The organism is Stutzerimonas marianensis (genome assembly GCF_022810315.1).
Lineage (GTDB): Bacteria > Pseudomonadota > Gammaproteobacteria > Pseudomonadales > Pseudomonadaceae > Stutzerimonas > Stutzerimonas marianensis.
This window is the reverse complement of sequence record NZ_JALGRD010000001.1, coordinates 456,919-514,589: the sequence shown is the minus strand read 5'-3', so window position 1 is coordinate 514,589 and position 57,671 is coordinate 456,919. Positions and strand designations below refer to the sequence as shown.

At 61.8% G+C, this 57,671-nt stretch carries 46 protein-coding genes and 1 tRNA gene (2 of these 47 only partly in view); 22 read left to right on the top strand and 25 right to left on the bottom strand.

The genetic code is table 11. The annotated features are described in order from the left end of the window. Positions 1-342: the 3' portion of an HPF/RaiA family ribosome-associated protein gene (locus MST27_RS02235; RefSeq protein ID WP_243604374.1), read on the top strand. It extends 81 nt beyond the left edge of the window; the window shows 342 of its 423 coding nt (coding positions 82-423); its start codon lies beyond the left edge, outside the window; its stop codon occupies positions 340-342. 98 nt (positions 343-440) lie between these two features. After that, positions 441-1,004: a histidine phosphatase family protein gene (locus MST27_RS02230; RefSeq protein WP_243604373.1), complete on the top strand. Its 564-nt coding sequence runs from the start codon at positions 441-443 to the stop codon at positions 1,002-1,004. 470 nt (positions 1,005-1,474) lie between these two features. Here MST27_RS02230 and MST27_RS02225 read toward each other — a convergent pair whose 3' ends face one another. Then, on the bottom strand, positions 1,475-2,401 hold the full coding sequence (locus MST27_RS02225) for a LysR family transcriptional regulator (protein WP_243604372.1): 927 nt from the start codon (positions 2,399-2,401) through the stop codon (positions 1,475-1,477). Positions 2,402-2,502: 101 nt separating this feature from the next. Between MST27_RS02225 and MST27_RS02220 the strand changes: the two genes are divergently transcribed. Genes MST27_RS02220 through MST27_RS02205 form a run of 4 tightly spaced genes read left to right on the top strand, consistent with a single transcriptional unit; the run spans position 2,503 to position 7,180 of the window. Beyond that, positions 2,503-3,741 (top strand): 3-hydroxyacyl-CoA dehydrogenase, encoded by a 1,239-nt coding sequence (locus tag MST27_RS02220; protein ID WP_084902753.1) that lies wholly within the window; start codon positions 2,503-2,505, stop codon positions 3,739-3,741. Between the two features lie 2 nt (positions 3,742-3,743). Then, positions 3,744-5,534 carry an acyl-CoA dehydrogenase C-terminal domain-containing protein gene (locus MST27_RS02215; protein WP_243604371.1) on the top strand — a complete coding sequence of 597 codons (1,791 nt, stop codon included), beginning with the start codon at positions 3,744-3,746 and terminating at the stop codon, positions 5,532-5,534. 24 nt (positions 5,535-5,558) lie between these two features. Further along, positions 5,559-6,722, top strand: coding sequence for an iron-containing alcohol dehydrogenase (locus MST27_RS02210; protein ID WP_243604370.1), 1,164 nt, complete (start codon positions 5,559-5,561; stop codon positions 6,720-6,722). A gap of 23 nt (positions 6,723-6,745) precedes the next feature. Then, complete coding sequence (locus MST27_RS02205; protein WP_243604369.1) at positions 6,746-7,180, top strand: acyl-CoA thioesterase; 435 nt, start codon at positions 6,746-6,748, stop codon at positions 7,178-7,180. 61 nt (positions 7,181-7,241) lie between these two features. Here MST27_RS02205 and MST27_RS02200 read toward each other — a convergent pair whose 3' ends face one another. The 5 genes from MST27_RS02200 to yrfG form a co-directional block, all read right to left on the bottom strand. Beyond that, positions 7,242-7,706, bottom strand: a complete 465-nt coding sequence (locus MST27_RS02200; RefSeq protein WP_243604368.1) for a YMGG-like glycine zipper-containing protein — start codon at positions 7,704-7,706, stop codon at positions 7,242-7,244. 166 nt (positions 7,707-7,872) lie between these two features. After that, positions 7,873-10,212: an FdhF/YdeP family oxidoreductase gene (locus MST27_RS02195; protein ID WP_243604367.1), complete on the bottom strand. Its 2,340-nt coding sequence runs from the start codon at positions 10,210-10,212 to the stop codon at positions 7,873-7,875. Next, a complete protein-coding gene (fdhD, locus tag MST27_RS02190; RefSeq protein ID WP_243604366.1) occupies positions 10,209-11,054 on the bottom strand; it encodes a formate dehydrogenase accessory sulfurtransferase FdhD in 846 nt (281 codons plus the stop codon). Before fdhD ends, MST27_RS02195 begins: the two co-directional genes overlap by 4 nt. 74 nt (positions 11,055-11,128) lie before the next feature. Then, positions 11,129-13,219 (bottom strand): PAS domain-containing protein, encoded by a 2,091-nt coding sequence (locus MST27_RS02185; protein WP_243604365.1) that lies wholly within the window; start codon positions 13,217-13,219, stop codon positions 11,129-11,131. Positions 13,220-13,308: 89 nt separating this feature from the next. Then, on the bottom strand, positions 13,309-13,989 hold the full coding sequence (gene yrfG, locus MST27_RS02180) for a GMP/IMP nucleotidase (protein ID WP_243604364.1): 681 nt from the start codon (positions 13,987-13,989) through the stop codon (positions 13,309-13,311). A 165-nt stretch (positions 13,990-14,154) separates the two neighbouring features. On the opposite strand from yrfG, the gene nudE reads away from it, so the two are divergent. The 3 genes from nudE to MST27_RS02165 all read left to right on the top strand — a co-directional run bounded on the left by nudE (position 14,155) and on the right by MST27_RS02165 (position 18,512). Further along, positions 14,155-14,721 (top strand): ADP compounds hydrolase NudE, encoded by a 567-nt coding sequence (nudE, locus tag MST27_RS02175; protein WP_243604363.1) that lies wholly within the window; start codon positions 14,155-14,157, stop codon positions 14,719-14,721. Continuing rightward, positions 14,718-15,533 (top strand): 3'(2'),5'-bisphosphate nucleotidase CysQ, encoded by an 816-nt coding sequence (cysQ, locus tag MST27_RS02170; protein ID WP_243604362.1) that lies wholly within the window; start codon positions 14,718-14,720, stop codon positions 15,531-15,533. The genes nudE and cysQ overlap by 4 nt, the downstream gene beginning before the upstream one ends. Positions 15,534-15,647: 114 nt before the next feature. Next, on the top strand, positions 15,648-18,512 hold the full coding sequence (locus tag MST27_RS02165) for an ATP-binding protein (protein ID WP_243604361.1): 2,865 nt from the start codon (positions 15,648-15,650) through the stop codon (positions 18,510-18,512). Here the strand turns inward: MST27_RS02165 and MST27_RS02160 are convergent, their stop codons facing one another. Further along, complete coding sequence (locus tag MST27_RS02160) at positions 18,513-19,505, bottom strand: asparaginase (RefSeq protein WP_243604360.1); 993 nt, start codon at positions 19,503-19,505, stop codon at positions 18,513-18,515. Between the two features lie 74 nt (positions 19,506-19,579). After that, on the bottom strand, positions 19,580-21,025 hold the full coding sequence (locus MST27_RS02155) for an alanine/glycine:cation symporter family protein (RefSeq protein WP_243604359.1): 1,446 nt from the start codon (positions 21,023-21,025) through the stop codon (positions 19,580-19,582). A gap of 152 nt (positions 21,026-21,177) precedes the next feature. On the opposite strand from MST27_RS02155, the gene MST27_RS02150 reads away from it, so the two are divergent. Further along, complete coding sequence (locus tag MST27_RS02150) at positions 21,178-21,999, top strand: helix-turn-helix domain-containing protein (protein ID WP_243604358.1); 822 nt, start codon at positions 21,178-21,180, stop codon at positions 21,997-21,999. A 63-nt stretch (positions 22,000-22,062) separates the two neighbouring features. On the opposite strand, the gene MST27_RS02145 is transcribed toward MST27_RS02150, so the two are convergent. The 3 genes from MST27_RS02145 to MST27_RS02135 all read right to left on the bottom strand — a co-directional run bounded on the left by MST27_RS02145 (position 22,063) and on the right by MST27_RS02135 (position 25,855). Then, positions 22,063-22,821 carry a substrate-binding periplasmic protein gene (locus MST27_RS02145; protein ID WP_243604357.1) on the bottom strand — a complete coding sequence of 253 codons (759 nt, stop codon included), beginning with the start codon at positions 22,819-22,821 and terminating at the stop codon, positions 22,063-22,065. 258 nt (positions 22,822-23,079) lie between these two features. Next, the gene (locus tag MST27_RS02140; protein WP_243604356.1) at positions 23,080-24,339 is read right to left on the bottom strand and encodes a dicarboxylate/amino acid:cation symporter; all 1,260 of its coding nucleotides are present in this window, start codon (positions 24,337-24,339) and stop codon (positions 23,080-23,082) included. Between the two features lie 91 nt (positions 24,340-24,430). After that, entirely contained in the window at positions 24,431-25,855 is a 1,425-nt protein-coding gene (locus MST27_RS02135; protein WP_243604355.1) for an aspartate ammonia-lyase, read from the bottom strand. A 186-nt stretch (positions 25,856-26,041) separates the two neighbouring features. Here MST27_RS02135 and MST27_RS02130 point away from each other — a divergent pair, with 186 nt between their 5' ends. The 6 genes from MST27_RS02130 (at position 26,042) to MST27_RS02105 (ending at position 30,363) form a co-directional block, all read left to right on the top strand. Beyond that, a complete protein-coding gene (locus tag MST27_RS02130; RefSeq protein ID WP_243604354.1) occupies positions 26,042-26,968 on the top strand; it encodes a LysR substrate-binding domain-containing protein in 927 nt (308 codons plus the stop codon). Positions 26,969-27,163: 195 nt separating this feature from the next. Next, positions 27,164-27,655, top strand: a complete 492-nt coding sequence (gene purE, locus MST27_RS02125) for a 5-(carboxyamino)imidazole ribonucleotide mutase (RefSeq protein ID WP_243604353.1) — start codon at positions 27,164-27,166, stop codon at positions 27,653-27,655. After that, positions 27,656-28,741, top strand: a complete 1,086-nt coding sequence (locus MST27_RS02120) for a 5-(carboxyamino)imidazole ribonucleotide synthase (RefSeq protein WP_243604352.1) — start codon at positions 27,656-27,658, stop codon at positions 28,739-28,741. Between the two features lie 100 nt (positions 28,742-28,841). Beyond that, positions 28,842-29,093, top strand: coding sequence for a GlsB/YeaQ/YmgE family stress response membrane protein (locus MST27_RS02115; protein WP_243604351.1), 252 nt, complete (start codon positions 28,842-28,844; stop codon positions 29,091-29,093). Between the two features lie 52 nt (positions 29,094-29,145). Continuing rightward, the gene (locus tag MST27_RS02110) at positions 29,146-29,673 is read left to right on the top strand and encodes a DUF3299 domain-containing protein (RefSeq protein WP_243604350.1); all 528 of its coding nucleotides are present in this window, start codon (positions 29,146-29,148) and stop codon (positions 29,671-29,673) included. Between the two features lie 15 nt (positions 29,674-29,688). Further along, positions 29,689-30,363: a uracil-DNA glycosylase family protein gene (locus MST27_RS02105; RefSeq protein WP_243604349.1), complete on the top strand. Its 675-nt coding sequence runs from the start codon at positions 29,689-29,691 to the stop codon at positions 30,361-30,363. 5 nt (positions 30,364-30,368) lie between these two features. Here the strand turns inward: MST27_RS02105 and MST27_RS02100 are convergent, their stop codons facing one another. The 8 genes from MST27_RS02100 to MST27_RS02065 all read right to left on the bottom strand — a co-directional run bounded on the left by MST27_RS02100 (position 30,369) and on the right by MST27_RS02065 (position 39,613). After that, a complete protein-coding gene (locus tag MST27_RS02100) occupies positions 30,369-31,259 on the bottom strand; it encodes a D-hexose-6-phosphate mutarotase (protein WP_243604348.1) in 891 nt (296 codons plus the stop codon). A gap of 121 nt (positions 31,260-31,380) precedes the next feature. Further along, positions 31,381-32,070: an ABC transporter permease gene (locus MST27_RS02095; RefSeq protein WP_243604347.1), complete on the bottom strand. Its 690-nt coding sequence runs from the start codon at positions 32,068-32,070 to the stop codon at positions 31,381-31,383. Beyond that, positions 32,067-32,762 (bottom strand): ABC transporter permease, encoded by a 696-nt coding sequence (locus tag MST27_RS02090; protein ID WP_243604346.1) that lies wholly within the window; start codon positions 32,760-32,762, stop codon positions 32,067-32,069. Before MST27_RS02090 ends, MST27_RS02095 begins: the two co-directional genes overlap by 4 nt. A 62-nt stretch (positions 32,763-32,824) precedes the next feature. Further along, positions 32,825-33,580: an ABC transporter substrate-binding protein gene (locus MST27_RS02085; RefSeq protein WP_243604345.1), complete on the bottom strand. Its 756-nt coding sequence runs from the start codon at positions 33,578-33,580 to the stop codon at positions 32,825-32,827. A 14-nt stretch (positions 33,581-33,594) separates the two neighbouring features. Then, positions 33,595-34,368: an ABC transporter ATP-binding protein gene (locus MST27_RS02080; protein WP_243604344.1), complete on the bottom strand. Its 774-nt coding sequence runs from the start codon at positions 34,366-34,368 to the stop codon at positions 33,595-33,597. A gap of 241 nt (positions 34,369-34,609) precedes the next feature. After that, on the bottom strand, positions 34,610-36,658 hold the full coding sequence (locus tag MST27_RS02075) for a BCCT family transporter (RefSeq protein ID WP_243604343.1): 2,049 nt from the start codon (positions 36,656-36,658) through the stop codon (positions 34,610-34,612). Between the two features lie 227 nt (positions 36,659-36,885). Further along, positions 36,886-39,018 carry a TonB-dependent receptor gene (locus MST27_RS02070; protein ID WP_243604342.1) on the bottom strand — a complete coding sequence of 711 codons (2,133 nt, stop codon included), beginning with the start codon at positions 39,016-39,018 and terminating at the stop codon, positions 36,886-36,888. A 124-nt stretch (positions 39,019-39,142) separates the two neighbouring features. Beyond that, entirely contained in the window at positions 39,143-39,613 is a 471-nt protein-coding gene (locus MST27_RS02065; RefSeq protein ID WP_243604341.1) for a thermonuclease family protein, read from the bottom strand. Between the two features lie 724 nt (positions 39,614-40,337). Here MST27_RS02065 and MST27_RS02060 point away from each other — a divergent pair. The 3 genes from MST27_RS02060 to MST27_RS02050 all read left to right on the top strand — a co-directional run bounded on the left by MST27_RS02060 (position 40,338) and on the right by MST27_RS02050 (position 46,799). Continuing rightward, entirely contained in the window at positions 40,338-40,772 is a 435-nt protein-coding gene (locus MST27_RS02060; protein ID WP_243604340.1) for a hypothetical protein, read from the top strand. A 73-nt stretch (positions 40,773-40,845) separates the two neighbouring features. Further along, positions 40,846-42,384, top strand: coding sequence for a hypothetical protein (locus tag MST27_RS02055; RefSeq protein WP_243604339.1), 1,539 nt, complete (start codon positions 40,846-40,848; stop codon positions 42,382-42,384). A gap of 1,763 nt (positions 42,385-44,147) precedes the next feature. After that, positions 44,148-46,799 (top strand): hypothetical protein, encoded by a 2,652-nt coding sequence (locus tag MST27_RS02050; protein ID WP_243604338.1) that lies wholly within the window; start codon positions 44,148-44,150, stop codon positions 46,797-46,799. Positions 46,800-47,328: 529 nt separating this feature from the next. Here the strand turns inward: MST27_RS02050 and MST27_RS02045 are convergent. Beyond that, a complete protein-coding gene (locus tag MST27_RS02045) occupies positions 47,329-47,826 on the bottom strand; it encodes a Panacea domain-containing protein (protein ID WP_243604337.1) in 498 nt (165 codons plus the stop codon). 988 nt (positions 47,827-48,814) lie between these two features. On the opposite strand from MST27_RS02045, the gene MST27_RS02040 reads away from it, so the two are divergent. Beyond that, positions 48,815-49,423: a hypothetical protein gene (locus MST27_RS02040; protein ID WP_243604336.1), complete on the top strand. Its 609-nt coding sequence runs from the start codon at positions 48,815-48,817 to the stop codon at positions 49,421-49,423. 799 nt (positions 49,424-50,222) lie between these two features. Beyond that, positions 50,223-51,413 carry a tyrosine-type recombinase/integrase gene (locus MST27_RS02035; protein ID WP_243604335.1) on the top strand — a complete coding sequence of 397 codons (1,191 nt, stop codon included), beginning with the start codon at positions 50,223-50,225 and terminating at the stop codon, positions 51,411-51,413. A gap of 904 nt (positions 51,414-52,317) precedes the next feature. Here MST27_RS02035 and MST27_RS02030 read toward each other — a convergent pair. Continuing rightward, positions 52,318-53,121, bottom strand: coding sequence for a helix-turn-helix domain-containing protein (locus MST27_RS02030; RefSeq protein WP_243604334.1), 804 nt, complete (start codon positions 53,119-53,121; stop codon positions 52,318-52,320). Positions 53,122-53,279: 158 nt separating this feature from the next. Between MST27_RS02030 and MST27_RS02025 the strand changes: the two genes are divergently transcribed. Continuing rightward, complete coding sequence (locus MST27_RS02025; RefSeq protein WP_243604333.1) at positions 53,280-55,028, top strand: DNA methyltransferase; 1,749 nt, start codon at positions 53,280-53,282, stop codon at positions 55,026-55,028. A 351-nt stretch (positions 55,029-55,379) separates the two neighbouring features. Here MST27_RS02025 and MST27_RS02020 read toward each other — a convergent pair whose 3' ends face one another. The 4 genes from MST27_RS02020 to mutY all read right to left on the bottom strand — a co-directional run. Beyond that, entirely contained in the window at positions 55,380-56,381 is a 1,002-nt protein-coding gene (locus MST27_RS02020) for a DNA-methyltransferase (protein ID WP_243604332.1), read from the bottom strand. 127 nt (positions 56,382-56,508) lie between these two features. Next, a tRNA-Phe gene (locus tag MST27_RS02015) sits at positions 56,509-56,584 on the bottom strand. 115 nt (positions 56,585-56,699) lie between these two features. After that, positions 56,700-56,972, bottom strand: coding sequence for an oxidative damage protection protein (locus MST27_RS02010; RefSeq protein WP_243604331.1), 273 nt, complete (start codon positions 56,970-56,972; stop codon positions 56,700-56,702). Continuing rightward, on the bottom strand, positions 56,969-57,671 hold the 3' portion of the coding sequence (gene mutY / locus MST27_RS02005) for an A/G-specific adenine glycosylase (RefSeq protein WP_243604528.1). 365 nt of this gene lie beyond the right edge of the window; only the last 703 of its 1,068 coding nucleotides appear in the window; its start codon lies beyond the right edge, outside the window; it ends in the stop codon at positions 56,969-56,971. The genes MST27_RS02010 and mutY overlap by 4 nt, the downstream gene beginning before the upstream one ends.

The window sequence follows — 57,671 nt, the reverse complement described above, 5'->3', positions numbered from 1 at the left end:
CTGGAACGCTTCGATGATTTCCTCACACGCCTCGAAGTCCATATCAGTGACGAGAACGCTCAGAAGGCCGGCGCCGATGACAAGCGCTGTCAGATCGAAGCGCGGCCAAAGGGGCATCAGTCCGTCTCCGTGACGCACAAGGCCGAGTCTCTGCAGCTGGCGGTCGAGGGGGCCGCCGAAAAAATGCAGCACGCCCTCGATCACCTGATGGGCAAGCTCGACAGCAAGGTGCTCTCCAGCGGCGAGCTGAACGATCCCCTGCAGGAAGAGCCGCCGCAAGCGGTGAAAGACGCCATGCTTGAGGAAGAGTTTCTCGACAAACAGCGCGCATTGGACAACTGACCGTCGCCAAGTGCGCGGGTCGGGCCGGGCGCCGCGTCGCACCGGAACCTGTTGGCACCGGCGGTTTCGAAGCTGAGTCACCGCAACGGCAGCAAGCCATGCAGATCATTCTTGTGCGTCACGGCAGGCCCGACCATGGTGCCGCTCGCTGGTCGACGCCGGCCGGCATGAAACACTGGGTCGAACGCTACAACGCGGCGGCCGTCGTCGGCACCGAGCGCCCACAGGCATTGATGCAACTGGCCGATTCGGTTGGCGTGGTGGTTTGCAGCTCGCTGCAACGCTGCGTCGAGTCCAGGTCGCATCTCAAGTGCGATTGTCGCCAGGAGCCGGATCCACTGTTCGCCGAAGCGCACCTGCCCTATCCCGACTGGGGGGCGCCGCTGTTACCGTCCCGCATCTGGCGCGTCACCTTCCGCACGGCCTGGTTCCTTGGTTTTTCAAGCCACACCGAGCACGTCAAGGTGTCGAGCCGTCGTGCCGGTGCCGCAGCCGATCGGCTCATCGAACTGGCCGAGTTGCACGGCAGCGTCTTGTTGATGGGGCACAAGATCATGAATGTGCTGATCGCCCGGCAGTTGCGCCGGCGCGGCTGGCGAGGGCCTGCGTTTCCGTTGTTGTCAGGCTATTGGCAACCCAGCCGCTATACCCGAACCGGTTGAATGCATGCAGCCGCGGCAATAGTCCCGTTGCGCCCTGCTATAGCAAAAGGCTTACACGATGGGATGGCGATCGCCACTTCTGCCTCCAGCGCGAGGTAATTAATCTATGCCCATCTCTGAAGCGCAGGATGTGCTCAGGATCATGGATGATCGACCATCGCCAGGACGGCAGCCGAAAGGATTCGGATGGTCAGGAAAAACCCGCTCCGGCGGGTTTTTTGCTGTCTGGGGGCAGGCCGGACAGCGAAGCGGCCAGAAAGTTGCCGCTATAGCCAAAGGCTTACAGCAATAGCAGTCATCGGCGCTTTGCCGGGCGCCGTTCGATACTTAATCTATACCCATCTCTGAAGCGCAGGATGCGCTCAGGATCAAGGATGATCGACCATGGCCAGGATGGCACCCGAAAGGATTCGGACGGTCATGAAAAACCCGCTCCGGCGGGTTTTTTTTTGCCTGGAGAAAGCGCTCGCTCAGTCAACCGACCGTGAAGATTGCGCCGCCCCTGCGCCCACCGCGACGATTTGCTCGATCAGCCATTGCAGGCCGGCGTCCCGTTCACGCTGCGCGACGCTGACGACATCCAGCCGGAAGCTGCCCAGATCGAAGGGCAAGTCGAACAACCTCAGCGGCAGCAGGTCGGCGAAGTAACGGGCCAGTTGCGTTGGCAGCACGGCGGCCAGGTCACTTCGTGCCACGATGTGGGCGGCCTGCAGATAGTTGGGCGTGGTGTAGGCGACGTCGCGGCTCAGCCCTTGTTCTTCCAGCCATTGATCGACCATTCCGCGGGTCTGCCCCCCGTGCACCCAGAGATGGCGCAGGCGCAGGAATGCCTCCAGATCGAGTGTCTCGCCAACGTGCGGGTGGCCGGAACGCAGGGCGACCTGCAAGGTTTCGCTGGCCCAGCGACGGGTGTGAAAGCGCGTGGGTACTTCGACGAAGCGACCAACGACGAGGTCCAGCTGGCCATCGTCCAGAGCAGCGGCCGGCAGGCTGGGCGTGAGGTGCTCGATTGCCAGCTGGATGCCTGGCGCGACTTGCGCCAGGTGCGCCATCAGTCTGGGCATGCAGATCAGCTCGACGTAGTCGGTGACGGCGATGACGAAGCGCTGGCGGCTGGTGGCGGGATCGAAGAAGTCGCCGGCGTTGAGCGTGTGCTCGATCTGTTGCAGCGCATCGCGGATCGGCGCCTCCAGGCTCAGTGCCCGCGGCGTTGGCTGCATGGCTCGGCCGGCACGCACCAGCAGCGGGTCGTCGAGCAGCTCGCGCAGGCGACCCAGGGCATTGCTCACCGCCGGCTGGCTGAGGGACAGGCGCTCGGCGGCACGCGAGACGTTGCGCTCACGCAGCAGGGCGTCGAGCACGCGAAGCAGGTTGAGGTCGAAGTTGTAGATATTCACTTGGTGAATCCGAAACATCACAAGACTAAATTTCAAAAATAGTAGCGTCTTCGTCTATGGTTGGTCTCCACTTTTTCCAGCCTGCGACGAGGACCGTTCACATGAGCCAACCCCGCTTCGATATCCAGACCGCCGCCGTGATCGGCGCGGGCACCATGGGCCGCGGCATCGTCATGAGCCTGGCCAATGCCGGTGTGCAGGTGCTGTGGCTGGACAACAATCCCGAGATGCTCGAGCAGGCGCTGGGCGCGGTGGCCGACACCTACGCGCACAACGTGCGTCAGGGTCGGATCGACGAGGCCGAAGCGGCGGCGCGGCGGGCCCGCATCGCCAAGGCGGCGGATTACCCGGCGCTGGCCGACGTGGACCTGGTGATCGAGGCGGTCTACGAAAACCTCGAACTCAAGCAGAAGATCTTCCGCGAGCTGGACGGCATCGTGAAGGCGGCCGGCATTCTGGCCAGCAACACCTCGGCGCTGGATATCGATGCCATCGCCGCTGTCACCAAGCGCCCGGAGCAGGTGGTAGGCCTGCACTTCTTCAGCCCGGCACACATCATGAAGCTGCTGGAAATCGTCCGCGGAGCGAAGACTTCTAAAGCGGTACTTGAGGCCTCCACCGAGCTCGGCAAGCGTATGGGCAAGGTCAGCGTGATCGCCGGCAACTGCCCGGGCTTCATCGGCAACCGCATGCTCGCCACCTATGTGCGCGAGGCGCGGATGATGCTGCTCGAAGGTGCCTACCCCCATCAGGTGGACGCCGCGCTGCAAGGCTTCGGCTTCGCCATGGGCCCGTTCCGCATGTATGACGTGGTGGGTATCGACCTGGAATGGCGCGCCCGCGAGCTGGCCGGCAAGGGCCAGGACGAGGCCGAGGTGCAGGTGGATAACCGTCTCTGCGAACTGGGCCGCTTCGGCCAGAAGTCGCGCATGGGCTACTACCGCTACGCCGAAGGCAGCCGCCAGGCCGAGCACGATCCGGAAGTGGACGCCCTGGTGCAGCGCGAGTCCGAGCGCCTCGGCTATGAGCGCCGCGAGATCGGTCCGGAAGAGATTCTCGAGCGCTGCCTGCTGGCGCTGGTCAATGAGGGCGCCAAGATCCTCGAGGAAGGGATGGCCGAGTCCAGCGCCGATATCGACACCGTCTACCTCTACGGCTACGGCTTCCCGGCCGAAGTCGGTGGCCCGATGACCTGGGCCGACCGTCAGGGTCTGCCGGCCATTCGTGAGCGCCTCAACACATTGGCCGAGCGCCACGGCGAGCACTGGCAGCCGGCCGGACTGATCGACAGCCTGGCCACGCTCGGCGGCCGCTTCGCCGACTACAAGAAGGAGGCATGAGCATGGAATACAAGGCTCCCCTGCGTGACATGCGCTTCGTGCTGCACGAGCTGTTCGACGCTACCGGCCATTGCGAATTGCTCGGCAACGGCCTGGACCGCGAGCTGATCGACGGTGTGCTGGAAGAAGCTGCGCGCTACACCGGCGGCGAGATCGCGCCGCTCAATCGCAACAGCGACGAAGAAGGCGTGACCCTGGAAAACGGCGAAGTGCGCACGCCGCAGGGCTTCGTCGAGGCCTACAAGCAGTACGTCGACAACGGCTGGGCGAGCATGACCGGGCCGACCGAATACGGCGGCCAGGGCTTCCCGCAGCTGGTGGCCTGCAACTTCCACGAGATGCTGATGGGCGCGTCGCTGTCCTTTCGCATCTATTCCGGCCTGACCGAGGGCGCGGTGCTGGCGCTGTACAAGCACGGCAGCGATGGACTGAAGAATGCCTATCTGGAGAAGCTGGTCAGCGGCCGCTGGAGCGGCACCATGTGCCTGACCGAGCCGCAGGCGGGCACCGACCTCGCCCTGCTGCGCACCCGCGCCGAGCCGCAGGCGGACGGTAGCTACAAGGTCAGCGGCAGCAAGATCTTCATCTCCGGCGGCGAGCACGACATGAGCGAGAACATCGTGCACCTGGTGCTGGCGCGCCTGCCGGATGCGCCGGCTGGGGTGAAAGGCATCAGCCTGCTCTTGGTGCCCAAGTTCATCGCCAATGCCGACGGCACGCCGGGCGCGCGCAACGCGCTGAGCTGCGGCGCCATCGAGCACAAGATGGGCATCAAGGGCGCGGCGACCTGCGTGATGAACTTCGACGGCGCCACCGGCTGGATCGTCGGCGAGCCCAATCAGGGCCTGGCGTGCATGTTCACCATGATGAACGACGCGCGCTTCCAGGTCGGCTTGCAGGGACTTGGCATTGCCGAACAGGCCTATCAGGGCTCGCTGGCCTATGCCCGCGAGCGCCTGCAGTCTCGTGGGCTGGCAGGCGCGCAGCATCCGGACAAGCCAGCCGACCCGATCATCGTGCACCCCGACGTGCGCCGCATGCTGCTGACGCAAAAGACGCTGGTCGAAGGCAGCCGCATGCTGGCGGCCTACTGCGCCCGGCAGCTGGACCTCGAGCATGGCCATCCCGAGCCGAGCTACCGCAAGGCGGCGAGCAAGCGCGCTGCGCTGCTGATCCCCATCGTCAAGGCGTTCTTCACCGACATGGGCCAGGAGGTGGCGAGCCTCGGCGTGCAGGTCTACGGCGGCCACGGCTATATCCGCGAATGGGGCATGGAGCAGCTGATGCGCGACAGCCGCATCACCCAGCTCTACGAGGGCACCAACGGCATCCAGGCGCTGGATTACATCCGCCGCAAGCTGCTCGGTGACGGCGGCACGGAACTGTCGGCGCTGCAGGCGGAATTCAGCGAGATTTGCGACCGGCAGACCGATCGCCCGGCGCTGCACGCTCTGGCCAGCAAGGTGCAGATGCGTCTCGGCGAATGGCGCGAGCTGACGGCCGAGATCATCGCTGCCACCGGTCGCGATCCCCAGGAGATCGGCGCGGTGTCGGTGGATTTCCTGCAGTACTCGGCCTATGTCTTGTTGGCCGGCCTCTGGCTGCAGGCCGCGGCGCGCGCACAGGATGCGCTGGAGCAGGGCGCCGGCGAGGAGGCTTTCTATCAGGCCAAGCTGGCCAGTGCGGATTTCTATCTGCGCCGTGTGTTACCGCGGGCGAGTGCGCATCGGGAAGCCATTCAGGGTGGCGCGGATTGTTTGATGGCGCTGCCGGAAAGCGACTTCGCGTTTTGAGCTAATCGATCACAGGAGGCACCGATGCATCCGTTCAGCTTTGCCACAACCGCTCAATTGATCTGCGAGCCTGGCTCGTCGCGCCGGCTGGCCAGCCTCTGCAAGGAGCGTGGGGCGCGCTCGGTGCTGGTGGTGACCGACCCGGGCATCACCCGTTTCGGCCTGCTCGACGAAGTCCTGCCGGGCTTCGAGACGGAAGGGCTGCAGGTCGCGGTTTACGATCAGGTCGTTGCCGACCCGCCCGAGCACATCGTCCTGGCGGCGGTGGCGCAGGCCAGGGCGTCCCGGGTCGATCTGATCATCGGCTTCGGCGGCGGCAGCTCCATGGACGTGGCCAAGCTGGTTGCGCTGTTGGCCCATCCTGATTGCGCGCAATCGCTGCAGGACATCTATGGTGTCGGCAACGCCAAGGGCCAGCGCCTGCCGCTGATTCAGGTACCGACAACGGCGGGCACCGGCTCCGAAGTCACGCAGATCGCCATCATCACCACCGGTGAGACGACCAAAATGGGTGTGGTCTCGCCCCTGCTGCTGCCGGACCTGGCGCTGCTCGACGCCGATCTCACCCTCGGCCTGCCGCCGGCGGTGACCGCGGCTACCGGCATCGACGCCATGGTGCATGCCATCGAGGCCTACACCAGCGCGCTGAAGAAGAACCCCATGTCCGACCTGTTGGCCCGCGAGGCGCTGCGCCTCTTGGCGGCCAATCTGGACGAGGCGGTGCACAACGGCAGCAACCGCGAGGCACGCCAGGCCATGCTGCTGGGCGCCTGCCTGGCCGGCCAGGCGTTCGCCAACGCACCGGTCGCCGCCGTGCACGCGCTGGCCTATCCGCTGGGGGGCAATTTCCACATTCCCCACGGCCTGTCCAACGCCTTGGTGTTGCCGCAGGTATTGCGCTTCAACGTCAGCGCGGCGGCCACACACTACGGCGAACTGGCACCGATCATCCTCGGCGAGCGCCTGCGCACGGATGATCCGTCCACCTACGCCGAGCAGCTGATCGAGGAGTTCGAGCAGATGAGCGCGCGCGTCGGCCTGCCGACCCGCCTGCGTGACGCCGGCGTGCCGGAAGAGATGCTGCCGCAGCTGGCCAAGGAGGCGATGCTGCAGCAGCGGCTGCTGGTCAACAATCCGCGCGAGGTCAGCGAGGCCGATGCGCTGGCCATCTACCGCGCCGCCTACTGATCCGTATCGACAAGGAACTTCGCATGGCAGACCAACCCGAACACCGGCGCGCCGACTACCGCCACTTCCAGCCGATCACCACGCGCTGGCACGACAACGACCTCTACGGTCACGTCAACAACGTCGTCTACTACAGCTATTTCGATAGTGCGGTGAATGCCTACCTGATCGAACGCGGCGGGCTGGACATCCACAACGGCGAGGTGGTCGGTTTCGTGGTCAGCTCCAGCTGCGACTACTTCGCCTCGATCGCCTTTCCCGATCAGATCGAGGTCGGCCTGCGGGTCGGTCGGCTGGGTAACAGTTCGGTGCAGTACGAGCTGGCGATCTTCAAACGCGGCGATGACGAGGCCAGCGCCGCCGGCCGTATCGTGCACGTGTTCGTCGAGCGGGCGACCAATCGGCCGACACCGATTCCGGGCCGGTTGCGCGCGGCCCTGGAAGGGTTGGCGAGCTAAGCAGAAGAGCGTGGGCGGGAGGCGATGCGGGCCACAGGACATGGCCCGCGGTAGCGAGACGTCAGTCGTGATGCTTGTGCTTGTGCTTGTGTTTCCAGTGCCCCTTGGCTTTGCCGGGGTGGCCGTAGTAGCGGCGATCATCACGGTAGCGACGCTCGCTCCGGTCGTCATCGTCGCCGTAGGCATTGCCGATCGCGCCTCCGGCGCCACCGCCCACCGCTGCGCCAATCAGGCCGCCCGTGCTGCCGCCGACGCGCTGGCCAATCACGTTGCCGCCGGCTGCGCCAAGGCCGCCGCCGATGGCCGCTTCGGTACGGCTACGCTTGTCCGCACCCACCATGCCGCCCGCCGCACCACCGACGCCCGCGCCGATGGTGGCGCCGGTCGAACCACCCAGGTGTTCGCCGACCACCGACCCGAGCGCACCGCCCAGGGCGCCGCCAACAGCGGCTTCGGTGTTGCTTCCGGCAAAGGCGGCACCGCTGAGCAGGCCCGCGGACAACAGCAGAATCGAGGAATACTTCATGGTGGAACCTCTCCAGTGGATGGCGCCGCGATCCTCACGTCCCCGGGGCGCGGTCCGCAAGCGTCAACCGATGAAAGGTGTGATGCGCTTCGCTTTTCATAAGTCTTTGAATTAACGCAGGAACTTGATTCAAGCGAAACGGTCGTACGTTCCTTGTGCGGGGCCGTCACTGGCCTGCCGAGGCAAGTGACGGCGCGCTTTCTTCTTGGGCCGCGTGCAGCCGTATCGCAACCGACTTCGACGTCGGCGTGTGGCTGCCGATGCCCACACTGCCCAGCGGCACCAGCGGATTGGTTTCCGGGTAGTAGGCGGCGGCCTGTCCGCGCGGGATGTCGAAGTCGAGCAGGGTGAACGCCGTGACGCGACGCTCGATGCCGTCATGCCAGAGCGACTGGATATCGACCTTCTGCCCCGGCTCGAAGCCCAGCCGGCGGATGTCGTCGATATGGACGAAGATCACCCGGCGGTCGCCCTTCACGCCCCGGTAGCGGTCGTCGAGGCCATAGACCGTGGTGTTGTACTGATCATGCGAGCGCAGGGTTTGCAGGATCAGGTCCGGCTGCGCGTCGTGGCCCTCCAGCGCACCGCCGAACGGATCGTCTGGCAGCGCGTTGGCGATGAAATTGGCGCGGCCGCTGGCGGTGCTCCAACGCCGCTCCGCTGCCGGATTGTCCAGGTGGAAGCCGCCGGGGCGATGCACGCGCTGCTCGAAATCGGCAAAACCGGGAATCGTCTCGCCGATCAACTCGCGAATCCGGCTGTAATCGGCAATCAGTGCCGGCCAATCCACCGGGCGATTGCCGAGCGTGGCCTGGGCGATGCCGGCCACGATGGCGGGTTCGGAGCGCATCAGCGGCGAAAGCGGCTCCAGCTGACCGTACGAGGCGTGGATCATGCTGAACGAATCTTCGACTGTCACCGCCTGAGGTCCGGCGGCCTGACGGTCGATGTCGGTGCGCCCGAGGCACGGCAGGATCAACGCATCCTGCCCAACGGTGAGGTGGCTGCGGTTGAGCTTGGTGCTGATCTGCACCGTCAATGCACAGCGCTGCAGCGCCTGTTGGGTGCGCCGGCTGTCGGGCGTGGCCTGGGCGAAGTTGCCGCCAAGGCCGATGAACACCCTGGCGCGGCCGGCGAGCATCGCCTCGATCGCCTCGACCACGTTATGCCCCGGCTGGCGGGGCACTGCGAAGCCAAAACGCCGCTCCAGCGAATCGAGCAGCCGTGCCGGCGGCCGTTCGTTGATGCCCATGGTCCGGTCGCCCTGCACATTGCTGTGCCCGCGCACCGGACACAGTCCGGCGCCCGGCTTGCCGAGGTTGCCGCGCAACAGCTGGAGGTTGGTGATTTCCTGAATGGTCGCGACCGAGTGCCGGTGCTGGGTGATCCCCATCGCCCAGCAGATGATCACCCGCTCGGCCGCGCGATAGAGCCGCGCCGCGGCCTCCAGCTCCGTCAGGCTGAGCCCCGATTGGGCTTCCAGGGTTGGCCAGTCGGTCGCATCCAGCACTGCCAGATAGGCTTCCACGCCAGCGGTGTGCTCGGCGATGAAGGCGTGGTCGAACACGGCGGGTGCGCCCGTGGCCTGCGCCTCGCGCTCCCATAGCAGGAGAAACTTGGCGACGCCACGCAGCGCCGCCATGTCGCCGCCCAGCCTTGGGCGGAAGAAGGCGGTGTTCAGCGGGGCGGATCCGTTGGCGAGCATCTCGATCGCGTGCTGTGGGTGCTGAAAGCGTTCCAGGCCGCGTTCTTTCAGCGGGTTGAAGCAGACCACCTGTGCGCCGCGCGCCACGGCTTCGCGCAAGGGCTCGAGCATGCGCGGATGGTTGGTACCGGGGTTCTGGCCAAGCACGAAGATGGCGTCGGCCTTGGCGAAGTCCTCGAACCTGACGCTGCCCTTGCCGACGCCGATGCTTTCGCCCAGCGCAACCCCGCTCGCCTCGTGGCACATGTTCGAGCAGTCGGGAAAGTTGTTGCTGCCGTAGGCGCGCACGAACAGCTGGTAGAGAAAGGCCGCCTCGTTGCTGGTGCGGCCGGAGGTGTAGAACTCCGCCTGGTCGGGCGTTTCGAGGGCGTTCAAGTGATGGCCGATCAGGGCAAAGGCGTCATCCCAGTCGATGGGCCGATAGCGGTCGCTGGCCTTGTCGTAGCGCAGGGGCTCGGTCAGGCGACCCTGGTACTCGAGCCAGTAGTCGCTCTGCTCGCGCAGCTGGCTGAGGCTATAGCGCGCGAAAAAGGTGGCATCGACACGCCGCCGCGTGGCTTCCCAGTTGACCGCCTTGGCGCCGTTCTCGCAGAACTTCACCATGCCAGCTTCGGGTGAGTCGCCCCAGGCGCAACCGGGGCAGTCGAAGCCGCCGTTCTGATTGGTCTTGAGCAGCGCGCGCAGGTTCTTCAGGGGTTGCTTGCTATCCAGCCAGTGGCTGGCCACGCTGCGCAGGGCACCCCAGCCCGCCGCCGGTCCGGCGTAGGGGCGATAGCGCAGGTGTTCGGCTTGCAGGCTCATCGGTTTGCCTCGGCGGAGCGTGCGGCCGGGCTGAACACGCGCGGCGGGCTGCGATGGGGGATGTGGATCAGATTGAGGTTGTGCCGCTGCGCCCATTGCGTGGCCAGGCCGGTCGGCGAGGAAAAGCTCACCAGCGTGGGAATGCCGGCGCGCTGCACCTTGTGGATCAACTCCAGGCTGCAGCGGCTGGTGACCACGGCGACGCCGCCCGTGACGTCCTCCCCAGAGCGGCTCAGCGCGCCGATCAGCTTGTCCAGCGCGTTGTGTCGGCCGATGTCTTCACGGCCCATCCGAATCCGCCCCCCGGCATCGATGAACAGCGCGGCGTGCACGGCGCCGCAGCGCTGCGCGAGCGGCTGGAAGTCGGCGATACGCTGGCGCAGATCGTCCAGCCAGTGCGCCGGCGGTAGCGGGGCGACCGGCATCACGGGCAATTGTGGCAGCGCCTGTTCCAGCGCCTCGACCCCGCAGAGCCCGCAGCTGGCGTTGCCAGGCAACTGGCGGCGTTGCGCCTTCAGCGTCCAGAACGCACGGCTGGCTATCTCGACCTCGGCATGCCGCCCGTTGCCCGTGCCGCTGATGCGAATGTCATAGATGTCCGCCGCACGTTCGACGATGCCGGCACCCAGGCTGAAGCCGACGACGAAGTCTTCGAGGTCCGCGGGCGTCACCATCATCACCGCCTGGTTGAGGCCGTTGTAGGCGATCGCCAGCGCGCATTCCTCGGCCAGCTCGACCGGCTCCAGACGGGCATCGTCCAGCGTTTGGAACCGATAACCGGCGCTGGCGCCGCCCGGCGCATCGGAGACGGGTTGGTCAGGGCGGGAGCAGGGTTCCTTCATGGGCGGCTCGACAGGTGTGCGGTTGGCGGAGGGCACATCGTGACATGCGTGATCGATGTCGTTGCGACAGCCGGTCAGCCCGATGGTTTGGTCAGCATGTCGCGGATCCGGGATATCAGGTCGTCGATGGCGAAGGGCTTGCTGATCATGTCCATGCCGGTGTCGAGGAAACCGCTGCTGGCGGCCTGTTCGGCATAGCCGGTCATGAAGAGTACGGGCAGGGAGGGGCGATGCTGCCGCGCGATGTCGGCCAGCTGTCGGCCGTTCATGCCGGGCAGGCCGACATCCGAGACCAGCAGGTCGATGTGGGCATGGCTTTCGAGGATTTTCACCGCCGCGTTGCCCTCCGCCGCCTCCAGTGCGGCGTAGCCGAGCATGCCGAGCACGTCGACGACCAGCATGCGCACCGCCGGATCGTCCTCGACCACCAGGACAGTTTCGCCCTGCGCGGCGCGCGGTGCGTCTGCTACCGGGCTGGCGCCGGCCGGGCTGTCGGAGAGTCGGTGGTGCGCCGGCAGGTAGAGCGTCACCTCGGTGCCCTTGCCCGGCTCGCTGCGAATCTGCACATGCCCGCCGGCCTGCCGTACGAAGCCGTAGATCATCGACAATCCCAGCCCGGTGCCCTGGCCGATGGGCTTGGTGGTGAAGAAGGGCTCGAAGGCCGAGGCCAGCACCTTGGCTGTCATGCCGCAGCCACTGTCAAGCACGCTGAGGGTGACGTAGCGCCCGGCCGGCAGATCACCGATTTCCGCTTGGCGGCTGAGCACGACGTTGGCGGTGGCGATATAGAGGCTGCCGCCGTTGGGCATCGCGTCGCGGGCGTTGATGACCAGGTTGAGCAGGGCGCTTTCCAGCTGGTTTTCGTCGCTGCTGGCCGGCCACAGGTCCGGCTGCAACTGGGCGTCGACGAGGATGTGGCTGCCGAGCGTGCGCACCAGCAGGTCGCGCATCGAGTCGACCAGGGCATTGAGGTCGACGCGCTTGAGGTTCAGCGGCTGCCGGCGGGCGAAGGCCAGCAGCCGGTGGGTCAACGCGGCGGCGCGGTTGGCGGAGGTCACCGCGGCGTCGATGAAGCGCCCGGTTTCGGCATGCCGGCCGGTCTGGTTGTAACGCTGGATCAGGTCCAGCCCGCCGATGATGCCGGTGAGCATGTTGTTGAAATCATGCGCGATACCGCCGGTCAGCTGGCCGACCGCTTCCATCTTCTGCGCCTGGCGCAGCGCTTCCTGCGCCTGCTCGCGGCTGGCCATTTCCTTGAGCAGCCGTTCGTAAACCTCGGCCAGGGCGTTGGTACGTTCCTGGACCCGGCTCTCGAGTGTCTCGTTGAGTTCGCGTAGTGCCTGTTCGGCCTGCCAGCGCTCGGTGACGTCCTGCGCCAGCACGAAGAAGCCCTGGACCCGCCCATCGCCATCGCGCCGCGGCAGATAGTGCATCAAGGATTGCCGTCGTGTGCCGTCCTGATGCGGCATGTACGCCTCGAAGACGACCGACTGGCCAGCCAGCGCGGCCTTGATCTGCTCGCTGCGGGCGTTGTAGGCGTGTTCACCGACCACGTCCACCAGATGCTTGCCATACAGCCACTCGGGCGAATGGCCGAACCAGCTCTCGTAGTGACGGTTGTTGAAGCGGTAACGCTCGTCTTGGTCGACGTAGCCGATCAGCACCGGCAGGGCGTCGGTGATCATCTTCAGTTCGGCCTCGCGCCGGCGCAGCGCGTGTTCGGCCGTGGGGCGCAGGCAGAGCAGGCGGCCCACCACGGCGCCACCGTCGCGGATCGGGCTCAGGGCAAGGTCGAAACGGATATCGCCGGAGCCGTCGGGCAGATGCTTGGGCGGCGGCTGGTTGTGCAGCAGGCAGGCCTGCTCGAGGTCCGCCTGTGCGCACGCCTGCACCAGTGCCGGCCAGGCTTCGGTCCAGCTCTGCCCGAGCGGCTTGCCCAGTGCGTCCGTGCGGGCGATCACGTCGGCATGGGCGTCGTTATAGAGCTGCAGCTCGGCGTCGCCCCAGAGGATGCACATGGGCAACGGTGACTCGAGAATGGTCTCCAGTACCCCCCGCAACCTGTCCGGCCAGCCCAACAACGGGCCCAGTGTTGACTCGCTCCAGTCGTGGCGCTCGATACGTCGGCCCATTTCGCTGCGCAAGCGCCCTGAATCTACCGCCATAAATCATCCATTCGAGTGCCGGCGTGGCTGATGCCGGCGCGTATCGCCGGGTGTTCGGATTGCAGTTAAGCACGTCAGGCCGGCGGCGTTCAGCCCTCCAGGCCCTGCAGGCTGCGAATCAGGTCAAGGTAATCGTCGACGGCGAAAAATTCCTCGGTATCTTTCGGCCCGCGGCGGCTGTCCGGCTCGCGGATGGCGAGCAGATGGGCTACGCCGAATGTGCGGGCGCTGCGCAGGACCGGCAAGCTGTCGTCGATGAACAGGGCGCTGGCCGGGTCGAAGGTGAGGTCGGACTGGAGCGCGAACCAGAATTGCTCGTGCTCCTTGGGGTAACCGTAATCGTGTGAGCTGATCAGTCGGTCGAACCAGGGCGCGAGCTCGACTCGCTCGAGCTTGAGCGACAAGGAGTCGCGATGGGCATTGGTAATCAGCACGACCCGCTTGCCGGCCTGGCGCAAGGCGGCGAGAAAATCCTCCGCCGCCGGGCGCAGGGCGATCAGGTCGGCGATCTCGCGCTTCATCTCGCGGATCGGCAGGTTGAGTTCCCGCGTCCAGAAGTCCAGGCAGTACCAGTTCAGCTGCCCCTGGTGCGCGTTGAAGAGCGGCGCGAGCTCCAGCTCGGCCATGGCCGGGCTGATGCCGTGCAGTTCGGCGTAGCGGCGGGGCAGCAGGTCGAGCCAGAAATGGTTATCGAAATGCAGGTCGAGCAGGGTGCCGTCCATGTCCAGCAGCACGGTATCGATCTCGGACCAGGGCAAGGTGGCGATCATGCTCTTCTCTTCGCAACGGGCGGTCGGCGCATGGTGCGGCAGCGCCCAGGTCAATGCAAAGCGTTCGTCGGCGGACGGTCGTCGCGTGTGCCGCGCGGTCGGGGCGGGCGCCGTAGTCTTCACTTGGGCTGTTATAGTGGCGCCTCGTGCTTCAAGGACCCTCCCATGCGCCAGAAACCCACCGTACTCGCCCGTGAAATCGTCGCCAGCAGCCGGCTGTTCCGTGTCGAGGAGCTGCAACTGCGCTTCTCCAACGGCGTGGAACGCACCTACGAGCGGCTCGTTGGCAAGGGCAGCGGCTACGGCGCGGTGATGATCGTCGCCCTGGAAGCTGACGGGCGGGCGCTGCTGGTCGAGGAATACTGCGGCGGCACCGACAGCTACGAATTGTCACTCCCCAAGGGGCTGATCGAGCCGGGCGAGGACGTGCTCGAGGCAGCCGACCGCGAACTCAAGGAAGAAGCCGGCTTCGGCGCGCGCCGTCTGGAGCTGCTCACCGAGTTGTCGCTGTCGCCCGGCTACATGAGCCAGAAGATTCAGGTGGTGCTGGCACGCGACCTCTATCCCGAACATCTGCCCGGTGACGAACCCGAGCCGATGCGTGTCGACCGGATCGATCTGCGCGAGCTGTCGAGCCTGGTCCAGAACCCGCAGTTCAGCGAAGGGCGCGCCCTGGCGGCGTTGTACCTGGCGCGCGACCTGCTGACCCAACGAGGGGAATTCAATCCGTGAGTCATCCCTACCTGGCGCCGGTCATCGACCTGGTTCGCCGCGCCGGCGAGGCGATCCTGCCGCACTGGCGCAACGAGATAAAAGTGCACGAAAAGGCCGACGCATCGCCGGTCACCGCCGCGGACATGGCCGCCCATCACCTGCTGGCCGACGGCTTGTGCGCGCTCGATGCCGCCATTCCGGTGCTGTCCGAGGAGGATTGCGAGCTGGGCCTGGCCGAGCGGGCGGGCTGGACCCGCTGGTGGCTGGTCGATCCGTTGGACGGGACCAAGGAATTCATCAACGGCAGCGAGGAATTCACCGTCAACGTTGCCCTCATCGAGCGCGGCCAGGTGTTGTTCGGTGTGGTTGGCATCCCCGCCAATGGCCGCTGCTACTACGGCGGTGCCGATTTCGGCTCCTGGCGGGCCGAAGCCGATGGCGCCACACAACCGCTACGCGTGCGGCACACCCCGCCCGAGCGTTTCACCGTGGTGGCCAGCCGGCGACATTCCAGCCCGGCGCAGGAGCGCTTGCTCGCCGGGCTGGGCCAGCGTTTCGGTGAGCTGGAGCTGGCCAGCGTCGGCAGCTCGCTGAAACTGTGCCTGGTCGCCGAAGGCAGCGCCGATTGCTACCCGCGCCTGGCGCCGACCTCGCAGTGGGACACCGCCGCCGCCCAGGGCGTGCTCGAGGGCGCCGGTGGCGAGGTGCTCGATGTCGACGGATGGCCGCTGAGCTACGAAGCGCGGGAGCATTACCTCAACCCGTCCTTCCTGGCCCTGCCGCGTGACGTTGGCTGGCGCGCCGAGCTGATCGAACTGGCGCGTGGTTGAGTGATCCGGCCGCCCCAGGCCCGACGCCTGGGGGCAGGCTTTCTTGTGCCAGGACGATGCTAATCTTTCGAGCCCTGACCCAGCAGGGTTCGAGTCGGTTGCCGGAGCTGCGTCGTGTCGAAAACTCCAATCGGGATACGCCAATGGATCTGGCGCGCCTTCGTTCAGACAGCCCTGATTCCGCTGGTACTGGTCGAAGTGGTGCTGATCGCCGTCTACCTCATCACCAACAGCACCGTGCGGGACGCGCAAATCGAGCATCTGCGCGAGACGGCGCTGGCCGAACTGCAGGCAGCGGTGGGCCTGGAGACGCGCATCATCGACCAGCAGCTGCAGCAGGTGGCGAGCGCTACCGAGCTGTTTCGCCAGTTCACCGCGCGGGCGCTGACCGAAGACGAGCCGTTGCTCGAACCCGAGTTGAGCATGACCGCCGAGGGCGTTCGCTACAGCCCGCGGGATGACGGCGGTGCGGCGAGTTTCTATTCAGCGGCGACCCCACCCGAGCAGCAGGACCTGAACAAGGTCGCCCGGCTGCATCGCCTCGACCCGCTGATGAAGGCGCTGCATGCCGGCAACTCGCTCATTGCCAGCCTCTACTTCAACAGCTGGGACAGCTACAACCACATCTATCCCTGGTTCGCGACGCAGGAGCAGTACCCGCCGGACATGGATATCCCCAGCTACAACTTCTATTACCTGGCCAACGCCTGGCAGAACCCTTCGCGGCGCGTGGTCTGGACAGACGTCTACCTCGACCCGGCCGGGCACGGCTGGATGATGTCCGCCATCGCGCCGGTTTACCGTGGCGATTTTCTCGAGGGTGTCAGCGGTATCGACGTCACCGTCGGCGGCATGCTCGGGCGGATCGGCGATCTGCATGTCCCCTGGAATGGCTACGCGGTACTGGTCAGCCGCGACCTGAACATCATGGCGCTACCCGAGGCCGGCGAGCAGGAGTTCGGCCTCGACGAGCTCACCGAACACTCCTACGACGAAGCGATCCGCCAGGAGCAGTTCAAACCCGACGAATTCAGGCTCGACCGGCATGAAGACACCCAGGCCCTGGCGCGCGCGGTCGTCACCCAGCCCAGCGGCGTGCTGCGCCTGGAACTGGGCGGGAAGCAGCGGCTGGTCGCCTGGTCGACCGTGCAGCAGACGGGCTGGCACCTGTTGGCGGTGGTGGACGAAGCCGAGGTGTTCAGCAAGACCAATGCCTTGGCGAGCCGGTTCCAGCAGATCGGTTTCCTGCTGATCGCCGGGCTGGTGCTGTTCTACCTCCTGTTCTTCGGTTTCATGTGGATGCGTGCCCGCCAGCTCAGCCTGGCGCTGCTCAAGCCGATCGCCGGCATCTCGGCGATGATGGGACAGATCGGGCAGGGCATATGGCGACCGGCCGCAGTGCCTTCCGAGATCGCCGAGCTGGACGCCCTGGCCCAGCACACCCGTGCCATCGGCGGTCAGCTCGAGCTTAGCGAGGCCCAGCGCTCGCAGGCTCAGGAACGCCTTGAGCTGGTGCTGGAAAGTGCGACCGAGAGCCTCTGGGAAATCGACACCCGGCGCGGCACGTTGCAGCTGCGGGGCCGCTTGCCGGCGCGGTTCGGCCTGCCATCGGCGACGCTCAGCGAAACGCAGTTTCTGCAGCGCATCCATCCCCAGGACGTGCACCAGGTGCGCGCCGAGCTCGAGCGCATGCACCGTGGCCATACCTTTCGCTACGAAAGCGAATACCGCTTCGCCGACGCCCTGGGCGAATACCACTGGCTGCTCAGCCGCGGCCGGGTGCTCGAGCGTGATCCACTGACCGGTCAGGCGACGCTCGTGGCTGGTACGCATGTCGACATCGATGCGATCAAGCGGGGCGAGGACGACCTGCGACGGGCGATCCAGCAGGCGCAGGCGGCCAACGAAGCCAAGACCCACCTGATTTCCAGCATCAGCCACGAACTGCGCACCCCGCTCAACGCCATCCTCGGCTTCGCTCAGCTGATGCGCATGGACTGCCCACCCTCGGCTGACCCCGAAGCGGCGAACTACCTGGACGAAATCCTGCTGGCCAGTCGGCACCTGAACCAATTGCTCGGCGACATCCTCGACTGGTCCAGTCTGCAGGCCGAGCGGCCGCGTCTGGAACTGCAGCGGGTCGAGGCGACCACCCTGATGCGTGAATGCGCGGAGCTGGTCAGGCTGGAGGTGCAGCGACTCGGCTTGCGCCTGGATGTCGAGCTGCCCGACGCGCCGGTTGAGGTGCTCGCTGAACCGCGACGCCTGCGTCAGGTGTTGCTCAATCTCTTGTCCAACGCCATCAAATACAACAACCCGCACGGGATGGTGCGACTCTCGGTCGAGCACGTCGCCGATCAGGTCCGGCTGGTCGTCGAGGACACCGGCCCCGGCATCGACGAGGCCCTGCAGGCGCAGATGTTCGAGCCCTTCCGGCGGCTAGGCCGGGAAAGCTCCAATATCCAAGGCGCCGGCATTGGCCTGTCGCTGTGCCTGGAGTACGCCAAGCTGATGGGGGGCAGCATTGGGGTGAAGAGCGCGCCGGGTGCCGGCAGCCGTTTCTGGATCGCCTTGCCGCTCGCCGAGACGGTGGCGCAGCTGGCCGCACACGAGCGGCCCCGGGTCGTCTATGTCGAGGACGACCCGCTCAGTCAGGTGCTGGTGCGTCGGGCCCTTGCCGACCTCGCGGATGTCCGCGTGTTCGACGATGGCCGCACGGCACTGGCGCACGTCCTGGCTGATCCGCCCGCCCTGCTGCTGCTTGACCTGAACCTGCCGGAACTGGATGGCGAACACCTGCTGCAGCTGCTGCGTCAGGCCCCGGCCACGCAGCAGCTACCGGTGCTGGTGCTCAGCGCGGCGGTCGAAGGGCGCGAGCACCTGGATTGTCAGGGCTGGCTGGCCAAGCCGATCGACCTCGACGCGCTGCGCCGCCAGGTCCGTGCCCTGTTGACGGCGCCGGGTTCGAGCCAGGGCTGATCAGTCGGCGCGCTCGCCGCACAGGTCCAGAGCGAGCCAGCGTTCGACCTCCTGCTGCGACAGTCCGGCTCCCAGCAGCGAGAACAGCTTGCCCAGTGCGGCCTCGCGTGTCATGCCGCCTCCGGAAACCAGGCCACAGGCCGCCAGCCGGCCGCCGGCGGCGTAGATGCCGAAATCCACGTGCCCCTGCGGGCATTGGCTGATCGCAACCAGCACCACGCCGAGATCATGCGCCTGTTGAAGCGCGGCGACCAGTTCGGCATCGTCCGCCGGGCCCGTACCGCTGCCATAACACTCCAGGACCAGGCCACGAATGCCGCTGTCGAGTACCGCACGCAGTTGCGCCGCGCGAATACCCGGGTACAGCGGTTGCACGGCCAGGGCCACCTGTTGCCGCGACTGGCGATAATCGAGATGGGGCGGCAGGTCCGTCGCGCGCTGCCCTTCACGTCGTCGCGGCAGTTCGGCGAATGCATCGAGGCTGGCAGTGCCCAGCTTGCCGGCACGGGCGCCGTGCATCAGCTTGCCGGCGAAGAACAGGTGAACCCCCGGCGCCACGCCGTGATGCAGGGTCCGTAGGGCGCCGAACAGGTTATCCCAGGCGTCGCTGCCGGGCGCGCCGGCGGGCAGCATCGAGCCGGTCATGAGCACCGGTGTCGGCAGCCCCAGCAGGAGAAAGCTCAGGGCCGCGGCGCTGTAGGCGAGTGTGTCGGTACCGTGCAACACCAGCACGCCAGCGCACCCTTGTCGTGCACTGGCGCTGCGAATGGCGTCGGCCATGGCCAGCCAGTTGGCCTGGTTCATGTTGGCGCTGTCGATGGGTGGGAGCAGTTCCTGGAACTGCCAGTCGGGCAAGTCTTGCCCGGGGTGTTCGGCCTGGCGTGCGCGCAGCCGATCAGCGAAGCCGGAGGCGGGCATCAGGCCCTCGGCGCTCTGCTGCATGCCGATGGTGCCGCCGGTGTACAACACCAGGATGTGTCTGGAAGCCGGCATTGTGGGGATCCTTATATGAAAACAGGGGGCTCGCGGCCCCCTGTCAGTCGTTCATGCGAAGACGGGAAGACCGATCAGTGCTGCTGCGCCTGGACGCCGCTCAACGTCGGGTTCGCCGCTGACTGTGCGGATGCCTGGCTCGTCCAGACGCGTGGGTCCAGATCCAGGTCGGCGAACTTCTTCGGATCGAACACCGGCGACTCGATGCCGGCTTCACGCTGTCCGTCGTAGTCGCGCATCAGGCGCAGGCCAACCTTGAACAGCAGCGCGAGCGCGATCAGGTTGCAGATGGCGAGCAGGCCCATGGTCACGTCGGCGAAAGCGAAAACCGTGCCCAGGTCCTGGACCGAGCCCCACATCACCAGGGCGATGACCATGACGCGATAGATCAGAACCGGCCCGCGCTTGCTGCTGAAGAAACCCAGTGCGTTCTCGCCCAGATAGTAGTTGTAGATCAGCGTGGTGAACACGAACAGCAGCAGCGCGACGCTGATGAACACTCGACCCCACTCGCCGACCACGGCGGCGACGGCCGTCTGGGTCAGGACCACGCCGGCCATGTCGCTGCCCGGCTCGAACACGCCGGAGAGGATGATGATCAGCGCCGTGCAGCTGCACAGGATGATGGTGTCGATGAACACGCTCAACGACTGCACGATGCCCTGTGCCACCGGATGCTGCACTTCGGCGACTGCGGCGACATTGGGCGCGCTGCCCAGGCCGGCTTCGTTGGAGAACAGGCCACGCTTGACGCCCATGATGATGGCCGCGCCGAGGCCGCCCGCGAAGGCCGGCTCGAGGCCGAAGGCGCTGCGGAAGATGGTGGCGAAGGCGTCCGGAATGTCACCGGCGTTGCTGCCGATGACGAACAGTGCCATCGCGATGTAGGAGAACGCCATGATTGGCACCAGCACGTCGGCGAACTTGGCGATGCGCTTGATCCCACCGAAGATGATCAGGCCGATCACCACCATCAGTGCGATGCCGCTGACATAGGTCGGGACGCCGAAGGTGTCGTTCAGCGAGCTGGCCACGGTGTAGGACTGCACCGCGTTGAAGCCGAAGCCGAAGGTAACCAGCAGCAACAGCGAGACGAGGATGCCCAGCCAGCGCTGGCCCAGACCGTGCTGGATGTAGAACGCCGGGCCGCCGCGATAGCCGCCATCCGCTTCGCGGCGCTTGTAAAGCTGGGCCAGGGAGCATTCGAAATAGCTGGTGGCCATGCCGACCAGGGCGACGACCCACATCCAGAACACCGCACCCGGGCCGCCGAGCATGATGGCCACCGAGACACCGGCGATGTTGCCGGCGCCGACACGGCCGGCGACGCTGAGCATCAGCGCCTGGAAGGAGCTCAGTTGGCCCGGCTGGCGCTTGAAGGCCTCGCCGAAGATGCGAAACATGCTGCCGAAATAGCGGAACTGGACGAAGCGGGACGCGATGGTGAAGAACAGGCCCAGGCCTATCAGCATCACGATGAGCAGCTTGCTCCAGATGAGATCGTTGAGTAGATCGAGCATGGCGGAAATGTCTCTCTTGTTGTTTTTGAAGAATGTGGAAACGCAACCGGGAAATGGTTGGCGAGACGCCGCGGTCATTCAATAGCGCAGGTCGCGGCGACCTGGCGCGAGTTGATGCTAGAATCGCGCCGCTCGCGCCACTGGAACCTGTCATGCCTGCTCATCTCGGCACCAACCTGAAGCTGCTGTGCAGCCACTACCGATCGATTGCCGAGGTCTGCCGCAAGCTGGCGATCAACCGCGCGCAATTCAATAAATACCTCAGCGGAACGAGCCGGCCGACGCCCCACAACCTCAAGCGCATCTGCGATTTCTTCGGTGTCGAGGCATACGAGCTGGAACTGCCGAGTGACCAGTTCGTCCAGCTGATCGGGCTGCGGCGTCACGACCAGGAGCGGATTGCCGCCAGCGATCCGCTGCTCGAACTCTTCCAGCCGATGCGGGACAACGCCAGCAGCCTCTCGCGCTATTGCGGCTATTACTTCGAATACGCCAACTGTCTGTCCGTGCCGGGGCAGATCCTGCTTTCGCTGGTGCACCTGCGTGAGGATCGGGGCAGCTTCGTCTTCGAACGCCAGGAGCGTCAGGAACAGTCGCGAGCGGATAATCCCAAGGCCGAGGACGGCGTGGTGCGCTGCCGCTACCTCGGTGCGGCCTTCTATCTGCAGGACCGCCTGTTTCTCATCGACTACGAGTCGCTGACCGGCAACGAGATGAGCCAGACGATCCTCATCCCCAGCTTCAAGAGCCGGATCAGCCGCCTGAACGGCCTGAAGACGGGCGTATCCAGCGGCGATCGCCGTACCCCGGCCTGCACGCGGGTGGTCTGGGAATACCTCGGCAGCGAGATCAATCGGGTCAACGCGTACCGGCAGGTCATGCTTTACGGACTGGACGATCCGAGGATCGACCCGGAAATCCGCGAGCGGTTGGCCTCGGCCTCCATGCGCGACGGGTTGTTCGAGATCGAGTAGGAACGGCCGCTCTGGCCGGGGGAGGAGGAGGGCCGGCGTCTATGGCAACGCCGGCCCGGCGGGTCAGCAGAGTTCGGGGTGCTTGACGCAGGTGCCGTAGCCTTCGGTCTTCATGTCATCCAGCGCCTTCTGCAGGCGGGTGACCACTTCGTCAGGGGTGTCCTTGTTCAGGGCCAGGTACAGCGGTGCGGAGTTGAACACCAGCACCGTATTCAGACCGCCCACGCCTTCCTGCTTGGCGTAGTAGCGCCAGACCGGGTCAGAGGTGGCCCACAGATCGATCTTGCCACTGAGCAGCTTTTGCAGGTTCTCCTGGTCACGCAGCGAGTTGACGGGCTCCAGCCCCTGCGCTTCGATGCGCTGGCTGACGGCGCTGCTCTTGTAGGCACCGATGGTGTAACCCTTGGCCTGTTCCAGGCTGGTCAGCTTGAGGTTACTGCCGGGTGCCGAGAGCAGCACGCTCTCGTACTGCGCGATCGGCCCGACCCATTTGAACAGCGGGCGGCGCGCATCGGTCATGGACGTGGAGAACAGCCCGTGGTTGGGCAGGTCCAGCGTCGCCTGGTAGATGCGGTCCCAGGGGAAGCGCAAGGTCATCGAGTAGTCGATGCCGGCGCGTTTGAACATCTCCCGGACGGTGTCGGCACTGATGCCGCTGATTTGGGCTTCCTTCGCGAAGTTCTTGCCGCCCGCGGCCATGTTGAAAGGCGGGAAGTTTTCGGTCTGCAGGACCACCTCATAACCTTGGGGAAGCTCCGCCTGCGCGAGGGGGGCGCTGAGAATCGAACTGAACAACAGGGTGACGGCAAGTAGTGTGCGCATGGGGGGCCTCCAAAGAATCGGCGGATTCTACGCATGCCCCTAGGTGCTGGCCTTGTGCCGCATCACGGTTTTGAATGTGGATTTGCGCACGTTTTCATGCCGCATCGCAGGGGCAGCGGGGAATGACCGGGGGCGTTTCGGAGGCAATGGCGGAGCTTCACGCACCTGGCTCATTCCGGGTCTGGCCTGTCATGCCGCGAGCCTGTGTTCCTTCCTGGCAGGCATGCAGGGCGCCCGCTTGGGGCGCCCCGGGTGGCGTCATTGAGCGCCAGCGCTGTCATACACCTCACGGTCGAGCTCGTTTTCGCTGCGGCCGATCAGGGTTGTGGTCATCAGGTCGCCAGCGACATTCACCGTGGTGCGGGCCATGTCGAGGATGCGGTCGATGCCGGCAATCAGCGCCACGCCTTCGAGCGGCAGGCCGGCCGAGGTCAGGACCAGGCCGAGCATGATCAGGCCGGCGCCCGGGATACCGGCGGTGCCGATGGAGGCCAGCGTTGCGGTGAGGATGATCATCAGGTACTGGCCGGCGCTGAGGTCGATGCCGAAGGCCTGGGCGATGAACAGGGCCAGCACGCCCTGATAGATGGCGGTGCCATCCATGTTGATGGTCGCGCCGACCGGCAGCACGAAGCCCGCAACGCCTTCCGAGACACCCAGGTTCTTGCGGGCGCACTCGATGGAGACGGGCAGGGTGCCGGCACTGCTCGAGGTGCTGAACGCCACCGCCAGCGCCGGCGCGATGCCTTGCAGAAAGCGCAGCGGGCTGAGCCGGCCGACCAGACCCAGCAGGCCGCCGTAGACCAGCAGGACGTGAGCGATGCTGGCCAGGTAGATCACGCCGATCACCCCCGCCAGCGGCAGCAACACCTCCGCACCATGACTACCGACCACACCGGCCGTCAGGGCGAAGACGCCGAACGGCGCGACGCGCATCACCAGGTCGGTGAGCTTGTAGAAGGTCTCGGCCAGCCCATCGAACAGGCGCACCGCCGGGGCCGCGCGCTCGCCGACCAGGTTCATGCTGATGCCCATCGCGATGGCAAACACGATGATCTGCAGGATATTGCCCTCGGCGAAGGCCGTGACCGGGTTACTCGGCACCAGCCCGACCAGGATGCTCACCAGCGACGGGGCTTCCTTGGTTTCCGCCGTACCGCTGGCGACCATGTTCATCCCGTCGCCTGGGCTGAACAGGGCGCCGAACAGCAGGCCGATGCTGACCGCGAACGCGGTGGTCACCAGGTAGACGACGATGGTCTTGATGCTGATCCGGCCAAGCTTGGCGCTGTCCTTCATGGAGGTGATGCCGGCAACCAGCGAGACGAACACCAGGGGAACGATGAGCATCTTGATCGCGTTGAGGAACAGCCTGCCGATCGGCGCCAGGACGAGGGCGTCCTGCTTGAATGCCAGGCCGACGGCGATGCCAAGGGCCAGGCCAATGAGGATCTGCTGCCAGAGGGCCAGGCGGCCGAGCAGGCGGAAGGGTGTACGCAGGGTGGTGCTCTGGTTCATGCGGGTACCTTGTTGTTCTTATTGAAAGAAGGGCCGCCGATCGCGGCCCGGATGCAAGCGCGCCCGACGAGTCGGGCGCGTGAAACGGGGGTCAGGCCTTCAGCGGGACAAGCCGCGGGGCGATCATGTTTTCCGGTCGCAGGATGTCGTCGAGCGTGGCGTCGTCGAGCAACTGCTCCTCACGCACCAGTTCCAGCACGCCGCGGCCGCTGAGCAGCGCCTGTCCGGCGATGCGGGTGGCGTTTTCGTAGCCGATGTAGGGGTTGAGCGCGGTGATCAGGCCGATGGAGTTTTCCATCAGGCGTCGGCAATGGTCCTCGTTGGCCGTGATGCCGACGATGCAATGCTCGCGCAGCATGTCCATGGCGCGCTGCAGCAGGCGGATCGAGTCGAACAGCTTGTAGGCGATCAGTGGCTCCATGACGTTGAGCTGCAGCTGGCCGGCTTCGGCGGCCATGGTCAGCGCCAGGTCGTTGCCGATCACTTCGAAGGCGACCTGGTTGACCGCTTCGGGAATCACCGGGTTGACCTTGCCCGGCATGATCGAGCTACCCGGTTGGCGCGGCGGCAGGTTGATCTCGTTGATGCCGGTGCGCGGGCCGCTGGAGAGCAGGCGCAGGTCGTTGCAGATCTTCGACAGCTTCACCGCCAGGCGCTTGAGCATGCTGGAGAAGGTGACGAAGGCACCCATGTCGGAGGTGGCTTCGATCAGGTCGGCCGCGGGCTTGAGCGGGTGGCCGCTGATGGTCGCCAGGCGCTGTACGGCCAGGGCCTGGTAGTTGGGATCGGCATTGATGCCGGTGCCGATGGCGGTGCCACCCAGGTTGACCTCGACCAGGAGCTGCGGCGCGATCAGGCGCAGGTGCTCGAGGTCCTCGCCGAGGGTCGTGGCGAAGGCGCGAAACTCCTGGCCCAGGGTCATGGGCACCGCGTCCTGCAGCTGGGTGCGACCCATTTTCAGAATGTGGGCGAACTCGACGGATTTGGCGGCAAAGGCCTGCACCAGGCTGTCGAGGCTGGCCAGCAGGGTGTCGTGACCGAGCAGCAGGCCGAGGCGGATGGCGGTGGGGTAGGCGTCGTTGGTCGACTGCGCCATGTTCACGTCGTTGTTCGGGTGCAGGTGGCGATATTCACCCTTGGCGTGGCCCATGTATTCGAGCGCGAGGTTGGCGATCACCTCGTTGGCGTTCATGTTGGTCGAGGTGCCGGCGCCGCCCTGGATCATGTCGACGACGAACTGCTCGTGGTGCTCGCCGCGAATCAGGTGCGCACAGGCCTGGCTGATCGCCACATGTTTGGCATCGCTGAGGTGACCGAGCTCGCGGTTGGCGTCTGCGGCGGCCTGCTTGACCATCGCCAACGCCACGACCAGCTTGGGAAAGTGCGAAAGCGGCACGCCGGAGAGGTGAAAGTTGCGCACGGCGCGCAGGGTCTGGATGCCGTAGTAGGCGTCGGCGGGGACTTCAAGGGAGCCAAGCAGGTCTTTTTCAAGCCGGAAGGATGCAGCGGAGGACATGAGGTTCTCATCCGAGAGAAAAACGGCATTTGCCGCGAAGGCCGCTACCATAGGGGTTCAAGGTGATGCTCGGCCAATGCCGTTGGGTGTTGGGTCATGCAGGATCGGCATAACGATGCTGTGACGCCGTTTCGCTGGCGAGCGTTATCGAGTTGTGCGTCGCTTGTCCCACCGCCCGGAGCTGGCATGAACATCGAAACGAAATGGCTGGAAGACTTCGTCGCCCTGGCCGCCACCCGCAGCTTTTCCCAGGCCGCCGAGCGGCGCTTCGTCACCCAGCCGGCATTCAGTCGGCGTATTCGCAGCCTGGAGAATTGCCTCGGCCTGACCTTGGTCAACCGTGCGCGCACGCCGGTCGAGTTGACCGAGGCGGGGCAGCTGTTTCTGGTGACCGCGCGCAACATGATCGACCAGCTCGGCGAAGCGGTGCATTACCTGCACAACCTCGAAGGTCAGCGCGGCGAAGTGCTGCAGATCGCCGCCGCTCACTCGCTGGCGCTCGGCTTCTTTCCCGAGTGGCTGGCCCGCCTGCGCCAGGATGGTGTGCCGGTGAACAGCCGACTGGTGGCGACCAACGTCGGTGAGGCCGTGCATTCGCTGCGCGAGGGCACGTGCGACCTGATCCTCGCCTACTACGATCCGGAAGCTGCGCTGCAGATGGACCCGGAGCTGTTTCCCTCGTTGTCGCTCGGGCGCACCGAGATCGTCCCGGTCTGCGCGGTGGATGCCGGCGGCGAGCCGCTGTTCGATCCGGACAGCGGGCAGACGGTCCCTTTGCTGGCCTACACCGCGGGTGCCTCGCTCGGCCGCTCGGTCAACCTCTTGCTGCGCCAGCGTGGGCTGCGCGCGACGACGCTCTACGAAACCGCCATGGCTGACAGCCTCAAGAGCATGGCCATGCAGCGCCTCGGTCTGGCCTGGGTGCCGCGCCTGAGCGTGACCGCCGAACTCGAGCGTGGCGAGCTGGTGGTCTGCGGTGGCGAGCAGTGGCGCGTGCCTCTGGAAATCCGCCTGTATCGCTGTGCGCTGGTGCGCAAGGCGCCGGTCCGCCTGCTCTGGCGCAAGCTCGAAGCCGGGGCGGGGCAGGGTGTCGAGGATTCGCCCGGCGTCTGACCTGTCGGCGGCGTGCGCCGGTCGGCAAGCCGCGCCGGTCGCCGGCGCAGGGTACTGGCCGGACGGGGGTTGCGCTATACTGCGCGGCCCTCGCGGCGGCCAGCAAAGCGCCGGATCGCGAGGCACACCAGGCCACGCTCATTGCGTGGTTTGTCGTTATTGATGCGCCTGCGGGCGCCGATGAGAGGCACGATGATGAGCGCACTGGTAGGCGTGATCATGGGCTCCAAGTCCGACTGGTCCACCCTGAGCCACACCGCCGATATGCTGGAAAAGCTCGGCATTCCGCACGAAGTCACCGTGGTGTCCGCGCACCGCACCCCGGACCTGCTCTTCCAATACGCCGAACAGGCCGAACAGCGTGGCCTGCGCGTGATCATTGCCGGCGCCGGCGGTGCCGCCCACCTGCCGGGCATGTGCGCGGCCAAGACCCATCTGCCGGTGCTTGGCGTACCAGTCCAGTCCTCGATGCTTTCGGGCGTGGATTCGCTGCTCTCGATCGTGCAGATGCCAGCCGGCGTGCCAGTCGCGACCCTGGCCATCGGCAAGGCGGGCGCCATCAACGCCGCGCTGCTCTCGGCCAGCATCCTGGGCCACGAATTCCCCGAGTATCACGTGGCGCTGAAGAAATTCCGCGACGAACAGACCCAGACCGTGCTCGATAACCCGGACCCGAGGGACGCGTAAATGAAAATCGGCGTGATCGGTGGCGGCCAGCTCGGCCGCATGCTGGCCCTGGCGGGCACCCCTCTGGGGATGAACTTCGCGTTTCTCGACCCGGCGCCGGATGCGTGCGCCGCGGCGCTTGGCGAGCACCTGCGTGCCGATTACGGCGATCAGGATCACCTGCGCCAGTTGGCCGATGAAGTCGACCTGGTGACCTTCGAGTTCGAGAGCGTACCGGCCGAGACGGTCGCCTTTCTCTCGCAGTTCGTGCCGGTCTACCCCAGCGCCGAGGCGCTGCGCATCGCTCGCGATCGCTGGTTCGAGAAGTCGATGTTCAAGGACCTCGGCATTCCCACCCCGGCATTCGCTGACATCCAGTCGCAGCAAGACCTCGACGCGGCGGCGGCCAGCATCGGCCTGCCGGCCGTGCTCAAGACCCGCACCCTGGGCTACGACGGCAAGGGTCAGAAGGTGCTGCGCAAGCCGGCCGATGTCGCCGGCGCCTTCGCCGAACTGGGCAGCGTGCCCTGCATCCTCGAAGGCTTCGTGCCGTTCAGCGGCGAAGTCTCGCTGATCGCCGTACGCGGCCGTGACGGCGAAACCTGTTTCTACCCGCTGGTGCACAACACCCACGAGGACGGCATCCTCAGGCTCTCGGTTGCCAGTAGCAACCATCCGTTGCAGGCGCTGGCCGAAGACTATGTCGGTCGCGTGCTGACCCGGCTGGATTATGTCGGGGTGCTGGCCTTCGAGTTCTTCGAGGTTGACGGTGGGCTCAAGGCCAACGAGATCGCGCCGCGCGTGCACAACTCCGGTCACTGGACCATCGAAGGCGCCGAGTGCAGCCAGTTCGAGAACCACCTGCGTGCCGTGACCGGCCTGCCGCTGGGCTCGACGGCGAAGCGGGGCGAGAGCGCCATGCTCAACTTCATCGGCGAAGTGCCGCCGGTGGAAAAGGTGATCGCCATCGAGGATTGCCACTTGCATCACTACGGCAAGGCCTTCAAGGCCGGGCGCAAGGTCGGCCACGCCACGCTGCGCTGCCCGGACCGCGCCACCCTGGATCGGCAGATCACCGCGGTCGAGTCGCTGATCGAGCGCCGCTGAGACCCGGCCGTCTGTCACGCCGCATCGGTGTCCGAACTGGCCGATGCGGCGTAGGTCCGAGAATAGGCAACGCCTAAATTCGGACCACAGGAGACTGCCAATGGGCATCATCGGAACAATCATCATCGGCCTGATCGTGGGCCTGATCGCGCGCTTCCTGAAACCGGGCAACGACAGCATGGGCTGGATCATGACCATCCTGCTGGGTATCGGCGGTTCGTTGCTGGCGACCTACGGTGGCCAGGCGCTCGGCCTCTACGAGGCAGGCGAGGGTGCAGGGTTTATCGGTGCCGTGATCGGTGCAATCATCCTCCTGGTGATCTACGGCATGGTGACCGGCCGTAAACACTGATCCGCACGGGGCCGTCTCCGGCGGCCCGTTTCCCATCGACCAGTCGACCTCCATGCGCCTCACCGCCCTCTTTCTGCTGCTCTGCACCACCTTCACCCATGCCGCCCCGGCCGAACTCGACTGGCTCGAACTGATGCCGGCCGAAGATCGCCAGGCACTGGAAGACATGCCCGAGATCGCGCACGACACACCCGAGGCGGACGGCTTCAGCGACGAGGGTGGACTCAAGCAAGGCGCCGGCCTGCCGGAGGTGATGTATTCGGCCAAAACCGTACCGGCACTGGCGGGCCGGGAGGTTCGCCTTGGCGGCTATCCGGTCCCGCTGGAGACCGACGCCAAGGGGCGCGCCACCGAATTCTTCCTCGTGCCCTACCCGGGCGCCTGCATCCATGTGCCGCCGCCGCCACCGAACCAGATCGTGATGGTGCGTTACCCGGCCGGCATCCAATTGGACGACATCTACGCACCGCTCTGGGTCGACGGCACGCTGGCGATCGAGCCGGTCAGCAACGACCTGGCGGACGCCGCCTACGCCATCGCCGCAAGCCACGTCGCGCTTGTGGACGAGGACGATCTGTAGTCGATGCCGCCACCCATGCCCCTAGATCCTCGACAGCGCCAGGCCTTCCGGGACCTAGCCGCTCAGACCGAGGGGATCGACACGGCGGTTTACCAGGCATTCGACAAGGACCCGCTGGAGCCGATCATCGGTCTTGGCCCGACCGACGCACCGATCGCCTTTCTCGGTCGCGACCCGGGCCGTGAAGAAGTGCGCCACGGTGAGCCCTTCGTCGGCAGCGGCGGGCAGCTGGTGCGGCGTGCACTGCATCGGCACCTGTACGGAACCGAGTCGGCCAGCTTCGAGGTGAGCCTGGCGGCGGGCGCCGGGTTCTTCTGGCTCAACACCGTGCCCTACAAACCGCTGGGCAATCGCGCCTGGTCGATGGCGGTCAAACGCCGGTTCGAGCCGCTGATGCGGCATCTGTTACTGGATCATTGGCAGGGCCGGGACGTTGTCACCCTGGGACGCGAGGCCTTCTTCTGGTTCGGCCTCGATGCGACGTCGGCGGATCGCCAACGGCTGGAGGCCTACTGGCAGCGAGAGGACCGTTTCACGGCCAGTTGCGAGGTCGAGCTGAGCACCGCGCAGGGCGAAAGGCGCCGCTTGCGCCTGCATCCCTTGCCGCACCCTTCCCCGCGTAACCTCACTTGGTATGCGCGCTTTGCGGGCTTGCTCGATGCACGCCTGGCCCAGTTGCTGCCCAGATAAGGCGGTCAGCCGGCGTTGGGCTCGATGCCGATCGCGACGCTCAGGGTATGGCTGGCACCGGGCGCCAGCCGAATCACATCATCCATCACATTCGCCGTTTCGATGCAGAGCATGCGCTGCCAGGCATCATCGGCGAACTGCGAAAGTCGACGAGACTTGTCGATCCAGGGATTCCACAGCACGGCCGAGCGCGACCCCTCCACCTGCAAGGTGATGCGCCGGTTCGCTGCGGGGTCGCGCAAGGCCAGCCTGGACGGTACGTCGAGGTAGATGCGATCGGTTTCGCCGACGAAACGCAGGTCACCCTGCTGTTCGCGGCGTTGCCAGCCGTCGAGCGTCTCGATGTAGGGCAGACCGTCGAGTCCCTCGACGGTGACCTGATGGATGTCGCTGATGGCGAAGTAGCTGTGCAGCGCCTGGGAAAGCGTCACGGTTTCCTGACCCTGGTTGCGGCTGGTCAGCGACAGCTGCAGGGTCTGGTCGAGGCGGATCGTCAGTTCGGCCTGGACCTCGTGGGGCCAGCCGGGCAGGTTGCCGGGGCTGGTGAAGGTGAGGGTGGCGCCCTCGGCATCGCTGCGCGAATCCAGCAGGGTCCAGTCGACGCTACGGACGAGCCCATGTGCAGGCGGCTCGCTGCCTTGATAGCCCGCCTGGACGGCTTGCGGATTGCGTGTCAGGTCGCCGAACCAGGGCCAGCAGACCGGCACGCCGCCGCGCACCGGCTGGCCGCTAACGAACGCCGCTTGCTCGCTCAGCCAGATCACCGGTTGGCCGTCGGCGCCCCGATAGCTGAGAACCTGGGCGCCCTGCTCGGCAACGACCAGTTCGGCATCGCCCCGGCGGATGCGCCAGCAGGCGAGTGTGTCCATTTCGATGCGCTGGATATCGACGGGCATTGGCGGCCTCGCGGGTGGATGAATGAGTAGCCTATGACTGCGCCGGTGCGGCATGATTCCGGCGCATGCAATGCTGGAGGCGGCGGGGCGCCGCGAGGGCGGGCCCCGATCGATGGGTGGATCAGCGGCCTTGGCAGGCGTCCACGCGCAGCCAGCGCTCGAGCAGCTTGAAGCCCTGCATCAGCACGAAGGCGATGACCAGGTAGATCAGGCCGGCAGTGAGGAACATTTCTTCGTGCATGTAGGTGCGCGCCGCGATCTTGCGAGCCATGCCGGTCAATTCCAGCAGGGTGATGGTGCTCGCCAGCGCACTGGCCTTGAGCATCAGGATCACCTCGTTGCTGTAGGCCGGCAGGCCGATGCGCGCAGCACGCGGCAGGATGATGTGCCACAGCGCCTGGCGGCGTGACATGCCGAGTGCGCGGGCGGCCTCGATCTCGCCCGGCGGGACGTTCTGGATAGCGCCCCGGAGGATTTCGGCGATGTAGGCGGCGGTGTGCAGCGTCATGGTGATGATGGCGCACCAATATGGGTCACGCAGGTAGGGCCAGAGCACGCTAGTGCGCACGACCTCGAACTGCGCCATGCCGTAGTAGACGAGGAACAGCTGGACCAGTAGCGGCGTGCCGCGGAAGAAGAAGATGTAGCCATAGGGGAGGGCGCGGACGGCCAGGACCCTTGAGGAGCGGGCGATGCCCAGCGGCAGGGCCAGAATCAGGCCGGCAATGACCGATACGCCCACCAGCTGCAAGGTGAGCCAGGCGCCATCGAGAAAGCTCGGCAGCCACTTGATGAAGAGTTCCCAGCTCATGCGGCGCTCCTGACGAAACCGCGACCGGCGCGTTTTTCAAGGAAATGCATGCCGGTCATGGCGATGATCGTCAGGCCCAGATAGATGAGCGCGGCGACGACGAAGAAGGTAAAGGGCTCCTTGCTCGCGGTCACGGCGATCTGCGAGCTGCGCATGATTTCTTCGAGGCCGATCACCGATACCAGCGCGGTGTCCTTCATCAGGATCATGAACAGGTTGCCCAGGCCGGGCAGGGCCAGGCGCCACATCTGCGGCAGGATCAGGCGCAGGAAGATCCGCCGCTTGGCCAGTCCCAGCGCAAGGCCGGCCTCACGATGGCCCTTGGGGATGGCCAATAGCGCGCCGCGGAAAACTTCGGTGGCGTAGGCGCCAAAGCACAGGCCCAGGGCGATGGTGCCCGCCGCGAAGGGGCTGAGTGCCAGGTTGTCGATTCCGAAGAGTTCGCCGATACCGCGGACCAGGTTGATGGTGCCGAAATAGATCAGCAGGACCCAGAGCAGCTCGGGAACGCCACGAACGATAGTCGAATAGGTGCCGCCGACCCAGCGCATGGCGGCGAACGGGGATGTCTTGGCGAGGGCGCCGAGCAGGCCCAGCACCAGGCCAAGGGCCAGGGCGGACAGCGCCAGCTGGATGGTCATCCAGGTGCCGGCGATCAGCGCCGGACCGAATCCATGAAGATCGGGAATCATATGGGCTCAAACATCAAAGCCCGACCTACCTTTGATGGTGGCCGGGCTTCGATTCAGACGGATCAGTAGATATCGAACGGGAAGTACTTGGCGTTGAGCTTCTCGTAGGTGCCGTCGGCGCGAATTTCCGCCAGCGCCTTGTTCAGCTTTTCACGCAGCTCGTCGTTGCCCTTGCGTACCGCGATGGCGATCTTGTCGTTGTCGAACACCGGCTCACCCTTGAACTCGAAGTTCTTGCCAGCGTCGCTCTTGAGCCATTCCCACTGCACGAAGGAATCGGCCAGGATGCCATCGACGCGGCCCGAGGCCAGGTCCAGATACGCGTTTTCCTGGGTGTCGTAGAGCTTGATGTCGACGACGTCGTCCATGTTGTCTTCCAACCAGGTCCCGGCGATGGTCGCACGCTGCGCGCCGATCACCTTGCCGTCGAGGTAATCCTTGTTGGTCTTGAAGTCGACGGACTTGGGCGCGACGAACTGCAGCTTGTTGGTGTAGTAGTGGTCGGTGAAGTCGACGGCCTGCTTGCGCTCCTCGGTGACCGACATGGACGCAGCGAGGAAGTCGAACTTGCCAGCGTTCAGCGCGGGGATGATGCCGTCCCAATCGGAGGTCACCACTTCACACTCCACTTCCATCTTGGCGCAGAGCGCGTGGGCGATATCGAGATCGAAACCGACGACCTGGCCGCTGGCATCGATCAGGTTGAAGGGTGGGTAGGCGCCCTCGGTACCGATACGCAGCTTTTCGGCGGCAAAGGCATTGGCGCCGAGCATCAGGGTGGCGGCGGCGGTCAGCAGAATCTTCTTATAGCTTTTCATGCGGTGTTGCTCCATTAGCGATGGCTGGACATGAACTGTTTACAGCGTGCCGATTGGGGATTTTCGAACACCTGCTCCGGCGTTCCCTGCTCTTCGACCAGGCCCTGGTGGAGAAAGACCACCTCACTGGAAACCTGCTTGGCGAAGTTCATTTCATGGGTGACCAGCAGCATGGTGCGACCTTCATCGGCCAGCGACCGGATCACTGCTAGCACTTCTTGTACCATTTCCGGGTCGAGGGCCGAGGTCGGCTCGTCGAACAGGATCACCTTGGGCTGCATGGCCAGCGTTCGGGCGATGGCCGCGCGCTGCTGTTGGCCGCCGGACAGCTGGTTGGGGTAGACGTGCCGCTTGTCGGCGATGCCAACCTTGGCCAACAGCGCTTCGGCCGTCTCGATAGCCTCGGCCTTGCTCAGGCCGAGCACCCGGCGAGGTGCCTCGATAATGTTGTCCAGCACAGTCATGTGCGGCCACAGGTTGAAGTTCTGGAACACGAAGCCCAGTTTGCTGCGCATCAGGTTGATTTGCTTGGCGTCGGCGGCCACCAGGTCGCCGTCCTTCGCCCGCTTGAGACGCAGCTGTTCACCGGCAACGAGAATTTCCCCCTCGTTGGGGTTTTCCAGCAGGTTGATGCAACGCAGAAACGTGGATTTTCCTGAACCGGAAGAGCCGAGGATGGAAATCACATCGCCATCGCGAGCGGTCAGCGAGATGCCTTTGAGAACTTCCAGATCGCCGTAGCGCTTGTGCAGGTTGCGGATTTCCAGTGCGGGTATGGCCTCGGCCATTGAGCTTCCTCTTCTCGAAACAGGGCGTCGCCTGCTCCGTGTCTATGTAAATTGCGCTCCGGCTGACAGCTCGCCGTCCTGGCGAGGCGCAAACCTAGCATGGGCGGGGGCATGCGCCAAGCGCGACGCCGCCTTGTGCCGCGTGACTGGCCGGTCACGTCGCTGGCTTGGTCGCAGTGCCCCTATCTATATAGATGAAAATGCCGAAGGCAGCCCGATCGGGTAACCCCCGGTGACCGGATCAGGCCGAACCCGGTCTGGGCTCGGTCTCACCGGTCAGCATCTCGTCGTGCTCGTCCATTTTCCACGGCAGGCTGCCGGGCGAGATATGAAGGAAGTGCAGGTATTTTTCGAACTGGTCGAGGATGTCGCTGATGATGTCCGCCTGGTCGTAGCCATAGACGTCGTAGTGCTGGCCGCCGCGACGCAGGAAGACTTCGGCCCGGTAGTACTGCTCCTCGGCTTCCGGGGCATCGGCGAAGGCGAACGCCGGCATGGCGTAGCCGACCGCCCTGATCTCATAGACGAAGTCGAGCTGGTCGTCCTTGATCACCTCCAGATACAGGCGCGAATTCGCCTCGTCGACGTGCACCTCGGCTGGCCAGCCCTGCTCGACCAGCCCGCGCTGGACCCGGCGCATACCCTTGAGCACGGTCGTCTCCATGAAGGTCTGCACCTGCTCGCGGTTGGGGAAGTTGACCAGTCCCGCCAGGCGCTTCTTCCACATTCCGGGCGCGGCGGTATTGGCCCGGTTCCCCTGGGTGAGGTTCTGCAGGCTCAGCTGATGCCCCTCGATGACCAGGGCACGCCACATGCCCAGCCCGGCCAGCATCATCAGGATGCAGAACGGCAGGCCACTGGCGATGGCCATGGTTTGCAGGGCGCTCAAGCCGCCGGCGATCAGCAGGGTGGCAGCGACCACCCCTTCGATGGTTGCCCAGAACACCCGTTGCCAGACGGGCGTCTGGATGGCGCCGCCGGCGGCGATGGAGTCGATCACCAGCGAGCCGGAGTCCGACGAGGTGACAAAGAAGGTGACGATCAGCAGTACCGCCAGAAACGAGGCGACCGACGACCACGGCAGGAGCTCGAACAGCTTGAACAGCGCAATGGCATTGTCCGCTTGCACGTCGGCGATAAGCGTCGTGTAGCCCTCGACCATGATCAGGTGCAGTGCGGTGTCGCCGAATACCGAGAACCAGAGGAAGGTGAACATGGTCGGCACGATCATCACGCCAAAGACGAACTGGCGGATCGTCCGGCCGCGGCTGATCTTCGCGATGAACAGGCCGACGAAGGGTGACCAGGAGATGGTCCAGCCGAAGATGAACAGCGTCCAGTTGCCGATCCAGTCGCTGCGGCTGTACGCCTGCAGGTTGAAGGTGCGTTCGACGATGTTGTTCAGGTAGCTGCCGGTGTTCTGCAGGAAGGTCTCGAGAATGAAGATGGTCGGGCCGACCGCCAGCACGAACAGCATCAGCACCGTGGCCAGCAGGATGTTGAGCAGCGACAGGTTCTTCACGCCCTTGTCCAGCCCGGCGACCACCGAGGCGATCGCCATTGCCGTGATGATGGCGATGGCCGTGACCTGCACGCCGATGCTGACCGGAATGTCCGGCCACAGGTAGTTCAGGCCCGCGTTGATCTGGGTGACCGACAGGCCCAGTGTGGTGGCGATGCCGAACAGCGTTCCGAGGATGACCAGCACGTCGACGAAGTGGCCGATCGGACCGTAGATGCGTTCGCCGATCAGCGGGTAGAGCGCCGAGCGCAGCGACAGCGGCAGACCATGACGGAACGAGAAATATGCCAGCGCCAACCCGACGATGCCGAAGATGCCCCAGATGTGGAAACCCCAATGGAAGAAGGCGATCTGCATCGCCTGTTTCGCCGAATCGACCGTCTCGGCCGCTCCGGCCGGGGGAGAGGCGTAGTGCAGAACGGGCTCGGCGACCCCGAAGAACAGCAGCGCAATGCCGTAACCGGCCGAAAACAGCATGGCGAACCAGGCCGGAAAACTGTATTGCGGCTCGGCGTGATCGGGGCCGAGCTTGATGTTGCCCCATTTGGTCAGGGCGATGCCGACGATGAAGACCAGGAAGAACGCCACCGACAGCATGTAGAACCAGCCGAAGTTGGTGGTGATGAACGCCAGGGTCGAGCTGAACAGCTCGCCGGCCAGGTCCGGGTTGCTGATGGTGCCGATGACCAGCAACAGCGTCACGATAACCGCAGGGACGAACACCGGAACGAGGATGATGGCTTTGGGTAGCTTCTTGTCTGCTTCCATATGTCGGTCGGCTCCCTGGTTGGAGAATGGGACGGAATACGGGTCGTGACTGCGCAAACGCCAGGTATCACCAGAAGGGTAGACGGTAGCGAGCGCCCGAATACTCACCAGAAATTCACGCCGCAGGGCTTGCGGGTGGCTGCAGGGCATCCGCTCAAGGGGCAGAAAGGGGCTGTTACGGTGCGCTCGAGAGGCGCCCGCCCCGAATGGGCGAGCGCGCGCGAGGCTTAGAAATTCACCGCATAGGACAGCGTGAGGGTCCGGCCTCGGCCGTTGAACACGCGGCCGTCGCGGGTGATCTTCGAACCCGTGTTGGCGGCCTGCGAGTAATAGGTCAGGTAATCCTCGTTGAACAGGTTCTCGACGCCGAGGCTGGCTTCGCCGACCGGCAGGCGATAGCCGACAAAGGCGTCGACCAGGCTGTAGCCGTCAAACTCGAGGCCGGGCGTATCGAAGTCGCGGCTGGCATAGTGGTTCACCTGTAGCAGGCTGTGCAGCTCGTCTGTCCAGTTGGCCTGCCAGCTCATGCCGTATCGATTCGGCGAGATGTTGGCGCCGTTGAGATCGGTGTCGACCTTGCCGTCGCCGTCGGTGTCCGAGCGGCCGTCGACCTGGGCGTACATCAGCTTCAGGCGATGGGCCTCGGTGACTTGCCAGCCGCCGGTGAACTCGACACCGTCGATTTCCGTACGCTCGCGACGGATCTGATAAACGCCACCCACGCTGTCCAGGCGCGAACCGAGATCGGCGTCGGACTCGTAGTAGCTGATCTCGGCATCGAAGGGCCCCTGCTTCAGACGCAGACCAATCTCGCGGTTCTCGGTGACCACCGGCTGCAGGTCGAGGAAGCTGTCGACGCGGGTGCCCGGCGTGCCGATGCCGCGCAGCACCCGGCCGACGTCGGGCATGCCGAAGCCTTCGGAGTAGTTGCCGAACAGTTGTACCCAATCGGAAACCTGCCATACGAAGCCGGCGTTGTAGAGGGTTTCCTCGAAGTTCGGATTGCCGCCTTCGACGTCCACGCCGCCAATCGCCGGATTGGTCGAGGCGATAGTGCGGAAGCTGTCGATCTCAAGTTCGGCGAACTCATGGCGCACCCCGGCAAAGAGGGTGAGCGATTCCAGTGCACGGATCTCGGCCTGCAGGAAAGGCGCGTAATTGCGGAACACTGTCTCGGGCACCCATTCGCGGTCGGTCAGGATCAGCTGCTGGCGGGTGGTGTCCTGTAACACATCGAGGCCGCCCGTCAGCCGCAGGTGATCGTCGAGCAGGCCGTCGCGACTCAGGGTCAGCTTGCCGCCGATCTTGTCCGACTCGTTTTGCGACTGGTCGAACAGGGTGCCGATTGGCGCGATGCTGGCGTCCTGGAAGGTGCCGTTGGTTCCACCACCGAAACGCGCGCGAAAGCGCTGGGTGTAGAGCTGCAGGCCGAGTTCGTTGCCGTACAGGTCGGCATGCTTGTAGGTGAGGCTGCTTGCCAGCGTCTCGTTCTGCGGTGCCTTGCCCTGCGGGTCGCCCTTACGCGAGGTCGCGGGAACATTGGCGTCGGCGTCGCCCGGTACGTTCACGTACTCGTGCTCGCCTTCGACCTCATAGCGGTTGAGCATGAGGGACAGGTTCTGGTTGTCATCGATCCAGTAGCCAAGCTTGACCATCAGGTCCTGGCTCGTGGAATCCATGACGTCACCTTGGGTGTCGTCGACCCCGATCAGTTCGCCGTTGGCGTCGTAGAACATCCCCTGGGTCTGCCAGCTGGCTGCAGCGAGGTAGTCGAAGTTGCCTTCGGTGCCTTCGACGCGGTAATCCAGCTTGTAGCCCAGGCCTTCGGATTCATAGTCGATGGGGGTGGTCAGACTGGCCCCGGCATGCTGGCGCAGCGTGCCACTTGCGGGGCGCCGCGTGACGTAGTTGATGATCCCGCCGGTCGCGCCCAGGCCGTGTTCGGCACTGGCGCCGTGGATCACCTCGATGCGCTCGACCATCGACAGGTCAATGACATAGCCATCGCGCTGGCTGTCGCGAAGGGGCGTCGACTGCGGCACGCCGTCAATGAGGATCAGCGCTGAACGACCACGGAAGGTTTCACCGGCGCTGCTCATCTTCTGCCGGCTTGGCGAATAGGACGGGATCAGGTTGCTCAGCACCGCGCCATGGTCGGACGTAATCGCCAGCTGTTGCTCGATTTGCTCTCGGTCGATGACGGTGATCTTCTGGGGTGTCTTGCCCGCTTCGCTCTGGGCGCGGGTGGCGCTGATGGTCACCGTCTCGAGTTCGGTCGCCGGTTCGGCCACTGTCGGCGGGGACACAAGGCTCAGGGTGGCCAGGGAAACGGACAGGCACAGACAACTTTTGCGTAACACGTAGGTGCTCCCGGTCTTGGTATTGTTGGGGAGCGTGACGTTAAACTAAATGCAAATTGTTTTCATTAAATTTGCGTGGTGTCGAGGCATCTGCTGGACGTGCAGCCAGCCGATGCGTAAGTGTTCAGCGCCTGGCCTCGCGCCATTGCCAGGGGGGTTGCCTGTCCGGCTTGGGCAGCGCCCAGAGGCCGCGCTTGAATTCGCGGGCTACCGCTTCGAGAGCCCGCAGATTTCGATCGGTCATGTAATCGGGATCGGCCCAAGCGGCCCCGGACCGGACCATTTCGGCGTTTACGTCCGTGTCGCCTGCTCTGACGCGCGCCAGTGTCCGACCGTGGCGATCATGCCCCTGCACCACAAGGGTGACATCCTTGCCGAAGATGTACCCAGACAGGGCGTGCTGCGCCTCCAATCCGTATACCTGGCGAGCCTCCGGTGCGTCGATCTCCGCCATTCGAACCCGCACCCGCTCCTGTTTGGCCGTCAGGCACGCGAAGATGTCACCGCCCGCGATCCCTATGACGCGGCAGTCGATCGACTCCGCCGAAGCGGGCAGAGCCGTGGCAAGCAGGACGGCAAGCAAGTAACGCAGCATGTGAACCTCCGGCGAAGCGAGGCGCGAGGTTAGCAGTCTGGTCGGCGAGGGGCAGGGAGCTGTGTCTCAGATGGGGCTGCGGCTGTGGGCAAAATCGCAGGCAACAAAAAACCGGCTCATGGCCGGTTTCTGGTGTTTCGGAGGATGCACCACTCGAAACGAAATGAGTGGTGCCCAGGGACGGAATCGAACCGCCGACACGGGGATTTTCAAGACGCAGGGCTTGGAAATTGGGCAAGTTTTTACTGAGCTTCGACGGGCAATGCTAGGCAGCTTAGGGCTCGCTCGTCCCGGCCCGATCAAACCCCAATCGACCATGCCTAGCCAAGGCATGGTCGGCCTACGGTAGGTGCGGTAAGCCTCGCCCGACGACCAGTTGGCCGGCGCGGTGAACGCCCTTTGTGTTTCCCTTCCGGAAAAAAACAGCAATAGACCGGCAGGAAAGAGTCTGTATTCAAGCCGCAATCTTAGAGATGGTGCGACCTTCGGTGCCTGCTTCTAGAAGCGCCGAGGGCCGATAGTGAGAGCATAAGATCGGTTTCGGATCGGATGGCCCGCGAGGTAAGCCGCTACACGACGGCTCCAAGTACTGCTTAGCTGTGCTCAACCCGACAGCACTTATCTAGCTGACCCAGATTAGGTTCGTGATTTCATACGATTTGATCTCAAGTAATCAGCGCTGGATCCGATATGAAAAGGATCATCTGGGGTTTGGAAGACGGCAATGTTCGGTTCATTGGTTGGCAAGGCAAAGGCTTTGGGCGGCTCTGTCGCGGACAAGGTTGTCACGTTGAAGGATGGTGTCACCGACAAAGTGGCGAACGCAAAAGATGTCGTGCTGGAATCGGTAGACGCGAGCACGACTCCTGTCATCGGGCGCATCGAAGCCTATTGGCCCACGATTGAAAGAGTGTTGGTCGAAGGCTTGCTCGCAGTAGCACACGACCGCCTGAACGATGACGCAACGTTCGTCTGGGCTGTGGACAAAGCCTTTGAGCTGCTGCCCACACCCGTGCGGCTGGTGGTGCCTAGAACCGCCCTGCATGAGCATTCGCTGCGCCACCGCGAAACCATCATAAAAAAACTTGAGGCCGTTCAGGCGCAGCGCCTTGCGCTGACAGCACCTGAGATCGCGGTCGGCACTGAAACGAACGGTTGACACACTCGCCCGCAAAACGCAACTAATTCCGTGCGCCGAAACCGCGGACGGAGCTCCTTAAGGGACCGAACTCATGGAAAAGCTGTTACTCGACGCATTGCAAGCCTCACCTACGAAGGGGCTATACATTAGTCCCGACATACCTCGCAAGAAATCTGATAACGCTTATGCCTGTTATGGCATACCGCCCTCTGCAAAGGTGTTCGCGATTGTCGATACGACGGTTTTCGGCTCTGCCAAAAATGGACTTGCGTTTACCTCCGAAGGTCTATTCTGGAAGAACGACTGGACCACGACATCCGCTAAAACATGTATGTCTTGGGAAGAGTTTGAATCATCTGCGGATGCCCGGAGTACGAAAGGGTTTGACCTTCTGTTGGGTGGCGGGTGTGCGCTCGGAATGTCCGGGTGTGACATGAAGCCAAAAGAATTGCTGCAGTTAATGACGAATATTGCGGCTCTCATGAAGCCTGCCGCTGATGACGCAGCGCAGCCAATGGCAGCAGTTGCTTCGCAACAGGTGGCCAGCACCGAACTCGCGGATCAGACGGAGCAAATCATCGCTCCGGCGCCCGCAGACGATTCATTAAACGTGCCGCAGGCCCCTGCGCCACGGCCTGCTCCCGCCTTCGAGGGCAGCTATCACCAGCCGCATCTAAAGATTGTCAATGCAGTGGCTAGTAGGCACCGGTTGGCGCAGCAGGTTCAGGTCGCGCCTTCCATCAAAGTTTTTAAGATAAAGAAGGTGCTAGAAATATCCGCCGGACAGATCAAGCCTTACGACGTGTTACTTATCGTTGACAATACTTTTTTGCAGACCGCCAAAGACTTTCTTGTAGTTACACCGCAGTGTTTGTGGGCTAAGGGCACGCTCAGAAAACTCGACAAGTTTCCTTTGTCTGAGATCAGAAGTATTCGCTGTGAGGCTAAAAATCTCTATATCAATGACTATGATTTTCAGTATCTCGATCAATTGACGGAAAACGAAGTGCTTGTGCTGACAAACATGCTCAAGGACCTAGTCGGCGTACTTCGCGGCAATACGGATGAGTCGGAGCCCGGAGGAGAGTGCCTGCCGACCTTTTTAGACGAGCTGCTTTCACGGTCATTTGAAAAGGTGATCGGCAATACCCTTTCTCGATTGGAAGCGACAAGCAATCCGGAAGCTCGCGAAGCTGTGTCACTGCTAACAGGCTGCCTATGCAAAGTTTTCTATGAGGTGAATGTTCAACTTCAGAATTCCAATGCGGATCGAGGCGCTCTGCTGGGGCAGTACTTACTGGCGCAAAACGTCGCTTCCGTTTTAGCGCTCAGAGGGAGCGAGCAACTTTGGCAAAGCGTTGAATTGCAGGCCATGTACGCAATGATCCAGGGCGAGCTGACTTCACAGCTGCTCACCCAAGCGGAGCGGGCAGGAATCGACGTAGTTCATAACAAGATTTGGTATCTACGCATTCTAAGGTGTGTCATGGAGGCCGACACACTAGAGCAAGGCGTTAGCAATTTAGAGCAAGCGTTTGGACGCCTAACGGCCGCGCAAGAGGAGGCCGTAGAATCTGCGCTCAAGCGCATCGAAGCGGTTCAAGATTTGTTTGTCGGTGCGTTGCAATAGACCGAGACTATTGTGAGCCTGTTCGCGTATGAACAACGCCTTGCAGGCTCCGCAACCCGCTGCAGAACCCTAAGCAATCAGGTTGATCGGCGCCGTCTCGGATAGTCGGCAGCGAAGCGCGGCGTGCGGATATGGCTCCTGGCGCCGGCTTAGGCATGTGTTCTTTCGTGCAAACGCAGCTAAACGATACGAGCCGCCGTTAGGATCGGTTTCGTATCGCGAAGCCCTTTGGTTCCCTCTAGCTCTGCTCAACCTCCGAAGTCGCCTCGTGCTGCCGATCTTCGTAGGCGATGATCTGCTGTAGGGTGCTGCGAAGTCCGGATCGGTTCTGTATCGGGCAGCTGTTGGGCTACCCTAATTCTGCTGACTTTCCGGACTCGTATCGCTTTGGCTTAGCATCGTGTCTGGCTCTGACGATAGATCCTTACACCACGAATAAAAACGGACGGCTCCAGCAACAGACCCAGCAACTGCAGCGACTCCGCAAACGACCGGAGCGACGCTCACTATCAACGGTGCGCTGGTTAGGCCGAGAGCAACAGCCGCCGCGGACAAACCGGTTGGTGCGGCGGCTGCCGCCGCGGTGCTTACTGCAACCGATGTAGCGGTGGTAAGGCCCGCTATGGCCGTCGTCGACTTAGCTAGCTCCTCATGCCGCCCAAAGCGCTTCCTCAGCTTCCTTATCATGCTCAACTCCGTGCGTATTCGCTTCTGACTGCCTAACCTAGAAATGTGCGCCGCGGCGGCGGCCCAAGCGCATTAAGCAGAATGATGTCTGTTTGCTATCCCGTTCGCTAGCGATTCCCTTATGTAGCACAGCAGCAACCGCTACCGTTCGTCGGAAATCCAAGGTCTCCAAAGGGGGTGTTTTGTCGACCCGCAACTACCTTTTCATGACGACATTTTTTGTGTCGCTAGCGCTTTTATCCGCGCCCTCCTGGCCTTCCCCGGCTTAGCCCGACCAGCGGTAGGAAATGGTGGCTTCGGAAGCTCCTGGTCAGGCGTGCTATCGCGTACGTAGCGTTAGATGGCGAGCTGTTAGCGGTACGGTCGATTTACAAAGCTTTCTTTAGTTGTCTCTAGTCACAAGCTTCCAGCTTATTAGCTCTCATTTGGCTCTGGCGGACACGATGATTGCTATGTAGGATCCCGCCCCACAGATCGCTTTGACGTTAGGTTAATAGCGAATACCTACCCTGCGGACTAATAGCGTCCCAGCATCCAGAGCTGTGCCCCCTCCAGCCCCTGCACTCAATGCGGGTCTCGCCGAGAAGCCTATCGAGCATTGTTCTTAGGCTAAGCAAACTGGATCCGTCCAGTTTCCCAGTTGCGCTGTTGTCGACTTGACCGAAGCACATCGAATACCGATGACGCTCTGTGCCCTTTTGCCCAGAGATAACGCTGCACTTATGCGGCTGTGTTTCCTCGTCGACTTTCCCCATTAACTGGAGGTTGGTATGGCTACGTATAAAAGACCGATTCGTCTGCCGAATCGCGACGTTTTCCCTTTTTCCTTGAACACGTCAGTTCAATTAGTGCCCGGTCGTGGCGTCATCGTTAAAGATGGTGCGTTGATGGCTTGGCTGCCTGAGCCCGATGACGAGCGGGCTGCCGATATCCGCGACGCCCTAGTCGACGTCGTCTTAAACCTCCGTTCTGCGCCTCAGCCTGACTGGCGAGAACTCGCATAAACAACCATTACATCCTTTATTCGCCGGAACGGCTTCGTTCCGGCAATCGATTCGCTTTGTCAGGTATTAGTTATGAGTCAGGAATGCTCGATTTTGACGACCCAGAACTCCGCGCCGGCCGTGATCGACTGGTGTAACGCTGTTGAGGGGGAATTCAAGCAAGAGAGTTACACCGCTCCGATTGACTTCGACGCTGACTCGTTGCTGAAGCGGTCTGAGCAGACGCTACGACACCAGATCGCTGAAGCGACCCGTGATCCAAGCATTCCGTTTGCCGGTCTTGGGCCCTCGGTAACCGTTGGCATTGATTGCGAGTGGGTACGGGACCCTGCCGGTGACGGGAACATCATTCTGAGCGCTCAGTTTTTCTTGGTCGGTGAAGACGGTGATTTCTCCAAAATCTTTTACACCGCAGGTAAGTCCCGTGAAGGTCGACTTCGTCTAGGTCATCTACTGGCTCAAGTGATAGACGGGGCGATGGATGCTGGGGCAATCCGTGAGTGGCCTCGCCAGGTCGTGGCCTGTGGCTTCTTTTTTCGAGCGGACCTAGCTGCCTTCGCTGACTTACCCGAGTTCAAAAATAAGTTAGATAGCGTTGGCGGCAGTGTGGCTTCAGTACGCTCCGACGTGACTTTTGATGTCCCTGTAAGGACCCAGGAAAGCTTCGTCATGGTCCAAGCCGGTGTGCTGCGTCGTCTCTCCGTTTCTTTTATCGATATGGCTCGGCATGCTCCGGTCGGTACGACGTTGGATATGGTGGGCGAGCAGATTGGTCTTCCTAAGATTGAGCTTCCTCACGGCATGATCGAGCGGATGGATAAATATCTCGCTTTGGACAAAGCTGGCTTTGAGACATATGCAATACGTGATGCTGAGATTGCGGCGAAGTTTTACCTTCGACTCCGAGACGCAGCGAAGCTCTGGACGGGAAGAGATAGCCTGCCTGCTACGAGCAGCGGCCTTGCCGTCAGGTTGTTCCGAAAATGCCTAGACGAGGCTGGATTTGATTTCGACGCGGTATTCGGCAAGCGCGAGCAAACTAGCCAAATCTGGGACAGGGACCGAAATGCGCTTAGGACGATAAAAACATCCGTCCCAAATCAACTAAGGGCTATCCATGCTCCTTTCGTTTCTTCCTGCTATCTAGGCGGCCGAAACGAGTGCTTCTCTTTTGGGCCCAGCGCTGTCGGGCTGTGGAACGACTTCGATCTTAGAGGGGCATATACGACAGGACTCGTCTATCTTAGGCAGATTGATTACGACGGCGCGTTCACCACTTGCGACGTCGAGAACTTCACGGGCCACGTGGCAGGTTTTGCTAAGGTCCGGTTTTCCTATCCCGCCGGTACGCGTTTCCCTGGTCTCCCGGTACAGACTGAGCGGAATGGTTTAATTTTTCCTTTAACTGGAGTGAGCTATTGCACCGCCCCGGAGATCGAAGCGGCACTTGCCGTTGGGTGCGACTTGCACATTCAGCATGGCGTTGTGTTCCCTTGGAAAGAGGGAAGCGATACACGCATCTTTGAAACGTTCACAACCCACATAAGAGATCTCCGAGCGCGATATCCCAAGGGCAGCCTCGATGAGCAGTATGCGAAGCTCATTGGAAACGGGCTATATGGCAAGCTTGCGCAGGGATTACACGCGAAAAACGTTTTCGATACTCGGACGGAGAAAAGTGTTGAGCTGCCTCATTCGGTACTGACAAACGAGGTTATGGCGGCGATGGCTACCGGTTTTATCCGGGCTGTTCTGGCAGAAGTACTTGCCGGCCTCCCCAATCACCGAAACGTACTGAGCGTTACTACTGACGGTTTCCTAACCGACGCGACCTTTGAGGAGCTGGACCTTTCAGGCCCTATGGCGACTCGCTTCCAGACTTTGTGCGAGCGCGTGGCGCCCGGATCTAAAATGATGGAGCTCAAGCATCAAGTCCGGCAGATTGTCGCCATGAAGACTCGCGGGCAACTAACAGGGTTGCCTATGGAGAAGGGCGATACCGCTGTTGTGCTGGCCAAGGCCGGGATATCGCCGCCTGTCCCGAAAGGCGAGCACAACCGCTGGATGCTTGACCTGTTCATGCGACGCACGCCTGAGGATAAGACCCAGATTAGGCCCTTCGTGAGTCTGCGCCAGCAATGGCTGGATGACCTGGATCTGGTTCGCTTCGACCGCCCTGTTCGCCTGAACCTCGAATTCGACTTCAAGCGCTGCCCCGTCTCCCCCGTCATGGCAACGTTGGGCTATGGCGAGCATTTGGCATTCGAAACCGTGCCCTGGACGACCGTTGAGGCGGCGAAGCGCGCTCGGGTTATATTTGACGAATGGAGACGTAAGCGGTGTCTTAAAACGCTTTCCGACTGGGAGAGTTGGAGTGACTTCTACCAATTCACGATTGCTCGCGATCGCCATCGAAGCAGTACCGGAGGCCTGGCGATTCTGTATAGCACTGAGGGCAGCGTCGGGGTAATGCGTCGGATGTTCCTGCGAGCTTATACTCAGGGGGCGTGGGGCATCAAAGCGACGATGAGCTATTCCGAGCTAGCGTCGTGGTTGACTTCCGAGGGGTACCCAACCAGCCCGTCTGAGGTGAAGAACGCGAAGCGGGCGAAGTTAGCTGAGAACCTCGTACCCTCGACGGGAAAGGTGCTAAAGCTTATCTCCTTACTGAAGGAGTCGTTTCCCTCGATGGACGTAGAAAGGTTCTTGATCCAAGCGGAGTAACGAGAGGGTTTGTGAAGGGCATGCCGCTTTTGAGCGGCATGCCCTTTTTATGGCACTGAGATTTTCGGGCTCATGTGGCCGTTTCCGTTGATGTTTTGGCGCGAAAGCTTGGATGAGTAACCATAAGCTACTCCTTTTTTCCATTGGCTGGAAAAAGCCCTCTGATTACACCCAGAAACGCAGCAAACAAGTTCACTGAGGTTGCTGTGGTTATTGCTATCAATAAATTGTCCGAGAAAGGGGGGTTGGTAGTATAGTAGGTAGCGCAGCCCGCCCAGACCAAAAGAAGAGCCCAGAAGAGCACGCCACCGACTGCGAATCGGAAAGCGAGTCCTGCGTATTTTTTTCGTAAGTCTCGCTCGGCTTTCCGATCCTGGACATGCTCGTCAATAATCCTATTTCGATCTTCACGGCCTAGTTCCGACGTAGGCGGTACATCCTCTAATTGAGTCGGAATGCCCGCCTCAGGTGACTTTGGGATCGCACCTTCCGGAACTGTAAAGGAGGGCACTTGAGTTGCTGGCATTGTTCAAGCATTCCCCGGGTGAATATTTTCAGCCATGGTCTGTAGGGAAATCGGCCCTCCATCAGGGGGGCCGCTAATAGCCCAAGCTGTTCCTGGTTGATGGGTCATCTGTGACAACTGCCAGCCTGAAATTGGCCCGTAGACCCTGATCGCTTCATCAATGAAGCTAACCGCCTCTTCGTCATTCCAATTTATTTCTGGCACTACTACTTCGTAGGCAAATGGATTTTCCCTGGTGGGGCGGGGGACTATTGTTGAGCCTGGCGCCTTAATTTCTGAAGCGCCATATCCCTTGAACTCATGGTATATGGAAGGAATTACTGGCCCGTAAGTCCACCTAGTGAATACATCATCGAAAAGTGGCTGGTTACGGTACTTGTAGTACCAAGACTGTACATAAAAAAGTAACTTTTGAAGTTTCATTGGTGTCAGCCCTGGTAACTTATTTTCCTGGGCTCGCCTGATGAAGGCGTTCGCAACCGCGAGTGCTGAATATGCCATACGCCCTCCTTTCGTCTGCTTAGGATAGCTATTGGTAAATGGGCGCGAATCTGACCAAGTCAAGCTAGGCGTCGCGCCAGACTTTTTGATAGGGCACGACACTGTATGTGTAAACAGCACTCTGCCGCAAGCATCGCTTGGCAGTGCTTTTACGACAGGGGAGGCGCGCAGCCTCCCCTGTCCGCAACAGATGATTGTCTCCCACCCACTTCTGGAGCTGGTATGCCCGCCGCGTTTAATGTCGTTTCGCCCCCCCCGCCTCAGGCCGTCCATTTCGATTGGCTGGTTCAGGCTGCTGCGCTCCGAGGTAAAGCCCTTCACCTGGCAGTCGCGCTTGCTTGGTTGGCTGCGACCAGAAACAGCGCGGGGGTTTCCCTAACTCGTCGAACCCTAGCCAAGTGGAGCATCTCCCGTGACGCTTGCTATGCCAATCTCCGTAGCCTCCAGGATGCTCAGCTTGTTCGAGTGTGGCGGCTCCCCGGCCGGGCTGCCCATGTCATCCTGACAGAGCCTGGAACAGACAAACCATTGCTTCCTGTGGTGAGTCAGCTCTGAGTGTCGTTACGTCTCTCTTGCGGTAAGGCGGGTCCATATAAAACCGATCAGTTTGTCACCCTGCCGTCTTTCGCTTCCGTTGCCGTAATAGTTGGTCCCCCTAGTTACATATCCTCCTCTTGGTCTACGACCGCTGCATCGCCGATGGCTGTTGCCTTCGGGTTACTACGTATCTCACCAAGGAGCGTTATGTGCTTACTTCCTTTCTGCCCCAGGCATTGCGTTTTGCTGCCATACCCGCTGTTTCGACCAGCCCGCTTGCGGCTGTCCTCGTTCCCGTGCTGGCTTATGTAGCTACCCAGCGCAGCATCAAGCTTAAGGTGTCGATCGGCTAGCACCGATTGACGAGAGGTTCCGTTGTTAATAATTAGCCCCTAAGGCCATCCGGCCTTAGGGGCTTTTCTTTTCCGACGTCTGTCAGGGAGAGTTATGTATGGATGAAGCAATAGTCCATTTGTCACTGAAGCATGCCGAGGCCACCAAGACTGGCAAATACGCAACAGGCAAAGTTAGTTACCGAATCCTCACTGACGCCAAGCACTGCGATCTGTTCGTCGTGCTTGTCGGCAATCAAGGTGGCGGTTGGTATTCGAAAGAAATTGTCCCCTTTGATCAGGTTGAGGCCGCAGCTAAGCGTTCCGGCGCGTCTGGGTCCGTATCCTCGAAGCAATTTCGGCAATGTTTCGTTAGTCGGTCGGTCAACAATGCGGGCTTCCTCGTAGCTGTGCTTCATGCCGAAGGGCTGCTGGAGCCTGACGCAGAAAATGCTAACCAGCATGTGCTTATTAATGATTGGTCTGGTTGGAAAGAACAGCTACTTGCCTTGGAGGGCGAGCCGTACGCTCCAGCTCTAGGCAAAGTGGTAGGGCCCGCCACCTTACCTGCCGACACTGCCCCCGCGAAGAGCGCCAAGCCTCGCCGAGCAAGCCGTGCTAGTACCGGTGCGGCATCGGGAGCAGATGGACAAAATCCAGTTATAACCAACGCCTTCACGACGGTGACCGGCGGAACGAGCGAGGAAAGCGATGATAGTAATTCGTGACCCCCGCCAGCTCACAGATTTTCCGCCTAGCCTTATCAAACGGCTGCTTCAGCAGCACTTGATCAACCTTTCCGAGGATCAACCCTACGATCCAGACGTGCATGGTTTCTTCGTCATCGCTGAGCGGGGTGACGATATTGACCAAATTGAACGGGTGTCTGGTTGTGCTCTGAGGGAGAGCTGGTTTGAGGATTGTGTATTCGGCGAGGAGGGCTTCATTCCTCGCTGGGAGTGGCTCGAATACCATCCAGGTGGGGCCGGCGGGGGGAGCTGTTACGAGATTGTCTACATTCTCAACGACAGCGGCTTCGGTGCGGTAATCATCGTTCCAGACGAGCCCTATACAGATCCTACTCTCCTAGCGCTATGCCGAGCACACGTTCTCTCTTCCTAGTGGGTTCCTCTCGCTCGTCCCGGTGCGTTCAAAGACCCCTTTAACCGCTGCTTTCGCCCGATTTCGGTCTGGGGGACCGGCAAGGGACCGCTCGCGGTTAGGCCCCGTCCTCCCATTACACGCGGTGCGAACCGTAGCCCCATCTACGTCTAGCTCATAGACGTGGAATGGTTCGCGCTCGGTCTCGCGACACGGGGATTTCGGCGACGTGGAGCGGTAAGAGAGTTTTTGTTCGCTCGCATCGGGTTTCGCCGAGGTGAGTAGCTGATTGTCCCCGGCTCACTTTTCAAAAAAAGTGAGTTTCTGAACAAACCGATAGCGGCTCGGCATATCGCCCCCGCCCTGTTAAGCCGCCCCGGTCCGAAGCCGGTGGCGGCTTTGTTTTTTCAGGCATTCGAGGCCCCTATGACCCTAAAGAAGTTCGTATTCACTGACCGTCTGATCAAGCAACTCCCGTCTCATGACCCCAGCTCCGCCTCAAGATCTGCGGAATATTCGGATGCCACAGTTATCGGCCTCCGCGCAGTCGTTGGTACCAACGGCAACAAGTCCTTCGCCTTCCGCTACCAACTGGTAGGAGGACGGAAGCGCTGCGCTCGCATCGGTACGTTCCCGGCCATTTTGGTCAGCGAGGCCCGGAAGATTGCGCTTGAGATGCGTGCTGTCGTCGACCGAGGCGGCGATCCGCAAGACCGCGTTGATCGTATGAAGGCCATGCCGACATTTGCTGAATTCTGGGATGGCGAATATGCGCCGTACGCCGCCCAGGCCAAGAAATCGTTTCGAAACGATGAATCGAAGGTGCGTATCCATCTGAAGCCTCGCTTCGGCTCACTTCGTCTATGCGATATCGGCGTCAGGGATGTCCAGCTGCATCACGCTTCGATGAAGGCCAGTCACACCGCCGCCACCGCCAATCGGCATCTTGCGCTGTTAAGCGCAATCTTTCGAAAAGCCGTGGAATGGGAGCGTATCGACAAAAACCCAGCCGCCGGCATCAAGCCCTTTCGGGAGCTGAACCAGCATCAGCGATTCCTTACAAGCGACGAGATAGCGCGCATATTTCAGGCGATGGATGGCGAAGCGAATAAGACTGCCGTCGCTGCGCTGAAGCTCTTGCTGCTAACCGGGACGCGCCGTGAGGAGGCACTACAGGCCCGCTGGGAGCATGTAGACCTAGACGCTGGCCAGTGGTGGCTTCCGATAACCAAAGCGGGCCGTGGCCGCTATGTAGCGCTCAGCGAGGTGGTGAAGGACCTCCTTGCTTCGCTTCCGAGCCGGGGCAAGTCGTCGTGGGTCTTTCCTGGCCGGGACGGCGACAAGCCGCTCAATAATCCGAGAAAAGCGTTCGGTCGAATTCTTGATTCGGCAGGCGTGGAGCACCTTCGAATTCACGACCTTAGGCATTCGTTCGCTAGCTTAGCGGTCAACGCAGGTGCCACGTTGTACCAAGTCCAAGGATTGCTAGGCCACAGCTCCGCTCAAATGACTCAGCGATATGCTCACTTGGCTGATAGTGGTCTTCGACGAGCAAGCCAGGCGGTAGCGGATTTCGTTACTGCGGCTGTTAATCAAGCTGCTAGAACGGACGAATGAAGCGGCATCAACGGTCAGTTCATAGGAGCGCCCGAACCGCAAACTGTGCAGGCGCTTCGCTTCAGACCAGAGTGTTCCACGCCCTAATGCGTACATCGCATTTCAGAGCCTATTCAAGGACCCGCGTTGGGCATCGTAGCTCACTTGACCGAAGCGTCCGAGCGATTCCGCATATCAGGGTTTCCTTTGCAGTGACGCGACTCCCAATCCCTATCCCATTGTATAAATATGAGCCTGCAGGTGGTTTCGCTATAACTAGATTGCCCCCGTCGGCTGCTATGTGAACTCGACTTGGTTCGCGGGTCAGCTCCTTGATGTTTCCTGTTACCGGGGACAGTAGAGTAGGCCACACGAGAAACTTCTCCAGTCCCATTTCTTTAGATTTCGGTATGGAGGCCATCGCGACGTCTTTTTTCCCGCTAAGCTCGGCTACGCTAATCACATACATTTCCGTGGGAGGTCGGTAACTTGAGGGGTCAGTTTCGTTCAGATGAGGGCTACGTAATACCACCCGCACAAAACCAACCCAATCTTCTGCACGAAGCTCGCGATCAAAGGGGCGTGCCGATGAATGTGACATCGCAATCTTCAGCCTACTCTTTGCTCTAACTTCTAGCTTCTGTCCGCAGGCGATGCATATCAAGTCAGGTGTTCGTTTTCTCTTATGAAAGACTTCCTTAAATACCTCAGTCGTGCCGGCCCCGTATCCGTCGAATACAAAACTGTGGCCATACGCCTTCATCATTTCTATGGCAGCCACTTCCCCAACCAAAGACATAGTCAGGTACTTTAAGAACGTACTGTCATCCTTGTAGTGAAGTTTGACCACTGCTGCCCCCCCCCCCTAACTTGGCCGTCGTCGCTTGGTCGGGACACTCTCGATAAGTGTCCCGTATAACCAGTCTTAGGCGGGATAAGCTTCTGCAGGGGTAGGGTTTACCTGGCGTGATTTTTCGGCCTGACGGACTACCTCGCAAATATCCACAGCATAGAACTTCCCATTCTCTGGTTCCTGATAAACTAACTTTCCAGCAGCGCGTACGTAAGAGAGAGGGATTTTCGGGTTGTTAATGTCCTTGCCCCCCTTCTCGTGCCATTGCGATTCCCATTTTTTGTAGAAGGGCTCTAGGTGTTCAGGTGTAAGAAGATAGATTTCTCGAAGCTCAATGCCTTCGTATACTGCAAAAACCCAGTCGACATTTCGGTACTTCGCAATGATTGTGGGGTTCATGTGGTGATGGGTTGAAAAGCCGCGAGTCAGGCTTACGTTAATCGATTTCAGTTCATACTCCCGCCCATCTCCGTCTTTAGCGTCATTTCCCTCCCGGCCGGGCATGTTATGAAGGCCCGTGACTGTTAGCACTTGAAGCAATTTACCGCCGTTGTCCTGGAAGACGTCGTTTATGCCGTAAGCTTTGGCGATATTTTGATACTCACGGATGTACTGGAAGATGTGGTTCAGCGTTTCCACCGGGTTTGTCTCAGTGAAATCTTTCTCCATAAGGCTGCCAGGGGTCACGTCAAGGGCGCCGGCTAGCGAGACTAGCGTCTCGATCGTAACGTTGCGCCGCCCTGTCTCGATGTGAGTTACCTCCTTGTCGGAGATCTGGGCTGCCTCAGCGAAGGCCTCTTGGGTCCAGCCCTTGTCGAGACGTAACTTTCGGATGTTGCGACCGATTCTTTCTAGCAATTCTTTCGAGTGGTCCATCTACTCGCTCCTGATGTGATTGGCAGGAGCATTCCATAGCAATTCATAGTGCTTGTGTACTGGTTATATCAAGAACTACTATGGCTATATCAAGAGCTGATTCAGCGTCGCATATCAGTATCAGTACAAAAAAAAGCTTAAAAAACAAGGAGTAACACTTGAATGCAGTCAATGAGTTGCTGATCACGCCACGAACAGATCCTGTCTATAACATGCATGGGTATCTAACGAAGGTCCCTGTTGCCGCGGTCATGCCTTTCATCAAGGCTTACACCCAGCCTGGTGGCTTGGTTGTTGACATGTTCGCTGGCTCTGGCATGACTGCTGTGGCGGCCAAGATGTGTGGCCGTAACGCTGTCGTGAGCGATATATCGAGGCTTGGCCGCCATATTGGCGAAGGGTACTTGCTTGATGTTCCGTCCGATGAGTTAGCTCGCGTGGCTGCTCGAATCGTGGCCGAGTCCCGTGAAGCTGTAGGGCATTTCTACCGCACTATTCGTGCCTCTGATGGCGCTGAGGTAGAGAGTATTCGGACAGTATGGACGTTTTTATACCGCTGCCAAGCGTGTGACGCTGTCGTCAACTACTACGCGCTACTTCGGGCTGCAGGTTGGGATAGTCGCGAGACTCGGTGTGCCTCCTGCGGGCATCAATTTGCGAAGCGAGGTGCTGAGGTTTTGGGAGAGGAGCCCGCCTTAGTAGTCGTATGGGGTGAGCAGGGTAAGCAAACGGAGCAGATGGTGTCGGAGTATGACCTACACCAGCTTATTAATGCCGATAGGGCTGACTTTCGCAGGCTCATCCCGGGCGCGAGAATCTCTCCGGAGCGAGAAATGTACCGGAGATCCGCGCTCGAAAAATGGGGTCTTACTGACACTCGCGCTTTTTTTTCACAGCGAAACTCTGCTGTATTGTACGACTTGTGGACACGAATAAATTCGATAGGCGATGAATCGATTCGTAAGAAACTACTCTTTGTATTTACGGCCATACTTCCGCGTGCTTCAAAGCGTTATCAGTGGAGCCATAAGGCGCCCTTAAATGCCGCTAATCAAACATATTACATTGCACCTATATTTTACGAATGGAATGTATATGATCTCTTCACGCGCAAGGTAGGGGCGGCGATCAAATCAGACAAGTTCATTGCAACAGGCGTGGTTGGAAATGCTAAGCAAAAATACATTACCCAGTCTGCATCCAATTTGGCCCATATCGCGAGTGAGTCGGTAGACTACATATTCACGGATCCGCCATTCGGAAGTAATATTTTCTACGCGGATATGAATCTATTTCAGGAATGTTGGCTAGGTGGTACGTTCACCAATGTTGACTTAGAAGCAGTGGTAAAGACCGGTGGGACTAAAGCAGACAGAGAGGAAGCGAAGCTAGGCTATGAGCGAATGCTAACCGAGGCGTTTCGGGAGGCGCGCAGAATTTTGAAGCCGAACGGAGTGCTTTCTGTCGTTTTCGGTAATAGCAAAGGCGAAATTTGGGCCGTAGCGCAGCGCGCTTTTTGGGAGTCTGGTTTCACCGAGAAACCAGAATCGATATGTGTTCTCGACAAAGGTCAACGAAGCATAAAAGGCCTTGCCTCAGGTCGAGAGAGTGTAGCTACTTTGGATCTTATCGTAACTTTTCGAAAGAAGACGGGGGCGCCTGCGACAGCGCTTGTGGATACCTTTGAGCCGGAGCGCTTAATCCAAAAAGCCGTTGAGGCAATCGATAACCTAGATGGATCTACCACGTCTCACGTGTATCTAGAAGTGCTGCGGGCTGCGATGCATAGCGGCGTGAATCTTGCCAGTATCGACTTAGCTGATGTGCTTGGTCATGTTGCGCGGCGGGGGTATCTCCCAGATCCAAGGTCTGGGCGGCTGGTGCGTCAGCTCGTGCCGAAAGTCTGATTTCTGGAATCCGGTATGGGTTTTGCTCAGGTAGCACTCAGGGGAAAATGCATTACCGCCAATGGTCTGGGATCTCCAGTGCATTCTGCTTCGCTACATACTTCACAGTCTCGAGTATGCTGCTATGCCTTGATGCATCGGTCACGAGCCCTTTTCGTCGAGCTTCTACAATGTCTCTGAGCTCCTGAAGATCGTACAGTCCGAGCTTATAGAAATTAACCCAAGTAGGCTGGCCGAATAAGTTATAGACGGTGTTTGCCCCATCACGTTCGCTGGCTAGTCGTTTGGGTCCGGCTAATATTGCGAGTGCGGCCTCGCCGTCCTCTCGATTGTCATAGGTAAAAAGAAGCTTCATGAAGTTAGCGATAGTTCGGCTTGTGCGCGGTAGTGTTCCAGGTCTACAGATTTTCCGGACACTATCTGGTTGTAAACATCTTTCATGCTTTCGGGCGTAGTGCCTTTTGGTAAAAACCGAAAGGATGAGGCGGCGACGTATTCAGGTAGGGCTTCAAAAGTAAGCCAGCGTCGTCCTTCTGCTTCGGAAACCTGGCCGGTCGTATTGGAGCCGCCAAAGATATCTACAACAAGGTCGCCAGGGTCCGTTAGCATTTTGACAAAAAACTCTGGCAGTTTTGCGGGGAAGCGAGCGGGGTGCCCTTTTATTCCTACCGTTTTACAGCCGGCGAGATATAGGCCATTAGACTCAGTATTGGGGATCTGGATGAGATTCGGAGGAATTGCGCCGCCGTTATCCTTTCCGAAGCTTTTGCCAATATCATGTCCTGAAGGGCGCATCTTCGGTGTGTAGAATTTCTCTGGGTCCTCTATAAGCTTTTTCATTCTTTCACTATACGGCGCTAGTACCTTCGTCACATCTGCTTTCGGCCACTCCGTCTTGCTGAACCACCACACTGTGTTCACAGAATCTTTGACACGAATCTTTCGCTTGTTAACCCACTCGATAGGGCTTGGCAGCTTTGAAGGATTAAACCAGTAAAACTCTTCAGCCAAGTGGAAGCCCAGTTCGTCGATCATTCGGATCAATACGCGAAAGTTGTATAGGCTGCGTGTGGGCGTCCCCTTCATATAGGCACCACCAAAGTCCACAACAAAGCTACCGTCATCGCGTAGCTTTTGATGAACTATCTTGGCAAACCCTAGAAACCAGTCCACATATTCTCTTTCTGCTAGGTTCCCGTACTCCTTCTGCCGCTGTAGTGCGAAAGGCGGGCTGGTCATCACGAGGTTGACGCTACCATCTGGCTGAGCCGCCAATAAATCTCTCGAGTCGCCAATGAAGGTCTCCCCGTGGCGCGTGAAGTAGGCTGGGGGTTGGTTTTTTTTCGGCAGCATCATCTTCTCCAGGCCCGCCAGGGCTACCAGCGTTTGTCTGCCTACCGGCTATATGCCGGCGCGCAGCAATGGATCGCCCCAAAGCAAAAAGGCCCACCCTTCTGGGTGAGCCTTTTTGACGTAATGGTGGTGCCCAGGGACGGAATCGAACCGCCGACACGGGGATTTTCAATCCCCTGCTCTACCGACTGAGCTACCTGGGCAACGGGGCGCTATTAGACGGATTTGGCTTTTGCCTGTCAAGCGCGGCCGGGAAAATATTTAGCCAGAACGGGCGCTTAGCGAATCCGGGCCCGTTCTGGTCATCCGCCGATGCCATCACTCGCTCGGCGGTACGTAGCCTTCGGCCTGGGCGTAGTCCTCGCCGGAGAGGAACTTGTCCATTTCAGCCTGCAGGAACTTGCGGTCCTCGGCGTTCATCATGTTCAAACGCCGCTCGTTGATGAGCATGGTCTGGTGCTTCTGCCAGTCTTCCCAGGCCTGTTTCGAGACGTTGTTGTAAATGTCCTCGCCTTTTGGCCCGGGGTAGGGCGGGCGGTCCAGACCGGGGAGTTCTTCTTTGTACTTGCGGCAGTTCACGGTGCGGGTCATGACATCTCTCCTGCATTCAGTTCGGCGGCGGCGCGCTTGAGCAGCGTCTTTACCGGGGCGGCGAGCCCCAGCCGCGGCGGGGTGGCGAGGTTATACCAGAGCCAGTCGGGCTCGGCCACGGCATCGGCGGCGCTCTCGACACGGACCAGCCAGGGCTCGATAGCGAGCTGGAAATGGCTGAAGGTATGGGTGAGTTCAGGCAATTGCTGAGGTTCCTGCAGGCGCAGGGCGTGGCGCTCGGCGAGCGTGCCGAGGGCGCTCAGCTCGTCGAGCTCGGGCAGGCTCCAGAGACCGCCCCACAGACCGGTGGACGGGCGGCGGTAGAGCAAGATGGCGCCGTCCCGGTTGGCCAGCAGCGGCATCAGCGTGCGCTTCTGTGGCAACGCCTTGCGTGGTTTCGGCACGGGAAAATCCGTCTCGCGGCCCAGCAGATGGGCGCGACAGCCCGAGCGCAGCGGGCAGAGCAGGCAGCTCGGTTTGCTCCGTGTGCAGAGCGTCGCGCCCAGATCCATCATCGCCTGGGTGTAATGATTGACGCGTCGGTGTGGTGTGAAACGCTCGGCCACGTCCCAGAGCTGCCGGGCGACCTTCGGCTCGCCGGGGTAGCCCGGCTGTGCCACGTATCGGGCCAGGACGCGCTTGACGTTGCCATCGAGGATGGGCGCGCGCAGGTCCATGCTGAGGCTGGCGATCGCGCCG

Excerpts from the sequence above, each read along its gene's own strand:
- MST27_RS02230 (WP_243604373.1), top strand. The coding sequence starts at position 441 with ATGCAGATCATTCTTGTGCGTCACGGCAGGCCCGACCATGGTGCCGCT.
- MST27_RS02220 (WP_084902753.1), top strand. The coding sequence starts at position 2,503 with ATGAGCCAACCCCGCTTCGATATCCAGACCGCCGCCGTGATCGGCGCG.
- MST27_RS02215 (WP_243604371.1), top strand. The coding sequence starts at position 3,744 with ATGGAATACAAGGCTCCCCTGCGTGACATGCGCTTCGTGCTGCACGAG.
- MST27_RS02210 (WP_243604370.1), top strand. The coding sequence starts at position 5,559 with ATGCATCCGTTCAGCTTTGCCACAACCGCTCAATTGATCTGCGAGCCT.
- MST27_RS02205 (WP_243604369.1), top strand. The coding sequence starts at position 6,746 with ATGGCAGACCAACCCGAACACCGGCGCGCCGACTACCGCCACTTCCAG.
- MST27_RS02200 (WP_243604368.1), bottom strand. The coding sequence starts at position 7,706 with ATGAAGTATTCCTCGATTCTGCTGTTGTCCGCGGGCCTGCTCAGCGGT.
- MST27_RS02195 (WP_243604367.1), bottom strand. The coding sequence starts at position 10,212 with ATGAGCCTGCAAGCCGAACACCTGCGCTATCGCCCCTACGCCGGACCG.
- fdhD (WP_243604366.1), bottom strand. The coding sequence starts at position 11,054 with ATGAAGGAACCCTGCTCCCGCCCTGACCAACCCGTCTCCGATGCGCCG.
- MST27_RS02185 (WP_243604365.1), bottom strand. The coding sequence starts at position 13,219 with ATGGCGGTAGATTCAGGGCGCTTGCGCAGCGAAATGGGCCGACGTATC.
- yrfG (WP_243604364.1), bottom strand. The coding sequence starts at position 13,989 with ATGATCGCCACCTTGCCCTGGTCCGAGATCGATACCGTGCTGCTGGAC.
- nudE (WP_243604363.1), top strand. The coding sequence starts at position 14,155 with ATGCGCCAGAAACCCACCGTACTCGCCCGTGAAATCGTCGCCAGCAGC.
- MST27_RS02160 (WP_243604360.1), bottom strand. The coding sequence starts at position 19,505 with ATGCCGGCTTCCAGACACATCCTGGTGTTGTACACCGGCGGCACCATC.
- MST27_RS02155 (WP_243604359.1), bottom strand. The coding sequence starts at position 21,025 with ATGCTCGATCTACTCAACGATCTCATCTGGAGCAAGCTGCTCATCGTG.
- MST27_RS02150 (WP_243604358.1), top strand. The coding sequence starts at position 21,178 with ATGCCTGCTCATCTCGGCACCAACCTGAAGCTGCTGTGCAGCCACTAC.
- MST27_RS02145 (WP_243604357.1), bottom strand. The coding sequence starts at position 22,821 with ATGCGCACACTACTTGCCGTCACCCTGTTGTTCAGTTCGATTCTCAGC.
- MST27_RS02140 (WP_243604356.1), bottom strand. The coding sequence starts at position 24,339 with ATGAACCAGAGCACCACCCTGCGTACACCCTTCCGCCTGCTCGGCCGC.
- MST27_RS02135 (WP_243604355.1), bottom strand. The coding sequence starts at position 25,855 with ATGTCCTCCGCTGCATCCTTCCGGCTTGAAAAAGACCTGCTTGGCTCC.
- MST27_RS02130 (WP_243604354.1), top strand. The coding sequence starts at position 26,042 with ATGAACATCGAAACGAAATGGCTGGAAGACTTCGTCGCCCTGGCCGCC.
- purE (WP_243604353.1), top strand. The coding sequence starts at position 27,164 with ATGAGCGCACTGGTAGGCGTGATCATGGGCTCCAAGTCCGACTGGTCC.
- MST27_RS02120 (WP_243604352.1), top strand. The coding sequence starts at position 27,656 with ATGAAAATCGGCGTGATCGGTGGCGGCCAGCTCGGCCGCATGCTGGCC.
- MST27_RS02115 (WP_243604351.1), top strand. The coding sequence starts at position 28,842 with ATGGGCATCATCGGAACAATCATCATCGGCCTGATCGTGGGCCTGATC.
- MST27_RS02110 (WP_243604350.1), top strand. The coding sequence starts at position 29,146 with ATGCGCCTCACCGCCCTCTTTCTGCTGCTCTGCACCACCTTCACCCAT.
- MST27_RS02105 (WP_243604349.1), top strand. The coding sequence starts at position 29,689 with ATGCCCCTAGATCCTCGACAGCGCCAGGCCTTCCGGGACCTAGCCGCT.
- MST27_RS02100 (WP_243604348.1), bottom strand. The coding sequence starts at position 31,259 with ATGCCCGTCGATATCCAGCGCATCGAAATGGACACACTCGCCTGCTGG.
- MST27_RS02095 (WP_243604347.1), bottom strand. The coding sequence starts at position 32,070 with ATGAGCTGGGAACTCTTCATCAAGTGGCTGCCGAGCTTTCTCGATGGC.
- MST27_RS02090 (WP_243604346.1), bottom strand. The coding sequence starts at position 32,762 with ATGATTCCCGATCTTCATGGATTCGGTCCGGCGCTGATCGCCGGCACC.
- MST27_RS02085 (WP_243604345.1), bottom strand. The coding sequence starts at position 33,580 with ATGAAAAGCTATAAGAAGATTCTGCTGACCGCCGCCGCCACCCTGATG.
- MST27_RS02080 (WP_243604344.1), bottom strand. The coding sequence starts at position 34,368 with ATGGCCGAGGCCATACCCGCACTGGAAATCCGCAACCTGCACAAGCGC.
- MST27_RS02075 (WP_243604343.1), bottom strand. The coding sequence starts at position 36,658 with ATGGAAGCAGACAAGAAGCTACCCAAAGCCATCATCCTCGTTCCGGTG.
- MST27_RS02065 (WP_243604341.1), bottom strand. The coding sequence starts at position 39,613 with ATGCTGCGTTACTTGCTTGCCGTCCTGCTTGCCACGGCTCTGCCCGCT.
- MST27_RS02060 (WP_243604340.1), top strand. The coding sequence starts at position 40,338 with ATGTTCGGTTCATTGGTTGGCAAGGCAAAGGCTTTGGGCGGCTCTGTC.
- MST27_RS02055 (WP_243604339.1), top strand. The coding sequence starts at position 40,846 with ATGGAAAAGCTGTTACTCGACGCATTGCAAGCCTCACCTACGAAGGGG.
- MST27_RS02050 (WP_243604338.1), top strand. The coding sequence starts at position 44,148 with ATGAGTCAGGAATGCTCGATTTTGACGACCCAGAACTCCGCGCCGGCC.
- MST27_RS02045 (WP_243604337.1), bottom strand. The coding sequence starts at position 47,826 with ATGGCATATTCAGCACTCGCGGTTGCGAACGCCTTCATCAGGCGAGCC.
- MST27_RS02040 (WP_243604336.1), top strand. The coding sequence starts at position 48,815 with ATGGATGAAGCAATAGTCCATTTGTCACTGAAGCATGCCGAGGCCACC.
- MST27_RS02035 (WP_243604335.1), top strand. The coding sequence starts at position 50,223 with ATGACCCTAAAGAAGTTCGTATTCACTGACCGTCTGATCAAGCAACTC.
- MST27_RS02030 (WP_243604334.1), bottom strand. The coding sequence starts at position 53,121 with ATGGACCACTCGAAAGAATTGCTAGAAAGAATCGGTCGCAACATCCGA.
- MST27_RS02020 (WP_243604332.1), bottom strand. The coding sequence starts at position 56,381 with ATGCTGCCGAAAAAAAACCAACCCCCAGCCTACTTCACGCGCCACGGG.
- MST27_RS02010 (WP_243604331.1), bottom strand. The coding sequence starts at position 56,972 with ATGACCCGCACCGTGAACTGCCGCAAGTACAAAGAAGAACTCCCCGGT.